At 64.5% G+C, this 53,300-nt stretch carries 60 protein-coding genes and 2 pseudogenes (1 of these 62 only partly in view); 27 read left to right on the top strand and 35 right to left on the bottom strand.

Annotation, left to right across the window (positions count from 1 at the left end; translation table 11 throughout):
• Window positions 1-617 precede the first annotated feature (617 nt).
• The 3 genes from R5C80_RS04685 to R5C80_RS04675 all read left to right on the top strand — a co-directional run bounded on the left by R5C80_RS04685 (window position 618) and on the right by R5C80_RS04675 (window position 2,139).
• The gene (locus R5C80_RS04685; protein WP_244916715.1) at window positions 618-1,076 is read left to right on the top strand and encodes a pentapeptide repeat-containing protein; all 459 of its coding nucleotides are present in this window, start codon (window positions 618-620) and stop codon (window positions 1,074-1,076) included.
• A 499-nt stretch (window positions 1,077-1,575) separates the two neighbouring features.
• On the top strand, window positions 1,576-1,839 hold the full coding sequence (locus R5C80_RS04680) for a hypothetical protein (RefSeq protein ID WP_110604601.1): 264 nt from the start codon (window positions 1,576-1,578) through the stop codon (window positions 1,837-1,839).
• A gap of 27 nt (window positions 1,840-1,866) precedes the next feature.
• Entirely contained in the window at window positions 1,867-2,139 is a 273-nt protein-coding gene (locus R5C80_RS04675) for a DUF3077 domain-containing protein (RefSeq protein WP_110604602.1), read from the top strand.
• Window positions 2,140-2,193: 54 nt separating this feature from the next.
• Here R5C80_RS04675 and R5C80_RS04670 read toward each other — a convergent pair whose 3' ends face one another.
• The 3 genes from R5C80_RS04670 to R5C80_RS04660 form a co-directional block, all read right to left on the bottom strand.
• Window positions 2,194-2,751, bottom strand: a complete 558-nt coding sequence (locus R5C80_RS04670) for an RNA 2'-phosphotransferase (RefSeq protein ID WP_220036674.1) — start codon at window positions 2,749-2,751, stop codon at window positions 2,194-2,196.
• Window positions 2,752-2,876: 125 nt separating this feature from the next.
• Window positions 2,877-3,767, bottom strand: coding sequence for a dihydrodipicolinate synthase family protein (locus R5C80_RS04665; RefSeq protein WP_110604604.1), 891 nt, complete (start codon window positions 3,765-3,767; stop codon window positions 2,877-2,879).
• Between the two features lie 34 nt (window positions 3,768-3,801).
• On the bottom strand, window positions 3,802-4,584 hold the full coding sequence (locus tag R5C80_RS04660; protein WP_038706212.1) for an aldolase: 783 nt from the start codon (window positions 4,582-4,584) through the stop codon (window positions 3,802-3,804).
• Window positions 4,585-4,738: 154 nt separating this feature from the next.
• Between R5C80_RS04660 and R5C80_RS04655 the strand changes: the two genes are divergently transcribed.
• Window positions 4,739-5,281, top strand: a complete 543-nt coding sequence (locus tag R5C80_RS04655; protein ID WP_038706211.1) for a helix-turn-helix domain-containing protein — start codon at window positions 4,739-4,741, stop codon at window positions 5,279-5,281.
• A gap of 10 nt (window positions 5,282-5,291) precedes the next feature.
• Window positions 5,292-6,068 (top strand): AraC family transcriptional regulator, encoded by a 777-nt coding sequence (locus tag R5C80_RS04650; protein WP_110604605.1) that lies wholly within the window; start codon window positions 5,292-5,294, stop codon window positions 6,066-6,068.
• Window positions 6,069-6,118: 50 nt separating this feature from the next.
• Here the strand turns inward: R5C80_RS04650 and R5C80_RS04645 are convergent, their stop codons facing one another.
• From R5C80_RS04645 to R5C80_RS04620, 6 genes are all read right to left on the bottom strand, one after another.
• A complete protein-coding gene (locus R5C80_RS04645) occupies window positions 6,119-6,700 on the bottom strand; it encodes a LysE family translocator (protein WP_094010006.1) in 582 nt (193 codons plus the stop codon).
• 86 nt (window positions 6,701-6,786) lie between these two features.
• A complete protein-coding gene (locus tag R5C80_RS04640) occupies window positions 6,787-6,999 on the bottom strand; it encodes a hypothetical protein (RefSeq protein ID WP_110604606.1) in 213 nt (70 codons plus the stop codon).
• A gap of 98 nt (window positions 7,000-7,097) precedes the next feature.
• On the bottom strand, window positions 7,098-7,730 hold the full coding sequence (locus tag R5C80_RS04635) for a hypothetical protein (protein ID WP_023632648.1): 633 nt from the start codon (window positions 7,728-7,730) through the stop codon (window positions 7,098-7,100).
• Between the two features lie 218 nt (window positions 7,731-7,948).
• Entirely contained in the window at window positions 7,949-9,082 is a 1,134-nt protein-coding gene (locus tag R5C80_RS04630) for an HlyD family secretion protein (RefSeq protein WP_110604608.1), read from the bottom strand.
• Complete coding sequence (locus R5C80_RS04625) at window positions 9,079-10,707, bottom strand: MFS transporter (RefSeq protein WP_110604609.1); 1,629 nt, start codon at window positions 10,705-10,707, stop codon at window positions 9,079-9,081. Before R5C80_RS04625 ends, R5C80_RS04630 begins: the two co-directional genes overlap by 4 nt.
• Before the next feature lie 64 nt (window positions 10,708-10,771).
• Window positions 10,772-11,281 carry a GNAT family N-acetyltransferase gene (locus R5C80_RS04620; protein ID WP_110604610.1) on the bottom strand — a complete coding sequence of 170 codons (510 nt, stop codon included), beginning with the start codon at window positions 11,279-11,281 and terminating at the stop codon, window positions 10,772-10,774.
• Window positions 11,282-11,416: 135 nt separating this feature from the next.
• Here R5C80_RS04620 and R5C80_RS04615 point away from each other — a divergent pair, with 135 nt between their 5' ends.
• From R5C80_RS04615 to dksA, 3 genes are all read left to right on the top strand, one after another.
• On the top strand, window positions 11,417-11,977 hold the full coding sequence (locus R5C80_RS04615) for a carbonate dehydratase (protein ID WP_046855480.1): 561 nt from the start codon (window positions 11,417-11,419) through the stop codon (window positions 11,975-11,977).
• A gap of 2 nt (window positions 11,978-11,979) precedes the next feature.
• Entirely contained in the window at window positions 11,980-13,317 is a 1,338-nt protein-coding gene (locus R5C80_RS04610; RefSeq protein ID WP_110604611.1) for a dihydroorotase, read from the top strand.
• 90 nt (window positions 13,318-13,407) lie between these two features.
• Complete coding sequence (gene dksA / locus R5C80_RS04605) at window positions 13,408-13,815, top strand: RNA polymerase-binding protein DksA (protein WP_023633185.1); 408 nt, start codon at window positions 13,408-13,410, stop codon at window positions 13,813-13,815.
• Here the strand turns inward: dksA and R5C80_RS04600 are convergent.
• Together R5C80_RS04600 and R5C80_RS04595 are read right to left on the bottom strand one after the other, a co-directional pair.
• Window positions 13,812-14,525 carry an MgtC/SapB family protein gene (locus R5C80_RS04600; RefSeq protein WP_038706204.1) on the bottom strand — a complete coding sequence of 238 codons (714 nt, stop codon included), beginning with the start codon at window positions 14,523-14,525 and terminating at the stop codon, window positions 13,812-13,814. The two genes, dksA and R5C80_RS04600, sit on opposite strands and share 4 nt — an antisense overlap.
• 337 nt (window positions 14,526-14,862) lie before the next feature.
• Window positions 14,863-15,633 (bottom strand): class I SAM-dependent methyltransferase, encoded by a 771-nt coding sequence (locus R5C80_RS04595; RefSeq protein WP_110604613.1) that lies wholly within the window; start codon window positions 15,631-15,633, stop codon window positions 14,863-14,865.
• Between the two features lie 75 nt (window positions 15,634-15,708).
• On the opposite strand from R5C80_RS04595, the gene R5C80_RS04590 reads away from it, so the two are divergent.
• Window positions 15,709-16,170, top strand: a complete 462-nt coding sequence (locus R5C80_RS04590; protein WP_023631094.1) for a sterol desaturase family protein — start codon at window positions 15,709-15,711, stop codon at window positions 16,168-16,170.
• A gap of 93 nt (window positions 16,171-16,263) precedes the next feature.
• On the opposite strand, the gene R5C80_RS04585 is transcribed toward R5C80_RS04590, so the two are convergent.
• Complete coding sequence (locus R5C80_RS04585; protein WP_023631093.1) at window positions 16,264-16,956, bottom strand: hypothetical protein; 693 nt, start codon at window positions 16,954-16,956, stop codon at window positions 16,264-16,266.
• Window positions 16,957-17,114: 158 nt separating this feature from the next.
• Complete coding sequence (locus R5C80_RS04580; RefSeq protein WP_023631092.1) at window positions 17,115-17,813, bottom strand: pirin family protein; 699 nt, start codon at window positions 17,811-17,813, stop codon at window positions 17,115-17,117.
• Between the two features lie 187 nt (window positions 17,814-18,000).
• Between R5C80_RS04580 and R5C80_RS04575 the strand changes: the two genes are divergently transcribed.
• On the top strand, window positions 18,001-20,505 hold the full coding sequence (locus R5C80_RS04575) for a UvrD-helicase domain-containing protein (protein ID WP_038706203.1): 2,505 nt from the start codon (window positions 18,001-18,003) through the stop codon (window positions 20,503-20,505).
• Between the two features lie 2 nt (window positions 20,506-20,507).
• Here the strand turns inward: R5C80_RS04575 and R5C80_RS04570 are convergent, their stop codons facing one another.
• Entirely contained in the window at window positions 20,508-25,139 is a 4,632-nt protein-coding gene (locus R5C80_RS04570) for a dermonecrotic toxin domain-containing protein (RefSeq protein WP_110604614.1), read from the bottom strand.
• 222 nt (window positions 25,140-25,361) lie between these two features.
• Here R5C80_RS04570 and R5C80_RS04565 point away from each other — a divergent pair, with 222 nt between their 5' ends.
• A complete protein-coding gene (locus R5C80_RS04565) occupies window positions 25,362-25,778 on the top strand; it encodes a VOC family protein (RefSeq protein ID WP_038706200.1) in 417 nt (138 codons plus the stop codon).
• A 3-nt stretch (window positions 25,779-25,781) separates the two neighbouring features.
• Here R5C80_RS04565 and R5C80_RS04560 read toward each other — a convergent pair whose 3' ends face one another.
• Window positions 25,782-26,156: an MmcQ/YjbR family DNA-binding protein gene (locus R5C80_RS04560; protein ID WP_031317135.1), complete on the bottom strand. Its 375-nt coding sequence runs from the start codon at window positions 26,154-26,156 to the stop codon at window positions 25,782-25,784.
• Window positions 26,149-27,051, bottom strand: a complete 903-nt coding sequence (locus R5C80_RS04555) for a LysR substrate-binding domain-containing protein (RefSeq protein WP_038706199.1) — start codon at window positions 27,049-27,051, stop codon at window positions 26,149-26,151. The genes R5C80_RS04560 and R5C80_RS04555 overlap by 8 nt, the downstream gene beginning before the upstream one ends.
• 133 nt (window positions 27,052-27,184) lie before the next feature.
• On the opposite strand from R5C80_RS04555, the gene R5C80_RS04550 reads away from it, so the two are divergent.
• Both R5C80_RS04550 and R5C80_RS04545 read left to right on the top strand, forming a co-directional pair.
• Complete coding sequence (locus R5C80_RS04550) at window positions 27,185-27,796, top strand: FMN-dependent NADH-azoreductase (RefSeq protein WP_023631820.1); 612 nt, start codon at window positions 27,185-27,187, stop codon at window positions 27,794-27,796.
• A gap of 149 nt (window positions 27,797-27,945) precedes the next feature.
• Window positions 27,946-28,995, top strand: coding sequence for a dienelactone hydrolase (locus R5C80_RS04545; RefSeq protein WP_319049864.1), 1,050 nt, complete (start codon window positions 27,946-27,948; stop codon window positions 28,993-28,995).
• Here the strand turns inward: R5C80_RS04545 and R5C80_RS04540 are convergent.
• From R5C80_RS04540 to R5C80_RS04525, 4 genes and pseudogenes are all read right to left on the bottom strand, one after another.
• Window positions 28,954-30,120, bottom strand: a complete 1,167-nt coding sequence (locus tag R5C80_RS04540) for an MFS transporter (protein ID WP_319049863.1) — start codon at window positions 30,118-30,120, stop codon at window positions 28,954-28,956. The two genes, R5C80_RS04545 and R5C80_RS04540, sit on opposite strands and share 42 nt — an antisense overlap.
• Before the next feature lie 171 nt (window positions 30,121-30,291).
• Window positions 30,292-31,878 carry an ABC-F family ATPase gene (locus tag R5C80_RS04535; RefSeq protein WP_023628643.1) on the bottom strand — a complete coding sequence of 529 codons (1,587 nt, stop codon included), beginning with the start codon at window positions 31,876-31,878 and terminating at the stop codon, window positions 30,292-30,294.
• A 32-nt stretch (window positions 31,879-31,910) separates the two neighbouring features.
• Window positions 31,911-32,262: pseudogene (locus tag R5C80_RS04955) on the bottom strand (integrase).
• A 48-nt stretch (window positions 32,263-32,310) separates the two neighbouring features.
• A complete protein-coding gene (locus R5C80_RS04525; RefSeq protein WP_023629942.1) occupies window positions 32,311-32,442 on the bottom strand; it encodes a hypothetical protein in 132 nt (43 codons plus the stop codon).
• Window positions 32,443-32,640: 198 nt separating this feature from the next.
• Between R5C80_RS04525 and R5C80_RS04520 the strand changes: the two genes are divergently transcribed.
• Window positions 32,641-32,928 carry a barstar family protein gene (locus R5C80_RS04520; RefSeq protein WP_081941259.1) on the top strand — a complete coding sequence of 96 codons (288 nt, stop codon included), beginning with the start codon at window positions 32,641-32,643 and terminating at the stop codon, window positions 32,926-32,928.
• 65 nt (window positions 32,929-32,993) lie between these two features.
• Entirely contained in the window at window positions 32,994-33,350 is a 357-nt protein-coding gene (locus tag R5C80_RS04515) for a VOC family protein (protein ID WP_023629944.1), read from the top strand.
• A gap of 239 nt (window positions 33,351-33,589) precedes the next feature.
• Here R5C80_RS04515 and R5C80_RS04510 read toward each other — a convergent pair whose 3' ends face one another.
• Complete coding sequence (locus R5C80_RS04510; RefSeq protein ID WP_023629945.1) at window positions 33,590-33,865, bottom strand: hypothetical protein; 276 nt, start codon at window positions 33,863-33,865, stop codon at window positions 33,590-33,592.
• A 421-nt stretch (window positions 33,866-34,286) separates the two neighbouring features.
• Between R5C80_RS04510 and R5C80_RS04505 the strand changes: the two genes are divergently transcribed.
• A complete protein-coding gene (locus R5C80_RS04505) occupies window positions 34,287-34,493 on the top strand; it encodes a hypothetical protein (protein ID WP_413470261.1) in 207 nt (68 codons plus the stop codon).
• A gap of 95 nt (window positions 34,494-34,588) precedes the next feature.
• Here the strand turns inward: R5C80_RS04505 and R5C80_RS04500 are convergent, their stop codons facing one another.
• Window positions 34,589-34,795 (bottom strand): DUF6434 domain-containing protein, encoded by a 207-nt coding sequence (locus R5C80_RS04500; RefSeq protein WP_023629947.1) that lies wholly within the window; start codon window positions 34,793-34,795, stop codon window positions 34,589-34,591.
• 687 nt (window positions 34,796-35,482) lie between these two features.
• Between R5C80_RS04500 and R5C80_RS04495 the strand changes: the two genes are divergently transcribed.
• From R5C80_RS04495 to fos, 4 genes are all read left to right on the top strand, one after another.
• On the top strand, window positions 35,483-35,860 hold the full coding sequence (locus tag R5C80_RS04495) for a hypothetical protein (protein ID WP_319049861.1): 378 nt from the start codon (window positions 35,483-35,485) through the stop codon (window positions 35,858-35,860).
• A 142-nt stretch (window positions 35,861-36,002) separates the two neighbouring features.
• Window positions 36,003-36,551 (top strand): GNAT family N-acetyltransferase, encoded by a 549-nt coding sequence (locus R5C80_RS04490; protein ID WP_023629950.1) that lies wholly within the window; start codon window positions 36,003-36,005, stop codon window positions 36,549-36,551.
• Between the two features lie 122 nt (window positions 36,552-36,673).
• Window positions 36,674-37,021 carry a hypothetical protein gene (locus R5C80_RS04485; protein WP_023629951.1) on the top strand — a complete coding sequence of 116 codons (348 nt, stop codon included), beginning with the start codon at window positions 36,674-36,676 and terminating at the stop codon, window positions 37,019-37,021.
• A 76-nt stretch (window positions 37,022-37,097) separates the two neighbouring features.
• The gene (gene fos / locus R5C80_RS04480; protein WP_111532809.1) at window positions 37,098-37,508 is read left to right on the top strand and encodes a fosfomycin resistance glutathione transferase; all 411 of its coding nucleotides are present in this window, start codon (window positions 37,098-37,100) and stop codon (window positions 37,506-37,508) included.
• On the opposite strand, the gene R5C80_RS04475 is transcribed toward fos, so the two are convergent.
• Window positions 37,499-38,008 carry a GNAT family N-acetyltransferase gene (locus R5C80_RS04475; RefSeq protein WP_038706187.1) on the bottom strand — a complete coding sequence of 170 codons (510 nt, stop codon included), beginning with the start codon at window positions 38,006-38,008 and terminating at the stop codon, window positions 37,499-37,501. The genes fos and R5C80_RS04475 overlap by 10 nt on opposite strands.
• 150 nt (window positions 38,009-38,158) lie before the next feature.
• Between R5C80_RS04475 and R5C80_RS04470 the strand changes: the two genes are divergently transcribed.
• Window positions 38,159-38,659 (top strand): methylated-DNA--[protein]-cysteine S-methyltransferase, encoded by a 501-nt coding sequence (locus R5C80_RS04470; protein ID WP_038707546.1) that lies wholly within the window; start codon window positions 38,159-38,161, stop codon window positions 38,657-38,659.
• Between the two features lie 159 nt (window positions 38,660-38,818).
• Here the strand turns inward: R5C80_RS04470 and R5C80_RS04465 are convergent, their stop codons facing one another.
• Window positions 38,819-39,061: a hypothetical protein gene (locus R5C80_RS04465; protein ID WP_038706186.1), complete on the bottom strand. Its 243-nt coding sequence runs from the start codon at window positions 39,059-39,061 to the stop codon at window positions 38,819-38,821.
• Window positions 39,058-39,798: a carbon-nitrogen hydrolase family protein gene (locus tag R5C80_RS04460; RefSeq protein WP_267302805.1), complete on the bottom strand. Its 741-nt coding sequence runs from the start codon at window positions 39,796-39,798 to the stop codon at window positions 39,058-39,060. Before R5C80_RS04460 ends, R5C80_RS04465 begins: the two co-directional genes overlap by 4 nt.
• An 82-nt stretch (window positions 39,799-39,880) precedes the next feature.
• Here R5C80_RS04460 and R5C80_RS04455 point away from each other — a divergent pair, with 82 nt between their 5' ends.
• On the top strand, window positions 39,881-40,405 hold the full coding sequence (locus R5C80_RS04455) for a DUF2867 domain-containing protein (RefSeq protein ID WP_232888138.1): 525 nt from the start codon (window positions 39,881-39,883) through the stop codon (window positions 40,403-40,405).
• 3 nt (window positions 40,406-40,408) lie between these two features.
• Here the strand turns inward: R5C80_RS04455 and R5C80_RS04450 are convergent, their stop codons facing one another.
• On the bottom strand, window positions 40,409-40,918 hold the full coding sequence (locus R5C80_RS04450) for a DUF3016 domain-containing protein (RefSeq protein WP_094009987.1): 510 nt from the start codon (window positions 40,916-40,918) through the stop codon (window positions 40,409-40,411).
• A gap of 74 nt (window positions 40,919-40,992) precedes the next feature.
• Here R5C80_RS04450 and R5C80_RS04445 point away from each other — a divergent pair, with 74 nt between their 5' ends.
• Complete coding sequence (locus R5C80_RS04445; protein ID WP_319049860.1) at window positions 40,993-41,688, top strand: metallophosphoesterase; 696 nt, start codon at window positions 40,993-40,995, stop codon at window positions 41,686-41,688.
• Here R5C80_RS04445 and R5C80_RS04440 read toward each other — a convergent pair.
• The gene (locus tag R5C80_RS04440; protein WP_319049859.1) at window positions 41,666-42,286 is read right to left on the bottom strand and encodes a LysE family translocator; all 621 of its coding nucleotides are present in this window, start codon (window positions 42,284-42,286) and stop codon (window positions 41,666-41,668) included. The genes R5C80_RS04445 and R5C80_RS04440 overlap by 23 nt on opposite strands.
• A gap of 145 nt (window positions 42,287-42,431) precedes the next feature.
• On the opposite strand from R5C80_RS04440, the gene R5C80_RS04435 reads away from it, so the two are divergent.
• A complete protein-coding gene (locus R5C80_RS04435; protein WP_023631665.1) occupies window positions 42,432-42,848 on the top strand; it encodes an RDD family protein in 417 nt (138 codons plus the stop codon).
• 7 nt (window positions 42,849-42,855) lie between these two features.
• Here the strand turns inward: R5C80_RS04435 and R5C80_RS04430 are convergent, their stop codons facing one another.
• A complete protein-coding gene (locus R5C80_RS04430) occupies window positions 42,856-43,695 on the bottom strand; it encodes an AraC family transcriptional regulator (RefSeq protein ID WP_038706181.1) in 840 nt (279 codons plus the stop codon).
• Window positions 43,696-43,830: 135 nt separating this feature from the next.
• Here R5C80_RS04430 and R5C80_RS04425 point away from each other — a divergent pair, with 135 nt between their 5' ends.
• The 3 genes and pseudogenes from R5C80_RS04425 (at window position 43,831) to R5C80_RS04945 (ending at window position 45,712) form a co-directional block, all read left to right on the top strand.
• On the top strand, window positions 43,831-44,454 hold the full coding sequence (locus R5C80_RS04425) for a LysE family translocator (RefSeq protein ID WP_110604625.1): 624 nt from the start codon (window positions 43,831-43,833) through the stop codon (window positions 44,452-44,454).
• Between the two features lie 523 nt (window positions 44,455-44,977).
• Window positions 44,978-45,217 (top strand): annotated as a pseudogene (locus R5C80_RS04950) (methyl-accepting chemotaxis protein); the annotation flags it as partial.
• A gap of 36 nt (window positions 45,218-45,253) precedes the next feature.
• On the top strand, window positions 45,254-45,712 hold the full coding sequence (locus R5C80_RS04945; protein ID WP_390899040.1) for a CZB domain-containing protein: 459 nt from the start codon (window positions 45,254-45,256) through the stop codon (window positions 45,710-45,712).
• Here the strand turns inward: R5C80_RS04945 and R5C80_RS04415 are convergent.
• The 7 genes from R5C80_RS04415 to R5C80_RS04385 form a co-directional block, all read right to left on the bottom strand.
• On the bottom strand, window positions 45,700-45,975 hold the full coding sequence (locus R5C80_RS04415) for a peptidylprolyl isomerase (RefSeq protein WP_013972552.1): 276 nt from the start codon (window positions 45,973-45,975) through the stop codon (window positions 45,700-45,702). The two genes, R5C80_RS04945 and R5C80_RS04415, sit on opposite strands and share 13 nt — an antisense overlap.
• A 52-nt stretch (window positions 45,976-46,027) precedes the next feature.
• Complete coding sequence (locus R5C80_RS04410) at window positions 46,028-47,977, bottom strand: acetoacetate--CoA ligase (RefSeq protein ID WP_319049858.1); 1,950 nt, start codon at window positions 47,975-47,977, stop codon at window positions 46,028-46,030.
• An 88-nt stretch (window positions 47,978-48,065) separates the two neighbouring features.
• Window positions 48,066-48,836 (bottom strand): 3-hydroxybutyrate dehydrogenase, encoded by a 771-nt coding sequence (gene hbdH, locus R5C80_RS04405; RefSeq protein ID WP_094009981.1) that lies wholly within the window; start codon window positions 48,834-48,836, stop codon window positions 48,066-48,068.
• Window positions 48,837-48,847: 11 nt separating this feature from the next.
• Complete coding sequence (locus R5C80_RS04400; protein ID WP_038706178.1) at window positions 48,848-50,239, bottom strand: GntP family permease; 1,392 nt, start codon at window positions 50,237-50,239, stop codon at window positions 48,848-48,850.
• 264 nt (window positions 50,240-50,503) lie between these two features.
• Window positions 50,504-51,889 carry a sigma-54 interaction domain-containing protein gene (locus R5C80_RS04395; RefSeq protein WP_104443805.1) on the bottom strand — a complete coding sequence of 462 codons (1,386 nt, stop codon included), beginning with the start codon at window positions 51,887-51,889 and terminating at the stop codon, window positions 50,504-50,506.
• 109 nt (window positions 51,890-51,998) lie between these two features.
• Window positions 51,999-53,015 (bottom strand): ABC transporter permease, encoded by a 1,017-nt coding sequence (locus tag R5C80_RS04390; RefSeq protein WP_094009978.1) that lies wholly within the window; start codon window positions 53,013-53,015, stop codon window positions 51,999-52,001.
• Window positions 53,015-53,300 carry the 3' portion of a microcin C ABC transporter permease YejB gene (locus R5C80_RS04385; RefSeq protein WP_094009977.1) on the bottom strand. 773 nt of this gene lie beyond the right edge of the window, so the window shows 286 of its 1,059 coding nt (coding positions 774-1,059); the start codon falls outside the window, past its right edge; its stop codon occupies window positions 53,015-53,017. Before R5C80_RS04385 ends, R5C80_RS04390 begins: the two co-directional genes overlap by 1 nt.

Below are 53,300 nucleotides of genomic sequence, written 5' to 3'. Positions count from 1 at the left end.
CAGTATTATTTTGCTATATTGGTGATTTACTAAAGCTTCAGACGCTTCTGGACGGCATGGCGTGTGCCGATAGATAAGAATTCGGAAAATCAGAATGCCAAAATTCTTGTGTAGGTGTGGGTGCGTCATGAACTTGTCGCATGACTGGTCAGATCATGAGATGACACTAATACCTGAGTCAGTTATCGAACAGGTTGCAGAGCGCCTGGATGTAGAGTCAATGTCTTCGGAGCAGTTTTACGAGGCGATTGAAATAACTGCTATGACAGTTTATCGTTGCCCCAATGCCGGGGATTGCATTTGGAGGAAGGTGCAAATAGCTTCACGACTTATGCTGTGGAGCAGATAATTGATTAGGGTCTGTACGAATGTGTCTGCGTGAAGGCCAGACAAAGAGAAAAGGGGGAGGAAGCGCAGTGTGCTGGAGTATGAGCATTCCGAGCCTCGTTTCAACGCATTATGGGCGAGTTCAGATAGATTTCGTACAGCGCCTAAGTTGTATGTGTAGGACTCAGGTAAGCGGGTTGGGCGGAAAGTGGAAGATCTATCTAACCTGCTCTGATTTCGGATTTTTACAGGGACGATGAAGATGTGCTTTGAAACGGGGGACTTGCAGGGTGTTTGACCAAGACAAATTGCCTGGCGCCAACCTCGATGGCCTTTCATTGCACCGGGCGGAGTTCGACCGCCTGGATGCCAGGGCGACGACGTTCATTGGTAGCGATCTCAGAAACGCATCGTTCATCGAGGCGGATCTGAGCGCAGCCGACATGCGAGGGGCAACGTTGGCCAATGCCCTGTTCAATGGCGCCCGGCTGCGCAATGCAGATCTTTCTCGGGCGCTGGCTGCCTTTGCCGACTTCAGTGGGGCTGACCTGCGCGGTGCAAAGCTGACAGAGGCTGATATCGGAGGGGCTGTATTCAATGGGAGCAATCTGTGCGGTGCTGATCTACGCGTGTGCAGGATAGAGAAGGCTGCATTCCTGTTGGCCATGTTCGACGACAGTACCCGATGGCCGGCAGGATTCGATCCCGTCGCCCAGGGCGCAGTCCGGCGAAGGGATGAGGGGAAATGAGGCAGATGTGAAGGGCGCCATCATGCACATAGGTGTGAACAGGTGATCAAATGACGCAGCGCATTGACTGGGTAAACCGCGAAAAACCATAGAGCAACGTGAACAACTCGCTGGAAGAGCAGGAATGACAGCTGCGATTGGTGCAATGCGTCGGTAGAATTTTCCTGGTTTCGACAGTCTGTATTGGCTTCGGTGAATCGGAATTTCCTTATTCCTTGTAGTCCATTTCCGAAGCATGCTTTTACCGCCTTTCAGCCCTTGCCCCAGGCCACCTCGGCTTCTAGTCTCGACCAGCCGCTGCCAATTCAGCGGTCGGTTTTGACAGACCGTCGATTGTTGTCCTCGTGTGCATTCGCTCAATGGCGGCTGTACGTGTGGGCACCTAGTGTGCGCCGAGTGCCAACAATCTCGGTCTGTCAACCCGCGTACAGCTGCCACCCGACTGTTTGACAGCAGCTCAGCTGACAGCTCAACCCTCAACCATTGTTGGAGTACGAGCATGCTGAAGATTGTCCCCGATCCACCTTCCCCCCAAGACCACGCCCACTTCCTCGAAGACACCTTGGTACGCGCCATCGAGTACGCCTTCTGCGCCCTCACGGTGGCCAACCAGGCCGTGCAGCTCAAGCCCCGGTCGCCCGGCGCGATCCTGATGCTGGCCGCCGCCCACGAGATGGAGGCGGTGCGCACGTTGCTCGAATCCGCCCTGACCCAGGTACAGCACTCGGCCCAAGCGCCGGGCGAGCCCCGCACGCTGCACTAGCCGACGACGTTTTCAGGGAGATCGATCATGACCACAGACGATGGCAAGACCCAGTTCACGCCGGGCAAGACCCGTTTCTACCAGGGCGAGGGCAAGGATGCCCAGCCGCTGTTCTGCATCGAGCCTGGCATCCCTTGCCAGCATGCCCGCGAACAGGCGTCGGAGCTGATGGACTACGTGCGGCACCTGACCTTGGTCGGGGTGATGGATGAAGACCCGCGAATGGTCTGGGCTGCGCACTATCTCAGTGCTCTGGCCAAGGCACTGATGGATGATGCGGAACTGGGGATGGCGCATTAGCCCACGGATCTCCGCGTCCGCCTGCAGGTGCGGCACAAGGCCGTTCCTGCCGGCTTATTCTTCTGCCTGGTGTGACAGATACACCGGCGGCACCTGGTCTACCAGCCAGACACCGTTATCCGCTTGATAGAACACTGCTCCCGCTGCGCACATGGCCTGGGTATCGACCGTGAGCAGCACCGGCTGGCCATAGCGCTTGCCCACCGTCAACGCAGTCTGCGGATCCTCGCTCAGGTGCACATGGTGTCGGCTGCCCGGTATCAGGCCCTGTGCTTCGATGGAGGCCAGGAAACGGCTGGCGGTGCCGTGATAGAGCAGGGCGGGTGGCGCCTTGGCGACGTGTCGCACTTCGACCTGGTTGCTGCTGTGGCCTTGGGCGGCGCGGATGCGGCGGCCATCGTCGGAGAGGGTGAAACGGCGTTTGTCATTGGTCTCGACCACTTCACGCAGGGCGTGCAGGTCGAAGACATGACCTTGCCGGCCGGCGCCGTGGATCAGCGCGTCGACATCGGCCCAGCCGTCGCGGTCGAGGGACAATTCGATGGATTCGGGGGCGTGGCGCAGTACGTAGCTGAGGAACTTGCTGAGGGTGTCGCGTTGTTTCTGGTTCACTGGAAAGGTCCTTTTCCATGGCTTCTGGTCGTTTGGGTCGGGGGGCATTCTCCGGGTTTGGGGTGGGCTTCTCAAGTGTGTGCAATGACCTGTGGAAGCGAACTCCCACAGGTGCGTTTGTTACATCAACCCTGACGCAAAGCGTCGAGCAGCGTCTTCAGTTTGTCGCGGCCTTCGGCATCCAGCCCGAACACCGGCCGCCGTGGCTCGCCGACCGGTAGCCCGGTCATCTCAAGGCCAGCCTTGATGGTCGCCGGCAAGCCGCCCTTGAGGATGAAATCGAGCAGCGGCAGCTGGCGGTAGAACAGCGCCTTGGCCTGTTCCTGCTCACCGCTCTGCACCGCCTGGTACAGCCGCAGGTTCAGTTCGGGAATCAGGTTGGCCGCCGCCGTGCACCAGCCCGTGGCACCGGCAACGAAGGCTTCCAGTGCCAGCGGGTTGCAGCCGTTGTAGAACGGCACCTGGCCCTCACCGAGCAGTTGCAGCTTGTGCATGCGCTGGATGTCGCCGGTGCTCTCCTTGACCATGGTCACGTTGTCCACCTCGCGCACGATGCGCAGGATCAGTTCCACCGGCATGTCGGTGCCGCTGGTGGCCGGGTTGTTGTAGAGCATGATCGGGATGTCGATGGCCGCGCCGATGGCGCGGTAGTGCTGGAGGATCTCGGCTTCGCTGAGCTTCCAGTACGCGGCCGGCAGCACCATTACCGCGTCGGCGCCGTGCTGCTGGGCAAAGCGGGCGCGGCGCACGGCGCCGGCGGTGGTCAGGTCGGAGACGCTGACGATGCTCGGCACGCGCTTGGCGATGCGCTCCAGGCTGTACTGGGCGACCTGCTGCCATTCGCTGTCGCTCAGGTAGGCACCTTCGCCGGTGCTGCCCAGCGGGGCGATGGCGTGGGCGCCGCCTGCGATCAGGCGGTCGATGGACTGGCCCAGCGCGGGCAGGTCGAGCTGTTCGCCGTCGGCGCTGAACGGGGTGATGGTGTAGCCGATGATGCCGTGGAATTGATTAGTCATTGTGCAAGGCTCCGCAAGCAAGGCGTAAAAGGGATCAGTTCAGGCAATCGGCGTGGCTGCGCAGGGCCTGCCGGGCGTAGTAGTTGAAGGCGGCGCCGTGGCGCTTGGGCCGGTCGATCCAGTCGTGGGCGTCGCGGCCCAGTTCCGGGGCGATCGGCTTGATGGTGCCGGCGGCCATCGCCAGCAGTTGCAGGCGCGCGGCGCGCTCGATCAGTTGGGCATAGACGCAGGCCTGCTCGATGCTGGTGCCGGTGGACAGCTGGCCGTGGTGCGAGAGCAGGATGGCGCGCTTGTCGCCCAGGGCGGCGCTGATGATTTCGCCTTCCTCGTTACCCACCGGCACGCCTGGCCAGGCTTCGAGGAATGCGCAGTCTTCGTAGAGCGGGCAGAGGTCCATGTGCGAGACCTGCAGCGGCACTTCCAGCATCGACAGCGCGGCGACGTGGGTGGGGTGGGTGTGGATGATGCAGTTGACGTCGGGGCGGGCGCGGTACACCCAGCTGTGGAAGCGGTTGGCGGGGTTGGGCATGCCTTCGCCTTCCAGCACTTCGAGGTCTTCGTTGACCAACAGCAGGTTGCTGGCGGTGATCTCGTCGAAGCCCAGGCCCAGTTGTTGGGTGTAGAAGGTGCCCGGTTGCGGGCCACGGGCGCTGATCTGCCCGGCCAGGCCCGAGTCGTGGCCGTTATCGAAGAGAATTCGGCAGGTCAGGGCCAGCTTTTCGCGCACAGTCCACGTATTATCGGCAAGCGAGCCTTGCATCTGTGTCAGTGCCTTTTGCACCAGCTGGTCTTTGCTGAGGGTAAGGGTATTGGCCATGGGGATCTTTCCTCTGTGGCGTGATGACGGATGTCAGGGCTGGCTCGCCCCCGAGCTTTGGACGGTGAGGGGGCGAACCATCAGATGACACAAATAATCCTATATGACACAAAGTGTCATGCGCAAGTGCGTTTGTTCGGGAAACCCGCTTCACATGTCTATCCGACTGAAACTGCTGAGAAAGAAACTGGGCATCACCCTTGAGCAGCTGGCCGAGAAATCCGGCATGACCAAGAGCTACCTGTCCAAGGTCGAGCGTGGCCTCAACACGCCGTCGATCGCTGCGGCGCTGAAGCTGGCGCGGGCGTTGAACGTCAATGTCGAGGAACTGTTCGACGGCGAGCATGACGGCCAGGCGCGCTACAGCCTGGTGCGCCGCGGCGAGCGCCAGGCGCTGGTGGGCGGCGGCGAGGGGCCTGGGTATGCGGTGCTGACTTCGCAGGTTGGCCAGCGCAGCCTGTTGCCGTTTTTGATCCAGCCGCCGACCGAATTCAGTGACCCGACCTTCAAGGAACACGAGGGCGAGGAGTTCCTGTTCGTCCACGAAGGGCAGGTGGAGGTGGACTTCATGAGCGAGCGGGTGCTGCTGGAGGCCGGCGACGCCTTGCATTTCAATGCCCAGACCCCGCACCGCCTGCGTTCGGTCGGCGAGCGCCAGGCGCAGTTGCTGGTGGTGGTGCAGGGCGGCGAAGGGTGAGGGTGGGGCGATGATCGAGGTCTCGCGGTTCTGGCGTGATCCGGCATTGCCCTTCGTCGAGGCACGTCTGGTCGGGGATGGCCGCCAGGTGTGCTACACCGCGCATTCCCACGCGAGCTTTTCCATCGGCGTGATCACCGGCGGGCGCAGCACATACCTGACCGGTGATGCACGGCATGAGGTGGCCGTGGGGACCACGGTGCTCATGAACCCAGGGGTGGTGCACACCTGCAACCCCCTCCAGGGCGAGCCTTGGTCCTACCTGATGCTGTTCGTTGATTTGCCGTGGTTGCAGGCCCGAGGGTTCGAACTGCCGGCAGCGACATTGAGCACGTCGACTGCGCTGTACGGGCGGTTGCTCGACCTGTTCGCCGGGCTGCTCGACAGCGAGGCGCTGGACAAGGCCGAGCGGCTGGCGACGTTTTTCGCAGAACTGCCAGGTTATCTCGAGGGAGGCGCGGCGCGTCACCCACAGTCGCATCCACGCCTGGAGATGGCCGCCGCGTTCATTCGCACCCACCGTCTGGATCCGCTGACACTTGAGGACATCTGCGCTGCGGCAGGCTTGTCACGGGCCTACCTGACCCGTGCATTCGGCAAGCGCTTCGGGCTATCGCCGCACGCCTACCTGCTCGACCAGCGGGTGCAGCATGCCCGGGCGCAGTTGCGCGCAGGCAGGGCCATCGCCGAGGTGGCGCTGGAGGCGGGGTTCGCCGACCAGGCGCATCTGCAGCGGGCCTTCAAGCGACACCTGGCGACCACGCCGGGCCACTATCGCAACGGCTGAATAGCACGTGGGAGCGGGCTTGCCCCGCGATAGGACACGAACCGTCAACCTCATACCATCAGGTACACCGCGCTCGCCACCAGCAACCCCGCCAGCACCCGATTGAGCAGACGCATCCGCCAAGGCTCGGCCAGGTACTGGCGGATCACGCTGCCGGCCCAGGCCCAACTGGCCACGGAGACGAAGCAGATCGGCCCGTAGATCCAGGTGAACAGCCACAGCAGCTGCTGCTCGCCGCCGGTATAGGCGCCGATGCCGGCCACGGCCGCCAGCCAGGCCTTGGGGCTCAGCCACTGCATGGCCGCGCCGTGCCAGGCGCTTGGCGCCCGCTTGCCATCCTCGGCGCCCAGCGCGCCGTCGTCGCTGGCCAGCTTCCATGCCATGTACAGCAAAAACAGCACCCCGCCCCAATGCAACAGCTGCCCCAGCAACGGCCAGCGCAACAGCAGCTCATGCACGCCCAGCCCCACCAGCACCAGCAGCAGGCAGAAGCCCAGGGTGGCACCGGCCGCATGCCCGATGCTGGCCCGCAGGCCATGGCGCGCGCCGCTGCCGAGGGCGACGATGTTGACCGGGCCGGGGGAGATGGAGGCGGCCAGGGCGAAGGCCGCCATGGACAGTGTCAGGCTCATCGGGTGTTTCCTTGTGGCGAGGATAGTGCGGCTATCCTGCCCGAGGCCGCGGCGCGGGTATTGAACAAAAATGCCCAAGGGGCCTATCAGCTGGAGGGTGTGTTGGCGCTGTCCTGGGTCTGCTGGGCTTGCTGCTGGGTGGGCGGCTGGGCGTCACCCTTGGCGATCTGCTCGGCCTGCTGGCGTTGCAGCGCCCATTGGTCGCTGCGTTCCTTGAGGCGGTCGGCGCCGCCTTCGGCAAAGGCCGAGGTGGCCGAGATCGTTGCCAGCAGGGCGAGTGCACAGGTTAGGGTTTTCATCACTGGGGTCTCCATCGATTGACCTGACAAACGGCCGCCAGGCGGCCGGGTTGAGGCAAGGATGGCGTGCGCAGATTTTCCCAGGATTAACAACTTGATCAGTTGGCCAGCAGTTGCTCGTGCACCCATCCGTGGTCCGTGAGCACCATGGCGCGGGTTTCCTCCAGCGGCTTGGCAGCACTGGCGGCCGCCTGGCCGAGGCCTGCGATGCCGGCCTGGACCGCCGCGTCGCTGGCCCAGGTCGGCAGTTCGTTCACCTGGTAGCTGTAGCTCACCTGCGACTGCTTGCGCCCATCCTGTTCGGTAGGCTTGCCGACGCTGTTGATGGCGGTGACCTGGGCCTTGCCGAAGCATAGCCCGCCGGTGCTGGTGCCGTTCGCTTTGCGCCTTGCATCGGCCTTGTAGTAGCGGCGGCCCTCGTCGGTGAGGTCGTAGGCGTAGTAGATGTCGGTGCGTGCCGGCTGCCACAGCCGCTCAGGGACTTCGGTACGGGCAACTTCCCGTTCGCTGACCACGCCGACCTGGGCCAGGGCGTGCAGGGCCTGATTGGTGCCTTCGACATCGAAGTCACGGGTGCGGGTGGGGAAGGCACTGATCACGAAACAGTGCGGGTACTGGCTGTCGAGGTAGGCTTGGGCAGCCTGGCGCAGGTCGGCTTCGCGGGGCTGCTGGTTGTCCGAGCAGCCGACCAGGGTCGCCAGCAACGCCAGCGGTATGATCTTCCTGTCCATTGTAAGGCTTCCTTGTATTGCCAATTGCTGGGTGGAGCGCAGGCCAGGATTAGAACCCGCGGGCCAGAGCGGCCGCAATCGTGGCACGACGACATATCGCCCGTGCTGTGCGCTGTTTGGCAAAGCCTGCCTTTGGCACCGACTGGCGGCCAACCGGCAAACGGTGGGTGTTCAGCCATACTCTGCTGGTTCCGCCCCGGCGCCGTCGGACCCGTCGCTTACTGCGCCTCCCGGGTATCGATGCTCACCACCACCGACATCCCTGGCCGCAGGTGCCTGGCCTCGGGCTGGTCGCCATCGACGGTGATCCGCACCGGGATGCGCTGGGCGATCTTGACGAAGTTGCCGGTGGCGTTGTCGGCCTGCAACAAGGCGAACTCGGAGCCAGTGGCCGGCGAGATCTGCTGCACGTGACCGCGCAGTTTCAGATGATCGAGCGCATCGACGGTGAAGATCGCCGGCTGGCCGATGCGCACGTTGGCCATCTGCGTCTCCTTCAGGTTGGCGATCACCCACAGGGTGTCCGGCACCAGTGCCATCAACTGCGCACCGGGGTTGACGTAGGCGCCCAGGCGGGTGCCGATCTGCCCCAGCTGGCCGTCACGTGGCGCCTTGACCCGGGTGTTGTCCAGGTCGATGCGGGCCAGCTCCACCGCGGCCTTGGCGTTTTCCACCGAAGCTTCCAGCGCAGCGCGATTGACGACCACCGTTTCGCGGTCCTGGCGGGCGATTTCCAGTGCGGCCCTGGCCTGGGCCAGGCTGGCGACGGCGGCGGCCTGGCTGGCGCGGCTCAGGTCCAGTTCACGGCGTGATACCGAGCCGTCGCTTACCAGCGCCTGGTTGCGTTGCAGGTCGGCGCGGGCCTTGTCGGCCTGGGCGGCGGCGTCGGCGATCGCGGCCTGGCGCTGGGCAATGGTGGCCTCGGCGCTGTTGCGCTGCTGTAGGTTGTTGGCCAGCGCCGCCTGTTGCTGCTTGAGCTGGGCAACGGCCTGGGCCAGGCGTTGGGTGTAGATGCGGTCGTCCAGGCGCACCAGCAGGTCGCCCTGTTTGACGAACTGGAAGTCGTGCACCGGCACCTCGACGATGTAGCCGCCCAGCTGAGGGCCGATGATCGTCACCTGGCCGCGCACCAGCGCGTTCTCGGTGCTTTCGATGGCGCTGCTGAATGGCGGCAGGCGCCAGGCGTAGAGCACCAGCAGGATGCCGGTCAGGGCCACGGCGGCGAAGCTCAGCGATGACAGCAGGCGTACCCGCCGGGTACGTGCCGGGCTGGTCGGCTCGCTCGGGGGCGCGCTGCCTTCCGGGGTTTCGGCGATGGCGGTGGTGGTGGTCGTTGGCGTTTCCTGGGTCATCGGTTGGAGGCACCGCTGGTGGAGTGGGTATAGCGCAGGTACAGGCTGCGGATGAAGATCCAGATCATGGTCAGGATAGCGATGGCGCCGATCAGCATGAACACATCGTTGTAGGCCAGCACATTGGCCTCGCGGGTCGCGGCGTTGGCCAGCAGGCGCATGCCCGCCTCGTTGCGCAGCGCAGGGTCGGCCAGCACCCCGGCATAACCGGCGCCACCCCCCTGGACCCGGGCGCTGACCAGGGGTTCCAGGGCACTCAGGCGGTCCATCAGCTGGCTGGAGTGGAATTTCTCCCGCACCGTCTGGAAGGTGCCCAGCAGTGCCGAGCCAATCAGCCCGCCGAGGTTGTTGCAGATGCCGAACAGCACCGAGAAGCTCACCAGGTTGCGCGGGTTGGCGCGCACATGGCTGATGCCCAGCGCCATCGACGGGCCGACGAAGAAGGTGCTGCCGAAGGCCAGCAGGAACTGGCTGAGGTACATCTGTGCCGGCCGGGTCAGGTTGGTAGAGCCACTGTCCATGAACGCGCCGGTGGCCATTGCGGCCAGGGAGATGAACAGCGGCAGTACCAGGTGCGTGGGGTTGATGGTCAACACGCTGGTGGCAAGGCCGGTGATCGCGCCCAGCAGCATCACCGCGTAAAGCGCGCGCATCTGCTCGTTGCCCATGTTAAGTGCCTGGAGGAAACCCACCGCGCCGGTGGACTGCTCGGAAATCACCATGCGGATCAGAATCACGCACAGCGCCAGGCGAATGATCGCGCCACTGCCCAGCCAGCGGGTCATCAGCAACGGGTTGCTGCGGTTGTGCTCGATGGCCAGGCCCGAGAGGATCAGGGCAATGGCGCCGGCCAGGGCGACGCCGATCCACGGCGCGTCCAGCCACCAGTCGATGCGCCCCAGCGACAGCGCCGCGCAGAGCAGGGCGGTGCCGCTGGCCATCAGGGTGAAAGTGAGAAAGTCCAGTGGCTCGAAGGTCTTGAAGCGATCGCCGGGCGGCAGCTTGAGCAACAACACGCAGCCCAGCGCTGCAAGGGCCAGGCCCAGCTCGAACAGGTACAGCCCGCGCCACTCGGCGATCTGCAGCAGATCTTCGGAAAACACCCGGGCCAAGGGGACGGCCAACTGCGAGGCGCCCAGCCCGAGGACCATCGCCTTGAGCCGCCACTGCGCGGGGAAGGCCTGGATCATGTAGTAAAGCCCCAGCGAACTCAGCGCGGCACCGACCATGCCATGGGCGGCACGCACGGCGATGGCCGAATTGAGGTCGTTGACGAACAGGTGGGCGAGGGTGACCAGTGCGTAGAGCACCAGGAACACTTCGGTGAAGGCGCGCAGGCCGAACTCCTGGCGAAACTTCACCAGCAACAGGTTCATCGACACGTTGGTCATCACGTAGGCCGCCGGCAGCCAGGCCATCTCCGCGCTGGTGGCACCAAGGGCGCCCTGCAGAAATGGCAAGTTGGCCACCACCAGGGCGTTGCCCAGGCCGCCGGTGATGGCCACCAGCAGGCCGACCACGCCGAAGGCCAGGCGCTTGGCCGGGGCGTGCAGTGGCGTCGAGGGCGAACCGGGCAGGCTGGGCTTTTCGTGTGGCAGCCACTGGCGGGGGGCGTACTTGTCCATCGGGTTGTCCGTTACCGCGGGTGTTCAGACTCTACGTGAATGGCCAGGAGGATGAAAACAGGGCTCAGGCGTCGATCGGCAGGCGCATGGCGCACCGCTGGTCCAGGCCATGGGCCAGCTCGCTGGCGAGAATTGCGCGCAGGCGGGCGTCCAAGCGTGCCGCAGGGATGGGTTCGAAGCCGTAGCGCGCGTAGAACGGGGCATTCCAGGGGACATCGTCGAAGGTGGTCAGGGTCAGCCAGGCCAGGCCCTTCAGGCGAGCGGCAGCCCGTGCCTGGTCCAGCAGGCGCCGGCCCAAGCCTTGGCCCTGGGCCTCTTGCCGCACGGACAGCTCATGGATGTGCAAGGCGTCGTCGGCAATGCTGGCGCAGAGAAAACCCAGTACCTGACCCTGGTCATCCACTGCGACCCAGCTGCAACCTTCGCTCACGAATGCCAGGTGTTCGGCTTCATTCATCACGTCGCTGTCGGCCAGCCAGGCGAGGTGCGGCAACTGCCGGAATGCCTGGGCGGCGGAGCGCTCCAAGGCAGGAAGCGCTGGAACATCATCGGTGAGAGTAGGGCGGACAGGCATGGGGGACACAAGACCTTCAGGCACGGGCGTTGACGCGCAGTAACGTGCAGTTTGCCAGATCGAAGCGGGAAGGTGTTGCAATGTAATTGTTATAACGTAACATTTGCATTCTTCCTTCCAGGCAGGACCCTCACCGTGATCCGCAGAAACCCCTCCGGTCATCTTCCGCAAATTGCCGAATCGGCCTATATCGACCACACCGCCATCATCTGCGGCAAGGTGATCATCCACGACAACGTGTTCGTTGGCCCTTATGCGGTCATCCGCGCCGACGAGGTGGACGCCAGCGGCGACATGCAGCCAATCGTCATCGGTGCCAACTCCAATATCCAGGATGGCGTGGTGATCCATTCCAAATCCGGCGCGGCGGTGCGCATCGGCCAGTACAGCTCGATCGCCCACCGCTCCATCGTCCACGGTCCGTGCGAAGTCGGCGACCGGGTGTTCATCGGCTTCAACAGCGTGCTGTTCAACTGCAAGGTCGGTGATGGCAGCGTGGTGCGGCACAACTCGGTGGTCGACGGCCGCGACTTGCCGCCGCGCTTCTACGTGCCGCCCACCGAGCACATCGGCCCGCATACCGACCTGGAGCGCTACCCGCCGGTCAGCGTGTCTGCCTCGGAGTTCTCCGAGGATGTAGCGCGCACCAATATCGACCTGGTCCAGGGCTACAAGGCCTTGCAGAACGAGTTCTGAGCATGGACACGCTATTGGTGCGCAATGCGCGGCTGGTCAACGAGGGGCGTGAATTCGAAGCCGACCTGCTGGTGCGCCATGGGCGCATAGAACGGATCGCCGGCAGCCTCGACAACGCCCGGGCGGCACTGGAGATCGATGCCAAGGGCGCCTGGTTGCTGCCAGGGATGATCGACGACCAGGTGCATTTTCGCGAGCCGGGGGCGCCGCACAAGGGCAGTATTGCCAGCGAGTCGCGGGCGGCGGTGGCCGGGGGCATCACCAGCTACATGGACATGCCCAACACCAACCCGCCGACGTTGACCCTGGAGGCGCTGGCCGACAAGAAGCGCCGGGCGGCGGCAGGCTCACGGGCCAACTATTGTTTTCACTTCGGGGTGAGCCGCGACAACCTCGACACCATTGCCGCCCTCGACCCCCGCGAAGTGGCCGGGATCAAGGTGTTCATGGGCGCGTCCACTGGCGACATGCTGGTGGATGATCCGCAGGTGCTGGAAAAACTCTTTGTCTATGCGCCGACCATCGTCCTGGCCCATTGCGAGCACACGCCCAGCATTGTGCAGAACGAGGGGTGGTGGCGGGCGCGCCACGGCGAATTCATCCCTCCGGCCGCGCACCCGCTGATCCGCGATGCCGACGCCTGCTACCGCTCCTCGAGCCTGGCCGTGCAGCTGGCCCGGCGCTTCGGCACGCGCCTGCATGTGCTGCACCTGACCACGGTGCGCGAGCTGGCGTTGTTCACGCCCGGCCCGGTGAGCGGCAAGCGCATCACCGCTGAGGTGTGCCTGCACCACCTGCTGTTCGACGACAGCGACTACGCCAGCCTCGGCCACTTGATCAAGTGCAATCCGGCGATCAAGACCGGCACCGACCGCGATGCCCTGCGCAACGCCCTGGCCCGCGACCGTATCGATGTGATCGGTACCGACCACGCGCCGCATACGCTGGAAGAAAAGCGGCGGGTGTATACCCGCGCACCGTCAGGCCTGCCGCTGGTGCAGCACGCCCTGCCGGCGGCGCTGGAGCTGGTCAGCGAAGGGGTGCTGAGCATGGCCCAGGTGGTGACCAAGACCAGCCACGCGGTGGCCGAGCTGTTCGCCATTCGCGAACGCGGTTTCCTGCGCGAGGGATACTGGGCGGACTTCGCCATCGTCGAGCGCCTGGCCAGGCCACGGGCCGTGGCGGACGACCCGATCCTGGCGCGCTGCGGCTGGACGCCGTTCCAGCAGCGCGCCTTCCACCATGTGGTACGTAGCACGGTGGTGTCGGGGCAACTGGCCTGGCACCAGGGCCAAGTGTGCGACCCGTGCCAGGGATTGCCCTTGATGTTCGATCGTTGATTTGAGCCGGGGGCCGCTGCGCAGCCCCTGTGGGAGCTGGCTTGCCAGCGAAAGGGGCGCGGCGCGCGCCCAGCATTTCGGAACCTTGCCATGACTGAAGAGCAATTGTTGCAACAACCTGCAGCCGCCTACATGAACGAGCCGCAGCGGCAATTCTTCCGTAACCTGCTGCTGGCCCAGCGCGGCGAGCTGCAGGGCCGTATCGAACAGGAGTTCCGCGCCCTGCGTGAGCAGGAGGTGCACAGCGACCTCGCCGACATCGGCAGCGCCGAAGAAGAGCGCCACTGGCAACTGCGCTCGCTGGAGCGGGAGAAGAAACTGCTGGACAAGATCGACCAGGCGCTGGAGCGCCTGGCCCGGGGCGACTACGGCTGGTGCGAGGAAACCGGTGAGCCGATCGGTCTGCGCCGCCTGCTACTGCGGCCCACCGCGACCTTGTGCGTCGAGGCCAAGGAGCGCCAGGAACTGCGCGAGCGGCATGTGCGTGACGACGTCTAGTCAGAGGCCAGCCCCTGAACCTGCAATTGCCAGCGCACCGAGCTGACGCCTTTCTCCAGGCTTACCCGGCCGACCAGGCGCTCCAACTGGGTTGGTGCCTGCGGCGTGCCGAGCAGTTCGGCGCGTACCTCCAGCCGTGTTGGGTCGGCCAGGTCTTCGCTGTGCAGCGACTGCAAGCGCAGGCCCGGGTCGCTGAGGCTGTGCAGCATCAGGCTGCGTACCTGGATCTCGTCCTCGGCGCGGCAGACGATGCGCACCTCGTAGCGCTGCTCGACTTCGCTGGCCGGCAGCACGTCCTGGCGGTCGAGGCGCTGGGCGAGGTCGCGCAGCAGGATGTTGGCGCACAGCACCACCAGGCTGCCCAGCGACGCCTCCAGCAACAGCCCGAGGCTGCACAGCACGCCAACCGCGGCGGTGCACCAGAGGGTGGCGGCGGTATTCAGGCCACGCACGTTGAAGCCGTCGCGCATGATCACGCCGCCGCCGAGAAAGCCGATGCCCGACACCACGTAGGCGGCGATGCGCGAGGCATCGGTGGGCGCCATGCCCGGTACGGCCTGGGTCATCAGCACGAACAGGCAGGCGCCGGTGCTGACCAGGGCGTTGGTGCGCAGGCCGGTCAGGCGCTGGCGCAGTTGACGCTCGGCGCCGATCAGGGCGCCGAGCAGCAGGGCCACGCTGACGCGCAGCAGGAAGATTTTCCAATCCATAGCGAACTCCGTTCTGCGGGCGATGGCCCGCATGGGCGCCGGCTTGAGACGGCGCGATTGCAAACGAGGAATGCGCAGGACCACGCGCCTTGCCGGAGGCAGGGCTGGGAAGCAAGGAGGAATGTTCAGCCAGGGAAGGCCGAAGGAAACCACCGTCTACCGAGTACGGCGAGACAGTGGCAGGAACGCTGCCGGACTAGCTCGCCGTGTGGGCCTGTCGCAATCGACTAGGGCTACTGTCCAATGCAGGGGTCTCCTGGGTGAGGGATGCTTGAATGCGCGGCGGACCATACGCCTCGACCCGCGCGGGGTCAAGGCATGAATCATGACAATCCTGTTACGGCAGGCGCTGGCAGACGTAGGCCTGGGTGCGGTAAGGGAAGGCGATGCGCTCACGGCCCTTGAGGTCCGGATGGTTGTTGATCAGCGCTTGCAGCTGGCCCATGACCTCGTCTTGTTCGGGCTGGGGCAGGGCGGCGATGAAGCTCACCGAGCGCAGGCGTTCGAGGATCACGGTCTGTGGATCACCCTCATGGGCATGGGGCAGGGTGGTCAGCTGCGGGGTGCTGAAGCGGCTGCCGGCGAGGGCTTCGCGCCAGCGCCCGGTGTGAAAACGTGGCGTGTCACCCTCGTAGGGGGTGATGATTTCGGTGATCCGCGCCACCCAGTCCACTGTTTCGTCGCGCACGTTCCAGATCAGTCCCAGGCGGCCGCCGGGGGCCAGCACACGGTGCATTTCCGCCAGGGCGGCGGCATCGGCGAACCAGTGGAAGGCCTGGGCGCAGACCAGCACCTGCTGGCTGGCCTCGGCCAGCGGGATGTGCTGTGCGGTGCCCTCGAGCACGGGGATGTCGGGCAGCCGTTCGTGGAAGCGTGCGCGCATGGCGGCCACCGGTTCCACTGCCGTCAGGTGCGGTGCCAGCGCGCTGAGCAGGCGGGTGAACTTGCCGGTGCCGGCGCCCAGGTCGAGCACCGGGGTGTCGGCACCGATGCCCAGGGTGTCGCGTAACCAGTGCTGCAAGGCGACGGGGTAGTCCGGCCGCCCTTGCTCGTAGTTGCCCGACTGGCGGGTGTAGCCGGTGCTGGCCGAGGTGTGTACATCCTTCATGGAAAATCCCTCTGAATGACCTGACGGCAATGGTACGCTTGCGCCTTTCGTTGCCAACCCCCCTCGGACCGATACATGTTGTTCAATCTCGCCGTGCTGTTCGGCACCCTGGTGGCCATGGAGGGCGTCGGCACGCTGGCCCACAAGTACGTCATGCACGGCTGGGGCTGGTGGCTGCACCGCTCGCATCACGAGCCGCAACTGGGCATGCTGGAAACCAACGACCTCTACCTGCTGGCGCTCGGGCTTATCGCCGCTGCCCTGGTGATGCTGGGCAAGGCTGGGCACGCGCCGCTGCAATGGGTTGGTGGCGGCGTGGCGGGCTATGGGCTGGCCTACGTGCTGGCCCATGACGGATTCTTCCACCGCCATTGGCCGAGGGCGCCGAAACCGGTCAACCGCTACCTCAAGCGTCTGTACCGGGCTCATCGCCTGCACCATGCGGTGAAGGGCCGCCAGGGCAGCGTGTCGTTCGGATTCTTCTATGCGCCGCCGTTGCGGGTGTTGAAGCAGCAGCTGAAACGGCGACGGGGTTGATTGCTTGGCGCCTCATTTGCCTGTTGGACCGGATACGGCTCAACCGTGCCGCTCGAGGGGCTGCGACGATGACGTTCTGCTGGCGGACCCGGCTCATTGCACCGGCAGGAAATTCATCAACAGCAGGCTTTGCGCGTAGTTCAGGCCGATCCGTCGATAGCGCTCGTCAAGCATCTGCGCCAGCAGGTCGAGGCGGGCGACGACCTTGCCGAACTCCACCGCGAAGCTGAGGTTGCTGCCTTGCTCGGAGATTTCGTTGGAAAACAGCAGGAGCACGCCATTGGCATCCTGGCGCTGGCCGAGCATCCAGGTGGCCTTCTCGATGTTGCGCGCGGCATTGTGGATGAACAACGGGTCGAGGGTGTCGGTCATGTAGAACTCGGTGCGCCCGCCATGGGCGGTGACCAGCATGCTGCCGATGGCATAGATGAACGCGCCTACCCGGTCGCCGCGAAACTCCGGGCTCAGGGCGTAGCTCAAGGCCGCCAGGTCGCGGCGCTCGCCCAACTGCGCCAGGGGCTGGCGCTGTTCGATGGCGATGCGGATCTGCCGTGCCGCGGTGGTGGCGTCGAGGTAGCCCGATTGCCGCCACTGGTTGGGGTTGCGCAGGTACAGCTTGTTCATCAGCAGATACAGGCTTTGCAGGTTGTCGCGCATGGCCAGGGTGGCCATGCGGTCGACGCTGGTCTGGAACAGCTCGTCGGGCTTGCCGTTGCCGAACTGGGTGAGCATGTCACGGCCCTGCTGCTGGGTGCAGGCAACCAGGCACGCCAGGCTGCCGGCCATCAGCAGTAGGCGAGGAAACGGAAAGCGTCTTCGTACGGCCATCGGCACCGGTTGGAAAAGGCGGTCCCACCGGGGATCGGTGGGACCTGGCCATGCATAGAGCGCACAAACGCGAAAAAGTGCGATATCGGCCTGCGCCGGCGGCCGGCCAAGGTCGATCAGGCTACATCGACCAGCACGATTTCGCTGTCTTCCAGCGCCGTCACCTTGAGCAGCGTTTCCTGCTCGATCGCCACCCCGTCACGGGCCTTGGCTTGCAAGCCGTTCACTTCAATCCGTCCCTTGGCAGGTACCAGGTAGCCGCGGCGGCCCTCATCGAGGCGGTACTCGGCGCTTTCACCGGCGCGCAGGGTCGCGGCCACCAGGCGCGCGTCGGTGCGGATGCGCAGGCTGTCGTCATCGCCTTCGCGGCCGCTGGCCAGGGTCACGAAGCCTTCGCCACGTTCGCCCTTGGGGAAGGGGCGGCTACCCCAGGAGGGCGCATCACCGACCTTTTCCGGGATGATCCAGATCTGGAAGATCCGCGTGTCGACCTTCTCCAGGTTGTACTCGCTGTGGACGATGCCGCTGCCAGCGCTCATGACCTGCACGTCGCCAGCTTCAGTGCGGCCCTTGTTGCCCAGGCTGTCCTGATGGGTGATGGCGCCTTCGCGAACGTAGGTGATGATCTCCATGTCACGGTGCGGGTGCGGCGGGAAGCCAGCACCGGCCGCGATCAGGTCGTCGTTCCACACGCGCAGGTTGCCCCAGTGCATGCGTGCCGGGTCATGGTACTCGGCGAAGGAGAAGTGATGATGGGCGTCGAGCCAGCCGTGGTTGGCGTGGCCAAGGCTTTCGAAGGGTCGCAGTTGCAGCATGGTGGCGCTCCTATGAGTCGGTGGAATGAGGTCATGATGCGCGTTTAAAATATCGATAAAAAGCGTAAATATCGGCTAAATACAATCGCTAAATTCGATAATTTAGTTTGCGACTCTGCATGCGCTTCATCGCCTAATCCACTGATCCATAAGCATTCGCTGGCACTTTTGCGCGGATGAGGCGAACATGCCGGCTGTTCTGATTTTCAACGGAGTGACCGTGCCGCACGAGCATCCCCGGGCCCCGGCCGACCTGACCCCTCCCGCCCAGTTGCCCTGGTTGCGTCGCCTGGTCGCGCGCCTGTTGGGCCGCGGTTTGTCGCGCCTGCAGGCGCAGCATCGCGACTCCTGGTTCCTCGGCCACGCCACGGGGCAGCGCAACGGCCATGCCGATGGCTTGCGTGAGGGCTACGAGCAAGGCCGGGTCGATGGCTATGAGGCCGGGCGCCAGGTCCTGGTGATCCGCGATACCCGCCCGGACCAGGCTGCGACGCCGGGACGTGATGACAACCTGTTCGACGACTGGCGCCTGCCGGTGACCGCCGAGCTGAAAAGGCGCTTCAAGGCTGATGTCGCCAAGCGGTTGCCTGGCGAGGCACAACCGAGCGCGGCGCAATGGAAGTTGATTTTCAGCGACACGCCCTCGACCTGCGTGGTGGCCGGCGCCGGCGCCGGCAAGTCGACGTCTTTGGTGCTGCGCATCCTGCTGCTGCGCCACTACCTGGGCTTCGAGCTCGATGCCCTGACCGTGGTGACCTTCACCCGCGAGTCGCGCCGTGACTTCATCCAGCGCCTGCTGCAGGTGTTCGCCCTGTGGCAGCTCGAATTGTCGCCTGCCCAGGGGCGAGAGCTGGTGCGTACATTCCATTCGCGCATCCTGCCGTTGGTGCGCAGCCTGCCGGGTTTTGCCCAGGTGCGGGCGTTCGAGACCCTGGGCAACGAAATGCCCGCAGGCGGCGAGGCGAACGCTGACAGCAACCCGTTCGACCTGCGCCTGAACGATGCCCAACGCCAGCAGCTCAACCAGTGCTACAGCGACCTGCTGGGCCAGAGCCCGCGTTTCGTCCAGCTGGTCGGCGCGTTGCGCCAGGAGGCGCTGCTGCTCAAGCCGCTGGACCCGGACCACCCGGATGTGCAGAAGCGTGTACAGGTAACCCAGCTGGCCGCCCAGCGCGACGAGGAATTGTGCGATGTGATCGAAGACCTGTGGTTTACCGCCGGTGCCTGGCCAATCAAGGGTATCGAGCCGTGCCGGGACACGGTGCAGATCCGCGGCAGCCGCTTTCATGTCCATGGCCGTCTGGAAGGGCTGGACGCCTGGGTGGTATTGGGCTTCGACCCGTCTGAAAGCGCCCAGTACCAGCGGCCGGGCGCCAAGCTGGCGGTGCGCGCGGAATGGGCGGTAAAGCGCACCCTATTTCAAGCTTTTTGCGATAAGCCATTGATATGGCTCGATAATTATGCGGCGGCAAAACGACTTGCGACGTCCTTGGCGGGTGATGCCGTGGCCGGTCCGGGCTTCGAGTACAAGGTGAAGGGCGAGCTGGCTCCGGCGCCCTTGCTCGACGCCTTCGTCAGCGCCGCCAGCTTCATTGAGAACCTCGGCCTGGACGTCAACACCGCCGTGGCCGCCATGAACTTCCCGTCCGGCGACAGCGACGCGGCATTCTTCGAGGCCCTCGCGCTGTTCTGGAAAGCACTGGAAGCACACCTGCTGGCGCAGTCGCCGCCGGTGATGACCTACAACCGCATGTTTGCCCTGTTTGGCGAGAACAATCCGGAGAACCTCGGGTTGCTCCCCGATCCCTTGCTACGCCCATTGGCGCATCTGATGATCGACGAGTTCCAGGACGTCTCGCCGCAGATCGTCAGTTGGCTGCGTGCCTGCCTCGCCGAAATCCGTCGCCGTGGGCCGGCCATGCACAGCGGGCGGGTGGCGCAACATTCATCGCTGATGTGCGTGGGCGATGACTGGCAGTCGATCTACGGCTGGCGCGGCAGCTCGCCGAAATACTTCATGGAGTTCACCAAGGCCTTCCCGTCACCGGCCAACACGCGGGTGATGCTGGTGGAAAACTACCGCAGCCAGCAGTACATCATCGAGGCCGCCGAGCATCTGGTCAAAGGCGCCTCGGCCATCACCGGCAAGAAGGCCAGGGCCAGTGGGCTGGCGGCCGAGCTGCCGCTGTCGCCGGTGAAGGTCTTCGACCGGGACGAGGCCGCACTGGCCGAAACGGTGATCGAGCATTACCAGCGCGGTGAAACGGTACTAATGCTGTTTCGAAAAACAAGCGATAAGTTATTGATTGAAAAGCATTTGTCGCAAATAGCTAAAGTGGATTCTAGCTTGCCGCCCAGCCAGCGCCGCCTGCGCCAGTTGACCTATCACAGTGCCAAGGGACTACAGGCTGACGCGGTGTTCATGCTTGGCGATTGCCAATACCTGACCAGCTCGCCCTATAAGAACCAGGTCTATCGCCTGGCCGGCCTGGGCAAACCAGCAGACGCCCAGGCGTTCGACACGGCGCAGAAAGAAGAGGTACAGCGCCTGGCCTACGTGGCGGTGACGCGGGCGGTCCGGCAATGCTATTGGCACGTGGAGAAAGCCAGCGGCGAGGCTGCCGGGCAGGCACGTGCGTCGAGCCAAGTCCTGGGGCAGGAGGCCTTTTTCGAAGACCTGCGCGGCCAGTAGGCTCAGTTGTTGGGGTCGCGGCGGCGGGTCAGGCGCAGGTAGAGAGCATCTTCTTCCTCTTCAAGGCCCAGGGCCATGCGGTTCATCCCCTCGACGTAACCCTCGCTGGCGATGGGTTCACGCAGGGGCTGGCCATCCTCGCCCAGCGGGCTGCGACCCAAGGCCTGGGTCAGCGCTTCGATCACCGGTGCTTCGAGCGCGCCGTCGAGGTCGTTGCCCTCAAGGTAGTCCATGCCGGTGTCCCAGCGTTTTCTGAGCATCTCGAACCGGGCTCTGTTCTCCTGGCGCAGCAGGCGTCGCCAACTTGGTTGCCGGGCGATCCACTGGCGGCGAGCCTCGGCGTCCCGGTCCCGGGCGTCGACTTCCTCCAACACCGCTTCCTCGGTCCACGGCGAGATTTCGGCCGTGTGGCGGTACAACATCGCCTGCTGGGGCTCGGGGAAGTCCAGGCGCCTGGCCAGGCCGGTACGCAGGGCCAAGCGTATCTCGATCAGGTCCAGGCCTTCACCGACGCCATTGTGCAGCACGTCGTCGGACAAGGTGTCAAAGCGATGCAGGGCTGGCAGCACGGGCCTGGCGCCACGCTCGGCCAGCGGCCGGGTGGCCCAGGCATCCCGAGCGCGCAGGGCATCTCGCCGAGCTACGCGGGCGTTGAACAGGTCCTGGGCCAAGGTGTTCACCTGGTCACGCCGGAACAGGCGCCGGAAGAACTGGAACAGTGGTGGGGTGGCGACCTCCGCGCCTGCGGACTCATCGTAGGCCATCACTTCGATCTGCAAGGTGCCGAAACCATCGGCGCCTGCATCGCCACAGCTCACCGGGAACTCATCGGCCACGTCGTCCAGGCGTGCACGAAGGCGAGTACTGGCGCTTGCGCGCTCGAGCAGTGCCCATACCTGGCGGGCAAATGCTCGGGGATGGCGATGGGCACTGGCCGACAGGCCCGCCTGTTCGACGACTTGGCGCAGGCTGGCATGCTCGTCTGCGTCGAATAGCGCTGCCCACATTGCCCGCTGTTGCTGGCTGGCGCTTTGCAACCAGTCGATTCGGCATGGTGACACGGTGCCGTCGATCCCCTCGACACGTTGTTCGACCGAAGCGCCGGCAATCTGCAGGCTTTCGCGGGTTGTCTCGTCCAACGGGTTGTCGTTGAACCGCCAGCGGTATGACGCACGCCTGGCCAACAGTTCACCCAGGAAGGGAGAGGACAACAGGGCGGGCAGCCCCGGTACCTGTTCGATGCCGTTATTGCTCAGGTCCACCACCCGCAGCATGCAAGGATTGCGCTGCATCAGGCCGCTCAACCCAGTAGGCCACAGGCGCAGTCGGCTGCTATCCAGGCGCAAGGTGGCGAGGTTGTCCAGGCCGGTCAGGTTGGGACTGGTGGCGAGGGGGTTGTTGCTCAGGAGCAAGTGGCGCAGTGGTCGCATCGAACTGAATAAATCCGCTGTGTCGGCATCCAGCGCAATACGATTGGCGCGTAGGTCCAGCGTTTCCAGCGGCAGTCCGGTGAGCATCCGCAGGTCAGGCAAGGTGAGCGTCAGCTGGTGATGTGGCATTTCCAGGATGCGCAGGTCCTGCAAGGTGGGGAGTACCTCATGGGCCACGGCGGGCAGCGCGCCCAGGCGCGTGCCACTCAAGCGAAGCTCCTGCAACCGTGGGGCGTGTCGCAATGCCTGCAGCACCGAGCTGGCGCTCAACTGGGAGCTGTTTCGCACATCGACGCGCCTGAGTGCCGGGAAGGCCTGCAGGAAGTCGGCGGGCATCTCGATCACATTGAGATTCTCCAGCGACAGCGTGGTGATATGGTCGAAGCGTGCCGTGAGTATCGGCAGGGCGTCGAGGGCGACATTGGAAAGACTCAGCATGTCGCCGTCCAGACGTTGCCAGGCCCGCACGAGCAGGTCTGCGGTCCTGGCGTAGCCCGCACCGACTTCGTCACCCCAGTCTTGGGTGCCTCTGTCGGTCCAGGCGTGCAGCTGTTCGCGCAGCGAGGACAGCTGGATGCGCAGCGCCTGTATCTGTTCGGCCACACCTGCGCGGACGCGCAGGGTGGCCAGTAACTGGCGCACCTCGCGACCATTGAGCCCCGGGTACAGGGCATGCAGCTCGCGCTCTGCCCGCGTGGCGAACAAACCGGGGCTCAGTGGATAGCCGTAACGCCCGTCGCTCAGGCGCAAAGGTGAGTGCCAGCCCGGTTGTGACGGTTGCTGACCGAGCATGCGTGCGGTCGCTGGGCGGTTGGCCAGGGCTGCGTGATAGCACTGTTCGGGCGTCCATTGCGGGTGTGCGGCCAACAGGCTGTCGCTGATCAGCCGGCTGTCGGCATTGGCCAGGCTGGGGCGATACAAGCCCAGGATCGCCCTGTCCAGCCGGCACCGGGCTTGCAACAGCCGCGCCTCTTCGGCCAACCGCAGGGGGACCCGCCCGCTGAGAAGGGCTTGCCGTTCGGCGCCGTTGGCGGTGGCCACCAGCTCTTCCAGTGCTTGCATGGGCAGTCCGGAGAACACGCGCCCGATCGTCAGCGCCGCAGCGCAACCCGGCGGGGCCGGGACTTGATGGAGGCTGTCGGCCTTGAGTCGCCGCAAGGCGTCCTCCAGTAGCGCGGGGGCGCGCCGGCCGTTGACGTGCATCTGCTCGAGCACGCCGCGCTCCAGGCCGGTGCTGTCGAATGCCGCAATCAGCTCCTCGTCGGTCAGCCCGTCGCCAAGCGGTCCCAGCCGGCGCATCAGTTTGGCCCGCCCCCAGTCTTGTGGTCGCTCGTGCGCCATGCGCCAGGCACCGCTGCCATTGCCGTACAGCGCTGGCTGATAGGCGCGAGGGTCGGCAGGGTGTACAACGCGCCATTGTCCCTCGAGGCCGCGGCGGATTTCGTGGAGCGTACCGTCCAGGTCGACGAAATGCCGGTCATCATGGTGAAAGATGCCTTGCTCGTCGGGCTCAAGGCCCGCCGGTAACTCCACCGGGCTGCGGTAATGCTCGAGTTCAGGGTGCCATAGCAGTTCCTGGCCCTCCAGCCACAGGCTTTGCATCCAATCGACGAACCCACAGGCCTGGGCCAGCTTGGTAACACCGGCGATGGCGGTCACGCTGCCCAGGTTGATCAGAAGCGACTCGACCTGGTTCACCGCTTGCGCGTTGTCACCCTCGGACCAGGCTTCGAAGCCGTGGAAAATACTCGCCATGACCTGGCCTGCGCCCACGGCCAGCATGGCGACATCCAGTCCGGGAACGAACATGGCCGCCACGCCGAGCACATTCAGGCCACGCTCGCGCCACAAAGCCAGGCGCTCACGCCGGGCCTTGGCATCGACGTCCGCCGTTGGCACCGCGATGCAGCGGGCGTCCTCCCGCAGGCGGTGTACGTGGTCATTGAACAGCTTCGGCCATACGGGGAAGCCGACAGCGACTTCATGGATCGCCAGTGCGGGGAAGCGGATGGGAGCGGGCGGATCCTGCTGCTGTAGCAAGGGGGTGGCCGGCAGGCCTTGCCAGGGATGTAGGCCTGGCTCGGTTTCGGCGAAAGCGGGAGACGGCGTTTCCAGCGGGCGCATGCCGCTCGCGGTGGCTCCGAACAGTCTGGCCCTGAGCTTGCTCGCCATGCCTGGGCGGTCCTTAAGGGCAACATGCTCCAGGAAGCGTTCGCGATAGGCGGGCTCCAGCAAGCGACGACGCAAGTACCTGCCGAAGGCCAGCAGGTTGTCGAACTCCTGCACCGGTCGCGCATGGTCAAAAGGCAAGTAGGCGATGCACGACGGCGTGGACTGGCCGCTCGATGTCAACAGCAACAGATCGTGCAACTGGGTATCGAGCATGCGCAACACCGCTACCCTGGCCGGTGCACCTCGGTAGCGCGGCATCGAACCGGTGCTACTGAGCTGTCGCACGGCCTGGAGGCCGTCGTCGGTCAGGTGTCCGCGCATCCGTGCGATCAACGCCTGTACGGTGAGCTCATGGCACCGGGCCTGACTCCACAGGGCGCACAACAGCGTTCTACGCTGACCACCGTAGATATCCTGCAGGTGCTCCTGGTAGCGCCGGCCCAGGTCGAGCAGACGGCAATGGGTGACAAACGCGGCAGTGCTCAGGCCGGGTAGTGCACTGCTGTCGTCGGCACTGACTTGCAGGGTGCTGTAAGGGCCGACCTCGGCCACGCCCTCGAAATTGTGCAGGGCCGCTTCGAGCAGGCTGGTGAGACTGGCGGTGCCGGCCGGTTCCTCGATCGTGGCCGGAGTGCTTGGGGCATGATGGGACGCGTCCGGGTCGGGGAATTCGCCACCCAGGCTCGACGTGAACGGCTGATGCCTGAACCGGGCCTGTGTCAGCGCCACCTGACTGCCCAGTCGTGCCTGCAGCAGCGGCTCGCAGAACTCGGTGATACCGCGCAAGTCTTGCAGTGCCTTGGCCAGAGCCAGGTGGCTCGTCGCGCGCTGCTTGATGGCCTGGCGCAACTCGGCCTGGCGGGCGGCCGGGGCCTGGGCGAACCAGGGGGCTGGCTGCCCGTCTTGCTGGATATGCTCGCGGTGGGCGCGCCGCAGCAGTCTGCTGACGTGGTGGGGGTGCAGGTGCCTGGTCCAGCCCGGCAGGCTGCGCAGGATCTGTTCCTGGTGGTAGGGCGGTTCGCTGTGGTGCATGGTCGCATTCCAAAAGTGGGAGCGGCCATTCAAGGGCAGTTAGCGGCGCCTGGAGCGGTACATGATTGCTGCTGCCACCAGGGCAATGGCTGACACGCCCACGGTCTTTTGCCCCACAAAGGCTGTGCTGTACCCACCGTCGGTCATTGACGCCAATGGCCTAGGGTGTCTTCGCAGGTCGGCTGCTATGGTCTAGGCAAAGCCTGATCGTGGAGCTTCGCCATGCCAGCTTTCGCCATACTACGCATCGACCATGTCGTCCTGCGCGTCAGCGACCTGACCCGCAGCCTGGCTTTCTATCACGAGCTGCTCGGCTGCCCGGTGCGCAAGCGTCGGGACACACTGGGGATGATCCACCTTGGCGCCGGTGACGGCCTGATCGACCTGGTGGCGGTCGACGGCCCGCTGGGGCGCCAGGGCGGCGAGGCGCCCGGCCAGTGTGGGCATAATGTCGATCATGTCTGCCTGCGCATCGAGCCGTTCGAGGAACAGGCGCTGAGCGCGCTGTTGCACGAGGCCGGTGTCAGGGTGGAGGCTGCCGAGAAGCGTTACGGAGCCGAAGGTGAGGGCATGTCGCTGTACTGCTTCGACCCGGACGGCAACCGGATCGAGCTCAAAGGGCCGCCATTACCGGGTTGAAGCCTAGGCGTCCGCCGTCCCCAGCAGCAACCCAACCTGCTGGCGCCTGGGCAAGCGTCGCACCACCAGTTGGTGCGAGCGGCGCAGCAGGTCGCTCAGCTCGTCGCGGCCCATGGGATAGGGCGGCAGCATGCTGATCCACTTTGCCCGTGCCAGGTACGGGGCCGGGCGGATTCCGGGGCGGTCGCAATAACCCAGGAACAGCTCGTCGGCCACCTTGAACGACAGGCCCGCGCCGCCCAGGTCCTGCACGGCGAACATCTTGTTGCCGGCCACCGAGAACACACGGATGCCACCCCACTTGTAGTCTTCCTGAGCGCCCGGCAGGGCCAGGCACAGCGCCGCCACTTGCTCCTCGGTCATCCTTTTCTCAGACATAACGCTCTCCACAGGCCTCGAACGAGGTTGCCAGGTGATCGATCCATGCGCGTACTGCTGGAAGCAGGCCGCGCCGATGCGGATAGACCGCCTGCAGGTAGCCGCCAGGCAGCGACCAGTCTGGCAGCAGGCGCACCAGTTCGCCACGGGCCAGTTCCTCCTCGCAGAACATCGACGGCAGGGCGGTAAAGCCCAGGCCGGCGCGTACCGCGGCATTGCGCACGACGAAGTCGTCGATGGCCAGGCGCGGCTCCAGGGCGACTTCCTCCTGCCGCCCGTTGGGGCCATGCAGGCGAAAATGCACCAGCCGGTCAGCCTCGGCAGCGCCCAGCACCGGCAGGGTCGCCAGTTGTGCAGGCTCGCGGATATGGTCGGCAAACCCTGGTGCGGCCACCAGTTGCATCTGCGCCTGGCGCAGGCGTCGGGTGACCAAGGCTGGGTCCTCATCGCCCAGGTCGCGCACGCGCAGGGCCACGTCGATGCCTTCGGAGATCAGGTCGACCCGGCGGTTGAGCAGCACCATGTCCAGTTGCACCAAGGGGTACTGGGCGAGGAAGCGGCTGATGATATCTGGCAGGAATGCATGGGCCAGGGCCACGGGGCACGAGACGCGCAGCCGGCCGCGGGGCTCGCTGGACATGCTGGCCACCACTTCATCGGCCATCTCCGCCTCCAGCAGCATGGCCTGGCAATGGTTCAGGTAACGCTCGCCCACGGCGGTCAGCTTGAGTTGCCGGGTGGTGCGCTGCAGCAGACGCGTGCCAAGACGCTCTTCCAGCTCGGCGATGCGCCGCGACAGGCGCGACTTGGGAATGCCCAGCTGGCGCCCGGCAGCAGCGAAGCCACCGGCTTCGACCACCCGGGCGAAGTAGAAGAGATCGTTGAGGTCTTGCATTTGATAGTCTCATTGTTCCATCAGTGGAACAAACTAACGCGTTTTTGCCGACTTATCAGCTATTCGATGTGCCGATAGGATTCTCTACATCGTGATCGCCCACCGCCGCGGTCTTCATTCACAGGAGAGTCCCATGAAACTGTTGCATATCGATTCGAGCATCCTGGGCGACAATTCCGCCTCCCGCCAGCTGAGCCGCGAAGTGGTCGAGGCCTGGAAGGCCGCCGACCCGAGCATCGAGGTGGTCTACCGTGACTTGGCCAACGATGCCATCAGCCACTTCTCCGCCGCCACCCTCGTGGCCGCCGGCACCCCCGAGGAAATGCGCGATGCCGCACAGGCTCATGAAGCCAAGCTCAGTGCGGAAACACTGGCAGAGTTCCTCGCCGCCGACGCGGTGGTGATCGGTGCGCCGATGTACAACTTCACCGTGCCGACCCAGCTCAAGGCCTGGATCGACCGCGTGGCGGTAGCTGGCCAGACCTTCCGCTACACCGAAGCCGGCCCGCAAGGCCTGTGCGGTGACAAGAAAGTGATCCTGGTGTCCACCGCCGGTGGCCTGCACCAGGGCCAGCCGACCGGTGTCGGCCATGAGGACTTCCTCAAGGTGTTCCTCGGCTTCATCGGCATCACCGACCTGGAAATCGTCCGCGCCCACGGCCTGGCCTATGGCCCTGAGCACCGCGCCAAGGCCATCGATGCCGCCCAGGCGCAGATCGCAGGTGAGCTGTTCGCCGCTGCCTGATTGTTGCCACCGATTCAAAGCCGGCTGTCGCCTCGTGCGCCAGCCGGCTTTTTTTCATCCAGTTTTCATGTGCCGCCAGCGCACCGGGTTCTATGCTGGCATCCATACCCGTGTACCGCGCAGTGCCTTGAACCTGGGAGCGCCCTGCGATGAAGCGAAGCAGCCTGCTGATGGCGCTATTCCTGCTGGGCGGCCTATTGGCCCGCGCCGATGCAGCGCCGTGGGTGGCCGGATTGCACCGGCTGACCCTGGTCGATCCGGTGGACGCCAAGCCCATGCAGGCCCTGGCGTTCTACCCCTCCAGCGGCGAGGCGCGCCCGGTACGCATCGAGGGCTACCAGACCCGTGTCGCCGAAGAGGCACCGGTAGCCATGGGCCAGTTCCCGCTGCTGGTGATCTCCCATGGAAACACCGGCAGCCCGATGGCCCTGCATGACCTGGCCAACGGCCTGGCCCGACAGGGCTTCGTGGTGGTGGCGGTGGTCCATCCCGGCGACAACAACCGCGACCATAGCCGCCTGGGCACCCTCAGCAACCTCTATGGCCGGCCGCTGCAGATCAGCGCCGCGATCACAGCGGCGCGAAACGACAGACTGCTCGCGCCGTACCTGAATGAGGGCAAGGTCGGGGTGATTGGCTATTCCGCCGGTGGCGAGACCGCGCTGATCCTTTCTGGCGCGCGGCCCGACCTTGAACGCCTGCGCCGCTACTGCGAGCAACGCCCAGGTGACGCCGACGCCTGCAAGACCCATGGCGTGCTGATCGCCGACCACAGTGAACTGGCGCCCCGCGCCGACGCCAGGGTGGGCGCGGTGATGCTGATGGCGCCGCTGAGCCTGATGTTCGGTCGCCACGCCCTGGCCGGCGTGCAGGTGCCGGCGCTGATCTACAGCGGCGACAACGACCAATTACTGGCCCTGGAGCACAACGCTGATGCCCTGGCGCGCAAGCTGCCGGTAACACCTGACTACCGCCTGCTGGCCGGTGCCGGGCACTTCGTGTTCATGGCCCCCTGCGACGACGAGCAACACCTGCGCATGCCGGTACTGTGCAAGGACGCCGAGGGTGTCGACCGTCGACATATCCATCGCTCGCTGCGCAGCGAGACTACCGCCTTCTTCAGCCAGGCACTGGGCGCACCGGAGCCCGCCGAACGTTCAGCCGCGGCGGGCCAGCAACAGGGTCAGGCCCACCCCTGACAGGGCGAGCAGGGCGGCGACGGCGAAGATCGAGGCATACCCTAGGTGTACTGCCACCGCGCCCATCACCGGGCCGGCGACGGCCAGCGCCAGGTCGAAGAACACCGCGTAGGCGCCCAGCCCGGCGCCACGGCTGCTGCTGGGTACCTGGCGGATTGCCTCGACTCCCAGGGCCGGGTACACCAGCGACAGGCCGAAGCCAGTCAGCCCGGCGCCGAGCATCGCCCACAGCGGCGAGGGCGCCAGCCACAGCATGGTCAAGCCCAGGACCTCGGTGGCCATGCAGGCGATGGCCACGTTGTAGCCGCCGAAGCGGTTGACCGCGTTGACGAACAGCAGCCGCGACAGGATGAAGCACAGGCCGAAGGCGCTCAGGCACCAGGCTGCGCCGACCCAGCCGCGCTCCAGATAGTACAGGGTGACGAAGGTGGTCAGGGTGCCGTAGCCGATCGATGCCAGGGTCAGCCCCAGGCCGCAAGGCGCCACCCGCCCGAACGCCGACCAGAACGGCAACCGTTCCCCGCCGGCTACCACGACCTCGGGGCGCGTGCGCAGCACCAGCAGGGCCGATAGCGCCGGCAGCAACAGCGCCGGGCCTAGCACGGCGAAGCTCAGGCTGTCCACCAGCAGCACGCCGGCCGGCGCTCCTATCGCGATGGCGCCATAGGAGGCGATGCCGTTCCAGGAAATGACCCGGGCGGTATGTTCCGGCCCCACCTGGCCGATCCCCCAGCTCAAGGTCGCGACGCCGATCAGCCCCTGGGCGATCCCCAGCAGCAGTCGGCCGCCCAACAGCAGCGCCAGGCTCAGCCAGGGCAGGGCGAGGGTCCAGGCTGAAAGCAGGGTCAGCACGCCGCAACCGGCGATGCCGTACAGGCCATAGCGGATGGCGCGCTTGCCGCCCAGGGTGTCAGCCACTCGCCCTGCAAAAGGCCGGCTGAGCAGGGTGGCCAGGTACTGCAGGCCGATGGTCAGGCCGGCGATCACCGCGCCGAAGCCCAGTTGATCGTGCACATGGCCAGGCAGCACCGCGATCGGCAGGCCGATGCAGAGGAAGGCGATGAAGGTGTAGAAGACGATCGAGAGGATCTGCAGGGTGACACTGGAAGCGTGAGGGGCTGTCATGGGCTCGTTCGCGGGCGGGCGGTGGGGCTGTGCCCATCATGGCTGCGGCGCGAGGGAAAAGAAAGCAGGCTAACTAATTAAACGCAGCGCGGGGCAAGCCCGCTCCTGCGAATGCCGCGAAGGCATTGCAGGAGCGGGCTTGCCCCGCGATGTAGATGACTCAGAGCTGGATCAGACCACCACACCCTGGCTGCGCAGGTAGTCGTCATAGGTGCCGCTGAAGTCCACCACGCCTTCGGGCGTCAGCTCGATGATGCGGGTGGCCAGCGACGACACGAACTCACGGTCGTGGCTGACGAACAGCAGGGTGCCCGGGTAGTTTTCCAGCGCCAGGTTCAGCGCCTCGATCGACTCCATGTCCAGGTGGTTGGTCGGTTCGTCCATCACCAGTACGTTGGGCTTTTGCAGGATCAGCTTGCCGAACAGCATGCGGCCCTGTTCACCACCGGAGATCACCTTTACCGACTTGAGGATCTCGTCGTTGGAGAACAGCATGCGCCCCAGGGTGCCGCGGATCACCTGCTCGCCGCTGGTCCACTGGCCCATCCAGTCGAACAGCGTCACGTCGTCCTCGAAATCGTGGGCGTGGTCCTGGGCGTAGTAGCCCACTTCGGCGCTGTCGGTCCACTTCACCGCGCCAGCGTCCGGCTTCATCTCGCCGACCAGGGTGCGCAGCAGGGTGGTCTTGCCGATACCGTTTGGGCCGATGATCGCCACGCGCTCGCCGGCTTCGATGGTGAAACTGAAGTCCTTGAACAGCACCTTGTCGTCGAAGGCCTTGGCCATTTTCTCGACGATCACCGCCTGGCGGTGCAGCTTTTTCGTCTGCTCGAAGCGGATGAACGGGCTGACACGGCTCGATGGCTTGACCTCGGCCAGCTGGATCTTGTCGATCTGCTTGGCGCGCGAGGTGGCCTGCTTGGCCTTGGAGGCGTTGGCCGAGAAGCGGCTGACGAAGGTCTGCAGCTCGGCGATCTGGGCTTTCTTCTTGGCGTTGTCCGACAGCAGTTGCTCGCGCGACTGGGTGGCCGCGGTCATGTATTCGTCGTAGTTGCCCGGGAACAGGCGCAGTTCACCGTAGTCCAGGTCGGCCATGTGGGTGCAGACGCTGTTGAGGAAGTGACGGTCGTGGGAAATGATGATCATGGTGCTGTTACGCGCCGTGAGGATCGTTTCCAGCCAGCGAATGGTGTTGATGTCCAGGTGGTTGGTCGGCTCGTCGAGCAGCAGCACGTCCGGGTCGGAGAACAGCGCCTGGGCCAGCAGCACGCGCAGTTTCCAGCCTGGCGCCACTTCGCTCATCGGGCCGAAGTGCTGTTCCAGGGGAATGCCCAGGCCCAGCAGCAGTTCGCCGGCGCGGGATTCGGCGGTGTAGCCGTCCATCTCGGCGAACTCGGTTTCCAGCTCGGCGACGGCCATGCCGTCTTCCTCGGTCATTTCCGGCAGCGAGTAGATGCGATCGCGCTCGGCCTTGACCTTCCACAGCTGCTCGTGGCCCATGATCACGGTGTCGATCACGGTGAATTCTTCATAGGCGAACTGGTCCTGGCGCAGCTTGCCCAGGCGGGTGTTGGGCTCGAGCATCACCTGGCCGCCGGACGGCTCAAGGTCGCCGCCGAGGATCTTCATGAAGGTCGACTTGCCGCAACCGTTGGCGCCGATCAGGCCGTAGCGGTTGCCGTTGTTGAATTTGACCGAGACGTTTTCGAACAGGGGCTTGGAGCCGAACTGCATGGTGATATTGGCGGTAGAAATCAAGTGCTTGTCCTGCGGGGGTTCCAGAGGTGTATTTAGGCCCTGTCATCAGTCTTGGGCCAATCTTGGGCCAGTTCGACTCGGGGCAGCAGCTTCTCCAGCTCCCTCCAGTCCGAGGAGGAGCTGATCCATTTCGCGTAGGTAGAGGGCAACATCTCGACGCCATGGCCGAGCTGGTTCGCGATGAACGCATAGGTCCATCCCAGCCATCAGGCACAGGGTTGCGTAGGTGTGGCGGGTGTCGTACTGCCGGCGCTCACGGATATCCAGCGCCATGAGCGCTGATTTGAATCGGCGGATTGTAACACTTGGCTCGTTGATCCACAGCCCACCTTTACTCGGTTGGAGCACAAATGGGCTGATAGGGTAGGCCGACCTTGAGGCCATCAGCCTCAAGTCGGCCAGGCGCTGCGCCTGTCCTATGGTGTTGAGCGCTCAGTCGTTCAGCTGCACCACCCGGTGGTGCTTTGTCTTCGCAGGCTGGCGGTCAACGATGATGAGCTGGATTGTTGCTATGCGCTCCTCGAAGTGATTTCCTGCCTGCGCCTGGGCAAATCCGCCTCTCATCGTCGGGCATCTTCGCACCCTTCATGAGAGTGGTCTGGGAGGGCAGAATTAGCGCAGATGGAAGGAGTGAATGTCCCACGGTGCTGGCGATCAAGGTCGAAGACCTTCCGCGCGTGGCTTTCTTCCCGAGACGGCATTTGACTGCTTACTTTGATTTTTGGATGCTGGCGATATCGAACGTTTCTCTGAGCTTCAGCAATGACTAATTTACGTGCCGCGACAGTCGACCTGAATGGAATCGCTTTCACCGCAGAGTTACATGCTGCACTAAGCGAGGCGCTAGGTTTCCCGTATTGGTACGGCTGCAATTGGGATGCATTTTGGGACGCAGTCACTGGACTGGTAGAGATGCCAGGTCAGCTGCGGTTACTGGGTTGGAGATCGTTGGTGGAATGCCTGCCGGTTGACGCTGCATTACTGAAAGAGTGCTTGGACGATCTCGCTACCGAGTATCCAGAGCTGGCTCCAATGGTGATTTTTGACTGATGTGATGCATGGCTTGGCTATCGCTTGGCTGTGGTAGAGTTCAACCTCTTTACAAGGAGGTACCAATGAGCAGCAGAGGAACAGATCGTCAGATCGACAATATCGAATTCAACGTCAGCGACATCAAGCGCAGCAAGGAGTTTTACGGCGCAGTATTCGGTTGGAGCTTCGTCGACTACGGCCCCACATACACTGAGTTCAGCGACGGTCGGCTCACTGGTGGTTTCACCACGGGCGAGCCTGTCAGGCCCGGTGGCCCGCTGGTCATCTTGTATTCGGACGACCTTGTTGATGCCCAAGGCAGAGTGTTGGCTGCGGGCGGAAAGATCAGCCGAGAGGTGTTTTCGTTTCCGGGTGGGAAGCGATTCCACTTCACTGATCCTGATGGGTATGAATTGGCCGTCTGGACCGCAGCGACCTGAGCGAATGAAGCCCGAGACTTGCTGGGAAAACTTCCTCCCGCTACCGGCTCAGACTCTCCTCGGAGCGTAATCGTCGCTCAAGCACACCATGAGAAGTCGATTGTGCACTCGGTTGGCAGGTGGCGGCGATCACAGCTTGAATGCAGTGCCGGCTTGTTGGAAATATATAATCGTTCATGCAGAATGACTAGCACTGTGCAGCATGCCAGTCATTCTGCAGTTGACAACCGCTGCTGGTGTTACATGTTATTCACTGCATATAGCGGATTAAGCGTTTGACCGTGGTCTTTCACAAGGTTGTCTTCAACAACGATTTTGCTGGTTTGGGAGATGTAGTAGGTTTTTACCTGGGATTTCATTTTTACCGCCATCAAGTACCCTCTTGCGTCGCTGCGGTCCCAGGTATCAGATTCCCCCTGAGCTATTGAGTAGTAGCTGTCATTGCCGTCGTTACGCCATGTACTCACTGCAATGTCAACTGAGGTGCTTGCGCCATTGGTGATCGTGAGCTTCATATTTTAAGTCCCTTTGGGTTGTAGATTCCATGAGTTGGCTCCCTATTTGGAATGTGCAGACTTGCCACTGCTACTTGTGATTAGTAGTTAGGTTAGCTCATGGGCCTAAAAGAGAACTCATGCTTTTTCCACTTTGGCTTGTTGTGCTACGCAGTTAAGACCATGAAACAATTAAAGCAAGTAGTGCGATGGCTTTTTCCAATTTCGAGATTTGACCAATTTACGCGCCCGGGCTGATGCTCAAGCGTGAACAAGGCTTTCACATTGGCTTGCCTTACAGGGGAGTGCAGGGGGACGAGCCAAGGGGCGGCACGTGGGGGATGACAAGAACTACCAAAGCCGAACTCAAACCACAGGCTTCCCTTGATGATGGCATGTTGCTACATTGCGCGCCGCCCATTTCCAAGGATTGATGCTCGATATGAAACACGTTGTTTTCCTGGCACTTATCGTTGCCAGCGCCACGCTGAGCGGCTGCGTTGTCCAAAGTTCGTACAGCAAGACCATTTCCGTCACCAAAGATGCTCAGGGAAAAGTCGTGCAGACCGTTGAAACCGAGACTGTGGTTCAGCCTGGCCAGGGCTACCCGATGCGTCTTCAGTTGATCAGAGGCATTCAGACAAACTGATCCCGCGTCTCAGGCAGAGAGCCCGCCATCTGGCGGGCTTTTTCGTCTTAACGACTTCCCAGGATGATCGGCGGGCAGCATTAGCCGCCTGGCTGTCACCTGCGCGTACGCATCCATTCATCCGCGACATCCCCCATGGTGGAGGGTGCTCCGCTCTTGATCCAGGCCATGAAGGTCCGATCAAACTTGAACGCTGCGCCGCATTCACCGAGCAGGAACTGCCGGACCTTCTGCGTATTGCGGTAGTTCTTGTCGAGCAGGGTCGTGCGGGTGATAGGGCCTGCGTGCCAGTCGAAGCTCATTTCCACTACCTTGGATGGCCAGGTTCGCTGGAGCCTAGCATCACTTGTTGTGGTCTGGCGCCTCTCCGGCATCCATGCGGCTTTCGCCGTGCCGGGCCCATCGTCACGGCTCAACGCCTTCAATTCGCTGGGCGGCAGGTGCACATGCAACTGCCGACGGCGCTGCTGGACGATTTTCTGGATGCGTCTCATCGGGGCACACCTCGATTGGCATCCTTGCGTAGAGCCGGAGTGAGTGATCAGTAAGCACCTGTTTACGCAATAGACCCGCCACGCCTGACCAATGGACATGGTCTTGAAGCGGGCAGGCTGGAATGGGAGTTGCTTGAGTCAAGCAAACCCACCAGGCGGGAGTGCAGACATGTTCCAGGATGACCTCTATTTCATGAGCTTCGTGGTGGCCGCCGTGCTGGCCTTGGATGTGGTGGCGGTTTTCGTATTCTTGCAGGCCAGTGCCTGATCCCACGCTTGGGGACACGTCCCCAGAATCGGGGCCGGGCACAGAGTGCTCGGGAATTCGTCTGGGCGGGAGATCGGGCATCTGTGAGGATTGCATTCGTTCGGGGGGCTATTTTTGTTTGCGTGCTCGTTCGCGTGCTCCGCTTGTCCGCCAGCAGCGCCGACTTGGCGGGCGCTTGTAGACTCACCAGTGCTGTACGTAAATCCTACTCATAAGGAGCATGAGTCATGACACAGCAACAGGTTTTCAAAGAAGAACTGACCGCCGATGTCCAGGTACCTCCAGGCTATACCTACCTGAGCAGCGGTCGTTGCGATGTTAAGGGCAAGGAAGGTGAGCGGGCCGGCGCTAACTTCGTCGAAGCGCAGATCCAGCAGTACAAATCCTTCATCCTCAGGACCACCGCCGGCGCGGGCACCTTCATGGTTCGCCTGGACTATTCCGGTGGCAGCGACAAGAACCTGCAGTACGTCAGCATCGATGACAGCTACTCCACCCAGGAGACCTTCAACATTCGCAGCGTTTCGATGAACAATCTGCGCGGTTTGTTCGCCGCCGGCAAGAGCTCGGCCAACCTGAGCTTCTATGTGTTCGGCAAACCTTGATCGCGATTGATTGACCTGTCCGGGCTCCGGTCGATTGAGGGCCGGAGTTCCGCGGTCATGCGCATGTGCTAGATTCCCATGCCTCACTGGCATCGCAAGGCGATGTCGGTCATGTCTGGTAGAAGGGAGCTGCGCCTTACCCATGTTCATCGAGACTCCTCGTCTTGTCCTGCGCCCTTGGGCAGAGCGGGACATCGAAGCCTTTGCCCTCGTCAACGCCGACCCCGAAGTCAGGCGCTACTACTACCCGGCAATACTGACGCCCGCTGAAACCTGCACGATGCTTGCCGAGTGCGATCGGCACCTGCAAACGCACGGTTTCGGCTTTGTCGCGGTCGAGCGCAAGGAGGATGGCGCGCTGATCGGCGGGCTTGGCTTGTCCTCGACCGGGGACGAGATACCGGGCGGCCCGCATGTCGAAATCGGCTGGATCCTCGGGCGTGAACACTGGCGCAAGGGCTACGCATTCGAGGCGGCCAGCGCGTGCCTGGCCCACGCGTGGTCGACCCTTGGGTTGCTTCAGGTCATCGGTTACACCTCGAGCATCAACACACCCTCCAGGGCATTGATGCAGAGGCTGGGCATGCGTTCGGATCCGCAGGAGGACTTCCTCGACGTGACGGTGCCTGAAGGCAATCCGTTGCGACCCCACGTGCTCTACCGGATCGACCGGCCCACCCAGGCGATATAGCGAACCGGCATACCGCACCCGTCACTCCGGGGCTAGGCTTGTAGATCGTAAGCAGACTATTAAAAAGGGTGGTGGCTGTGTGACTCTGTCCAGGGCATCCTGCTGGGGTGGTTGGAGTCTGTATGAATCGCTTGATGATGGCATTGGCCGCCAGCCTGCTGCTGGCCGGTTGCGCGCATGATCCCGATATCCGGGCCGGGCGCGACAACACCTTCGGCGTGACCGCGAAAGCCCCGCCGGATTACCTGAACTGCGTCAAAGCCGAGCTTCCCGCAAACGCGACGACCTTTATCGTGCAGAACCAGGACGCCCTCGAGCTGTTTGTCGCCAGCCTTGATCCGAACAAGGCCGACGGCCTGGTGAAGGTCCAGGGCTCCCCTGGGCGGCAACAATACTCCGCCTATCAACGCGATGCCTGGTATGACAAGGGGCGCCTGCTCGATGCCGCGCTGATGTGTTCGAGGGTATGATCGGCGCTTCGCGGGACGCTGCCGTTTGCCTCGTCCCGCGAAACGCTCTTGTCCTACTTCACTTCGGACGATTCTCATGTTGAACGGATTCAACCATCTCACCCTGGCCGTCTCCAACCTTGCCGACAGCATCGTGTTCTACCAGCAGGTACTGGGCTTCAGGCTCAGTGCTCGGTGGGAGCGGGGTGCCTATCTGAGCCTGGGCGAGCTGTGGCTGTGCCTGTCGGTCGATCAGGTAGAGGCGGGCGACCTGCAGCGCACGTACACGCACTACGCGTTTTCCATTTGCCAGGGCGACTTCGCGGCCTTCGCCCAGCGCTTGCGCGAGCACGACGTGCGCCTGTGGAAGCAGGACAGCAGCGAGGGAGACTCGCTGTACTTTCTCGACCCGGATGGCCACCAGCTCGAAGCCCATGTCGGTGATCTGCAATCGCGGCTGGCGGCCTGCCGGGCGAAGCCTTATGCAGGCATGGTGTTCTACGACTGACGCAACCGCGCCATGCACAGCGCGTCGACAAACACCCCATCGCGCACACCGTAGTCGCGCAACCGGCCTTCGACCTCGAAGCCGAACTTGCGATACAGCGCCAGTGCCGGTTCGTTGTCGGCGTAGACGGTGAGCTGGACCCGGCGCAGGTTCATCCAGTTGTCGGCAATGTCGAGGATGGCCGTCATCAGCCGTGAGCCGACGCCCTTGCCTTGCCAGGCCTGGGCAACGCCCATCAGCAGTTCGCCCAGGTGCGCCTGGCGGATGCGTGTGCTCTGGTCGAGGCCGATATTGCCGATCACCTGGCCTTGGTGCACCGCCACCAGGCGGATTTGTCGGTCATGGTAGGCGGCCAGGCGCTCGCGCCACACTTCGACGCCCTGGTAGGGCATCTGCAGCACCTGGCGGCACACCGCGGGTTCGTTGTAGAGCGCGGTGATACCGTGCAGGTGCTGCTCGGCAAAGCGTTCGATGACGATGTCGGGCGAGGCGTCGTTCACTGTGTTTCCGTCCTTTGAAAAACGAGTGGCGCCTCAGTGTACGGGGCGGCGCTGCGGACTGGCCAGTGGCGATGGCTGGGCAAGAAAGCGGATGCGTGGCCGCGCCGCGATGGGTACAGTGCAGCGAACGTCATCCTGCCGGAGCCTGCCATGTCCTGTGCCTTCACCCTCATGCAATCGCCTGTCGGCACCCTGACCCTGGTGGCGCGGGGCGAGCGGCTGGCCGCCGTGCTGTGGGAGCATGAGCGGGACAACCGGGTGCGCCTCGGCGAGCTGCACCGCGACGACCAGCACGGCGTGCTGCGCGAGACCGCCCGCCAGCTGGGCGAGTACTTCGCCGGGCAACGCCAGCGCTTCGAGCTGGACCTGGACTTTGCCGGGACCGCGTTCCAGCGTGAGGTGTGGGCGGCGCTGTTGAGCATTCCCTTCGGCGAGACCCGCAGCTACGGCCAGATCGCCCGGCAGATCGGCAAGCCCGATGCGGTTCGGGCGGTGGGCGCGGCCAACGGCCGCAACCCGATCTCGATCATCGCGCCCTGCCACCGGGTGATCGGGGCCTCGGGCAGTCTCACTGGTTTCGCCGGTGGCTTGCCGGCCAAGCAGTATCTGCTGGCGCTGGAGGGGCGCCAGAGCCTGGCGCTGGATTTCTAGGTTCTGTACGAAAAGTTTTGAGACGCAGGTCAGGCAAGGCGAAAACAGCCGAGAAACGGCCGGGTTCGCGCCCGACTGTACTGGAGTACATGAGCATTCCGAGGCTGTTTTCAACGCAGCATGAACAAGTATCAAGGCTTTTCGTACAGAGCCTAGGCGTCAGCTGAGCCAGGCACAGAATACCGTCAACACCAGCGCCAGCACGGTGCCGGCAAACAGGCTGTAGTGGCGGTGGGCACGGCGGGCGTGGGCTTCGACTTCGCGCAGGTACTGCCCCGCAGGCGGGGCGTCCGGGCGATGGCGCAGACCTTCGGCGATATCGGCCAGGCGCCCGCGAATCAGGGTGCCCACCAGGTACCAGACACTGGCATAACTGGCCAGGATCACCAGCGCATACTTCATGCGCACAGCTCCAGCGGCCATGCCTGGGCAGTGCCGGTCGCCGTGTCGAGCAGCAGCAGGCCTGGCGCTACGTCTCCGAGGCAGGCCAGCAGGTTGCCTTCGGCATCCCAGGCCGCGGACTGCCCGGCCCCCACGTAAATGTCCGCAGGGCCGACGCAGTTGCTCATGATCACCGGCATGCGCAGCCGCCGGGCAACCTGCGGGTAGTGCGCAGCCCCTGCGCGGATGCCTTCCTCGGTCTTGACCACGCTGACCAGATAAAGGTCGGCGCCCTGGGCCTGGGCGTGCGCGGCGTGCTCGAGGAACATCGATTCATAGCAGATGGCCGGCGCCACCTGGTGGCTGCCGGCGGCGAACACCAGCGAGGTGCTGCCGGGCACGAAGTAGTCCAGTTCGTCGTCATGCAGGCGCTGCTTCGCATACACCAGCGGCGCCAGCCTCGGGCGCAATACCAGCATGCCGATGCGCACGCCGGCCATGGTCGGCATCGGCAGGCCGACCGCCGCCGTTACGCCGAAGCGATCGCACGCGGCTTGCAGCGGTACCAGTTGCGGCGAGTCGGCGGGCATGGCCAGTTGCCGGGCCAGCGTTGGTTCGTAGCCGGTCAAGGACAGTTCGGGGAACACCAGCAGTTCGGCGCCCAGGGCCGCGGCCTGTTCGATGGCGTGCAAATGATGGGCGATATTGGCGGCCACATCGCCTTTGCTCAAAGCCAGCTGTACTGCGCAGCTCTTCATGGAGTATCCGTCCTTGGCATGTCGTCGGCAGTCGAGGATACAATCGACGGCCGTTCCCTCCCAGTACCGATGTGTCGATTTCATGGACGAAAACACAATGACCCACGCCGCCACCATACCCGCCGACTCGCTGATCGCAGCGCATGCTGCTAAGGCGGGTTTTCGCCATTGCCGGGCGATTGAAATTGCGGACGACGGGCGGCCCGCCATGGCGCACTTCCTGCGCCTGATGACAAGCATGCCCGGCTGGATCGACACGCTGATGGTGCTGCGCAACCGCCTGGTCGCGCTGCTCGGCCTCAAGGACCTGGGACGCTTGACCGCCATAGACCCGGCCCGCGCCCCGGGCAGCTACCAGCCCGGAGAGCGGGTGGGGATTTTCACCCTGGTGGCCAACACCGAGGATGAGGTGCTGCTGGTCGACCGCGACCAGCACCTGGACGTGCACATCGCCCTGCTGCGACGCCCGACGGCCGAGGGTCGTTGCGAGGTGCTGGTGAGCACCGTGGTGCGCACGCACAATCGGCTTGGCCGCCTGTACATGCTGCCGGTGGCACCGTTCCATCGGCTGATCGCGCCCATCGCCCTGCGCCGTCTGGCGTGGTGACGCTCAAGAGGGCGGCTGGGCGAAGCGCTGGCGGAACCAGTCGCCGAGCATGGCCTTCTCCGCATACAGCCGGTCGTTGTTGCCCAGGCGGCCTGGGCGGCTGAGGTACATCTTGTCGCTCAGGTGCTCCTGGGCCTTGAGCGCGGGCTGGCCGGGCTGCTGCAGGGTGTAGTCGAGGTCGATGCTGGGCCAGGTGACTTCGCGCATGAAGCGCACATCGTAGGCCTGGCTGTGCCAGGGCTCGAACTGGCCGGCCAGGTCGATGTCGCGGATGTCGATGACCAGTTGCTGGCCGGGCCGCAAGTAGCGCTGGCCGAGTTTCTGCAGGTGCAGGGTGAGGACTTTCAGCACCTGCGGGTCGGCGCTGCGAGGGTAGGCCCGATTGTCGAGGCTGGCATCGCGGAATTTCTCGGGGTGCTCGAAACGCACCTCGACCTGCGCGGTCGAGGCGCCCTGTGCCATGCTGTCTAGTGCCAGCACCATCAGCACGGCACTGGCCAGGGTGGTTCGCATGATGCACCTCCGGGTTCGGGCGGTTTACCCGCTTATTTTACGCCGGTGCCGGAAAGAAGCAGAGGAATGATGCAATGACTGCGTTCAGGCGGATCGCCGCCAACAGCCGTGGCCGTGACCTGGCCGTGGGCGATATCCATGGGCATTTCAAGCGTTTGCGTGAATGCCTGGAGGCGGTCGGTTTCGATCCGCTGGTCGACCGTTTGTTCAGCGTCGGCGACCTGGTCGACCGCGGGCCGGGCAGCGCACAGGCGCTGCAATGGCTGGCCGAGCCCTGGTTCCATGCGGTGCAGGGCAACCACGAGTCGCTGGCGGTCAATCACCTGCGCGGCGGCCGGGTCGACCTGGACATGTACCGGGCGGCCGGCGGCGGATGGTTCCTCGATTTGCCAAAGGCCGACCAGGTGCGGTTCGTCGAGGTGTTCGAACGCCTGCCGATCGCCTTGCAAGTCGACACGGCGGGCGGGCCGGTCGGCCTGCTGCATGCCGACAGCCCGTTCGACGACTGGGCGCAGCTGTGTGCGAGCCTGCAGGCCGGGGATGACCTGCAGGTGCGCGAGGTGTGCCAGTGGTCGCGCCGGCGCCTCAAGGAGGGCGACAGCCGCCCGGTCAAGGGCCTGCGCGCCTTGCTGGTAGGCCATACACCGGTGCTGGAGATCAAGGTGCTGGGCAACGTCTGGCACCTGGACACCGGCGGCTGGAGCCGTGGTCGCTTCAGCCTGCTGGACCTCGCCAGCCTGACGCAGCTCAACCCCACGCCAGGCGAGTGAGCACGCCAGCGGCGAGCAGGATCAGCATCATCCCGGACGCCCGTTCCAGCCAGGGCAGGGCATGGGCGAAGCGGCGCAGCACCTGGCGGTTACCGATAGCCAGCGCTACCAGCAGGTCCCACAGTAGGACGATGGTGAACATCCAACTGCCGTAGGCCATCTTCACCAGGGCCGTGCTGCTGGCGACCATGCTTGCGAGGCTTGCGTAGAACAACGCGTTCTTGGGGTTGAGAATGCCCGAGGCGAAACCCATGCCGAGGTTGCCCAGCCAGTTGCCGGCGGCTGTTGCCGCGTCATTGGCAGCCGGCACCAGGGCGTTGCGCCCGGCATGCCGCAGGAACAGTTGCCCGATGTACAGCAGGTAGGCGCAGCCGGCCAGTTGCAGGGCGATGAACAACGTGCTGCCCTCGCGCAGGAACGACACGCCGGCGAAGGCCGCGGCGATGAAGGCGCCGTTGGCCAGGGCAATGCCAAGGCAAGCGCCGCTGGCCACTCGCCAACCGGCATTGGCCGAAGTGCGGGCGACCAGGAAGAAGTCCGGGCCGGGGGAGAACAGGGCGAGGAAATGGGCGATGGCGACGATGAAGAACTGCTGCATGGGACGGTTTCCGGACTGGGAGAAGCGCAGTCTGGCGCCGGTTGTCGTCGTTGTATTGAAGAAAATTGCAGAACGCAGCTCGCGGACTAAACATCTGCCGAGGCTCGCCGATAGAGTGGCTCATCAACTTCACTGGAATGGATTCATGAGCACTACCGAAACTCCGGCCACCTATCAGAAACCCAGCAACCTCGCAGGCTTGGGACGCCGCTGGGGCGGGCAGATGATCGATGTGCTGGTCACCTATGCCATCTTCTTCGTGACCTTCAGTGTCGTCGAGTTCCTCCAGCTGTCCGAGCAGATCAGCGTCTGGATCAGCTTTGGCGTGCCGCTGGCCTACTACCTGTTTTCCGATGCCTTGCCCAATGGGCAGAGCGTGGGCAAGAAACTGCTGGGGATCTGCGTGGTCGATGAGCGCAGCTACCTGAACTGCAATATCGCCCAGTCCTTCGTGCGCAACATCACTACGCCCCTCAACATTCTCGACTGGATCTTCATCTTCTTCGGTTCACGCAAGCGTCTCGGTGACATGCTGGCGCACACCATCGTCATCAAGGCGTGAGGCATTTTCAGGTATGCGCCGCTTCGCCTCGGTGCGGCAATGCCGAGCGATACAGGCCCGGTGTCACCCCGGCATGGGCCTTGAACACCCGCTGGAAGTGCGCCTGATCCGCGAAGCCTAGCGTATAGGCGATATCCGCCAGGGCCTGGCCCTGGCGCAACAGCTGCCGTGCCTGGTTGACCCGTGCATTGAGCAGGTAGGCATGGGGCGTCATCCCGGTCGCGGCGGCGAAGGCGCGAATCAACTGGTAGCGCCCCATGCCCACCTGGCGAGCGAGCCGCTCCAGGTTCACCCCGGCCAGGTCATGTGCCTCGACCTGCGTGATCAGCTCGCGCAACAGCGACGGGCGTAGCGCCGGCGCCGGCATCAGTTGCGGATGCGCGGAAAAATCATGATCGCCGATGAACGCCACCAGGGCAGCCTCTTTCTCGATCAGCCTTGCCTCAGAGAACAACAGCGCGTTCAAGGCGCAGAACTGCCGGTACATCGCCTTCGAGCGCACGATACGGGCCGCTGCCCCCGGTTCACCTGCGCCAACCCCCGACTCCAGGCGCAGGCTGCGTAGCCAGGTGGCGTCCAGGTGCAGCATCTGATAGCTCCAGGCCTTTCCCGGCACGGGGTTGCAGGCGTGTACTCGCTGCGCAGGCACCAGCACCAGGGTTCCGGGCATCAGTCGCACCCGGCCTTCAGCGGCCCCGGTGAAGTGGCTGGCCCCGGCATCCACTGCACCGATGGAAAAGGTTGGATGGCTGTGGGCCTTGTAGCAGGCGCGGCTATGGCAGGCGCGCCGGCTCTCGACGTACGGCATGGCCGGGTCGTACCAGATTTCGCTGCTCGGGCGGGTCATGGCGAGGTGCCTTGAGACGGACAGAGGGCGCCAGTCTAGCGCCTGGTCGCTGTTACGGCCATTTGCCGCGCCACTGTGCTTGACGGGCCTGCCCGCCAGGCGCGACGCTGCACCGGTCCCTGCCGGAGAACAAGAATGGACCTGTCGAGCCTGCTGCTGTTCATCCCCGCCTGTTTCGCCCTGAACATGGCGCCGGGCCCCAACAACCTGCTGTCCCTGCACAATGCCAGCCGCTATGGCCTGCGCACCGCCTGCGTGGCCGGTGCCGGGCGCCTGCTCGCCTTCAGCGGCATGATCACCCTGGCCGCGATGGGCCTGGCCGTGGTGCTGCACACCAGCGAGTACCTGTTCCTGGCGATCAAGGTGCTGGGCGCGGGTTACCTGTTCTATATCGCCTGGCAGCTGTGGCGGGCACCGGTCGGCGAGGCGGCGCTGGCCGGCGAGCAACCTCGCGGCACCTGGAAACTGGCGCGCCAGGAGTTCTGGGTCGCGGCGGGCAATCCGAAGGCAATACTCATCTTCACCGCGTTCCTGCCGCAGTTCGTCACCGTGGGCAGCGCCACCCCGGTCAGTGAACAGTTCCTGCGCCTGGGCGTGCTGTTCCTGTTGCTGGAGTGGGCGGCCATCGCCATCTATGCCGGGCTTGGCGCGTACCTGCAGCGCTGGTTCGCACGGCCCGGGCCACGGCGCATGTTCAACCGGGTCAGCGCCTCGCTGCTGGGGTGCGCGGGGCTTGGCCTGCTGGCGGCCCGTCGCTGATCCGCTGTTTTCCATCGCAGCTGAGTATTGCCGCGCTTTGCGCTTGCTGAGACCTTTCCATGTTTCTGCCCGGAGCTTTTTCGCCGGGTGACAAGCGGTGGGTCTATCCTGGGAGCGTGGTGTGAAGTGGTGGAGCAAGGCAGGTCGGCAAGACCCGCGGATCAAGGAGCTGAACGTCGCCCTGGAGCATTCCCGTTCACAGTTGGCGGCATCTGAGCAGCGCGTCCGCGAGGCGGAATCAAGGGCTGAGGAACTGGCGCGAGAGAACCAGGTGCTCGGGCATCTGGCCGGCAACCTCTCGGCGTTCTCGCATTCCCTGGAAATGACCCAGACGTCGTTCGCCAGCCTCGCCCACAGCATGGAGCAGGAAAGACAGTACGCCATCCGCATCCAGGGCATAGCCAGCAGCAACCAGGCCAGCATCGATGCCATCGCGACCAACCTCGAGCAGCTGGCCGATGCCTCCGGCGAGGCGTCGGAGAAGGTCGGCAGGCTCGATCATCAGGCCCAGCAGGTTGGCGGTGTGCTGGAGATCATCCGCGAGGTGGCAGACCAGACCAACCTGTTGGCCCTGAACGCGGCCATCGAGGCGGCGCGGGCGGGCGATGCCGGGCGCGGCTTTGCCGTGGTGGCCGATGAGGTCAGGACCCTGGCCAGGCGCACAGCCGACGCCACCGCCGAGATCGGCACGCTGGTCTCGGCCATTCGGGCCGACAGTGCGCAAAGCCGAGGACATATCGCCAGCCTGGCCGAGCATTCGTCGTCATACAGCGGGGTCGGCCAGTCCGCGGCCAGTAACATGCGCCAGTTGCTCGACATGTCGACGGTGGCCGAAGGATCGGCATCTGTGTCGGCGCTGCGCAGCTTCTGCGAGCTGGCCAAGCTCGATCACCTGATCTACAAGTTCCGCGTCTACAAGGTGTTGTTCGGCGTCTCGCAAGAGCGCGGCTCGGACTTTACCGACCATACCCACTGTCGCCTGGGCAAGTGGTATCGCGAGGGGGACGGGGCGCTGCACTATGCGCATCTTGCCGGGTACAAGGATATCGACGCGCCCCATGCCGCCGTGCACCGCTGCGCATTCGACGCCATCGATGCCCATGCCAGCGGCGATACCGCAGCAATGCTCAAGGCGGTGGCCGAGATGGAAAGTGCCAGCCTTGCCGTGCAGGAGGGTTTGGAGCGCGTGGTCGCCAGTGGCGAGCAATCGCCTGCGTTGTTGCAGAGACGGCGCGAGAGCGAGGCTCAGTCGCGATAGAACGTTTGCACCAGGTGATAGCCGAACTTGCTCTTGATCGGTCCGTGTACCACCCGCAGGGGCTTCTTGAAGATCACCTGGTCGATGGCGCCGACCATCTGCCCCGGACGTATTTCACCCAGGTCGCCGCCGCGCTTGCCGGACGGGCAGGTGGAAAATTTCTTCGCCAGCACGTCGAAAGCCTCGCCGTTGGCGATGCGCTGCTTGAGCTTTTCGGCTTCGTCAGCGGTCTTGACCAGGATGTGGCGGGCTTGGGCTTTCATCGGGTTACCTGTGCTTCGGGGCAAAAGGGCGACATTATGCCTGATGTCGCCCTCAGCGTAACGCCGGGCGGTCGCGGAACTGCTCCAGCGCCTCGGGGTTGGCCAGCGCGTCGGTGTTCTTCACCGGCCGGCCATGCACCACGTCGCGGATCGCCAGCTCCACCAGCTTGCCGCTGAGGGTGCGCGGGATGTCGCTGACCTGGACGATCACCGCCGGCACATGGCGCGGCGTGGTGAACTGGCGAATAACCTGGCGGATACGCAGGCTGAGCGCCTCGTCGAGCTGCAGACCGTCGCGCAGGCGCACGAACAGCACCACGCGCACATCGTTATTCCAGTCCTGGCCGATGGCCACGCTCTCCAGTACCTCCTCGACCTTTTCCACCTGGCGGTAGATTTCGGCGGTACCGATACGCACGCCGCCGGGATTGAGCACGGCGTCGGAGCGGCCATGGATGATCAGCCCGCTGCCAGGCACCTGCTCGGCGTAGTCGCCCTGGCACCAGACACCTTCGAACTGGCTGAAGTAGGCGTCACGGTAGCGCTGGCCGTCAGCATCGCCCCAGAAGCCGAGTGGCATCGAGGGGAAGGGATGGATGCAGACCAGCTCGCCTTTCGCGGCGCTGACCGGCTGGCGTTGTTCATCCCAGACTTCCACCGCCATGCCCAGGCCCTTGCCGGAGATCTCGCCACGGCGCACCGGCAGCAGCGGGTTGCCGGCCACGAAGCAGGCGACGATATCGGTGCCACCGGACATCGAGGCCAGGCACACGTCGGCCTTTACCTTGGCGTAGACATAGTCGTAGCTGTGGGGCGACAACGGCGAGCCGGTGCAGAGGATCAGGCGCAGGCTGCCCAGGCCATGGGATTTCGCCGGCTCCACAGCGGCCTGCTCCAGGGCGGCGAGGTACTTGGGGCTGGTGCCGAAGGCGCGGATGCCTTCGGCATCGATCAGGTCGAGCAAACGCTCGGGCCCGGGGTGAAGCGGCGAGCCGTCATACAGCACCAGGGTGGCGCCGACCGCCAGTCCGCTGGCCAGCCAGTTCCACATCATCCAGCCACAGGTGGTGTAGTAGAACAGCACATCGTCGGCCTTGAGGTCGTTGTGCAGGCCGTGTTCCTTGAGGTGCTGCAACAGCACGCCGCCAGCGCGGTGGACGATGCACTTGGGCACGCCGGTGGTGCCGCTGGAATACAGGATATACAGCGGATGATCGAAGGGCTGCGCGGTGAAGGTCGGCGTCCCGCCGGGCGTAAAGTAATCGGCCCACAGGGTCGTCGGCTTGCCGGTGAACTCATCGGCGCGGGTCTGCGGCCGGGTATGCGGCACCACCAGCAACTGCTCGATGCTCGGTAGCTGCGCCACGACCTGGTTGATCTTCTCCACCTGGTCGATGACCTTGCCGGCATATTGATAACCGGCGCAAACCACCAGCAGCCGAGGGGCGATCTGGCCGAAGCGGTCGATGATGCCGTGGCTGCCGAAGTCCGGCGAGCAGCTGGACCAGACCGCGCCGAGGCTGGTGGCGGCGAGCATGGCCACCAGGGTTTCCCAGGTGTTGGGCATGACCGCGGCGATACGATCGCCCGGCGCGATCCCGGCCTGGCGAAAAGCCTGCTGCAAGCCGGCGACCTGCGCGGCCAGTTGATTGTGGGTGAGGCTGTGGCGGCCGCCGTCCTCGCGCACGGCCACCACGGCCGGGCGGTCATCGCGGCGCTGCAGCAGGTGTTCGGCGAAATTCAGGGTGGCGCCGCGGAACCAGCGCGCGTCGGCCATGTGTTCGCCTTCCTCGAGGATGCTCGATGGCGGCGTGTGCCACTGCACATGGAAGTACTCGGCGAGGGTCTGCCAGAACTGCGGGCGCTGCTCGATGCTCCAGCGGTGCAGGGCGGCGTAGTCGTCGAGCTGAAGGTTGAAACGCCGGTTGACGCGACGACGGAAGGCGTCCATCCGGCTGGCTTCGATCTGGGTGGTGGTGGGGCGCCAGAGTACGTCGTTCATGCGGAAGTCTCGGTCAGGGCTGAGAGTCTTGTCGCGGTGCGAGCCCGCTCCGCTACAGGAACGGGCTTGTCTTGTTCCACTCTAGCCTTTACTGGGCGAGCCAACCGCCATCGACGTTCCAGGCGGCGCCACGGACCTGGCTGCCGGCCTCGCTGCACAGGAACAGCACCAGTTCGCCGAGGTGGCGAGGGGTGACGAAGGCGAGGGAGGGCTGTTTCTCGGCCAGCAGGTCGTGTTGCGCCTGCTGTGCATCGCCACCGCCGGCGGCGCGGTCGTCAATCTGCTTCTGCACCAGCGGCGTCAGTACCCACCCCGGGCAGATGGCGTTGCAGGTGACGTTGCTGGTGGCGGTCTCCAGGCCGATCACCTTGGTCAGGCCGACCACGCCATGCTTGGCGGCCACGTAGGCGGCCTTGCCGGTGGAACCGACCAGGCCGTGCACCGAGGCGATATTGACGATCCGCCCCCAGCCACGCGCGCGCATGCCCGGCAACACCAGGCGGCTGCCATGGAACACCGCCGAGAGGTTCAGGGCGATGATCTTGTCCCAGGCCTCCACCGGAAACTGCTCGACCGGTGCCACATGCTGGATGCCGGCATTGTTGACGAGGATGTCGACCGCGCCGAACTCGCGCTCGGCCAGGGCGAACATTTGCTCGATTTGTGCGACGTCGGACAGATCGGCCGGATGATGGGCGACCTTGACCCCGAACCGCCTGATCTCGGCGATGGCCGCGGCCGGGTCGCCGAAACCGTTGAGCAGGATATCGGCGCCGGCCTCGGCCAGCACTTGGGCTATTCCCAAGCCGATGCCGCTGGTGGAACCGGTGACCAGTGCGGTCTTGCCTTTGAGCGTCATGCTTTTCTCCTTCATACGATGCCGGTGGCGTAGAACGTGGCGATGACCACGAACACGGCCAGGGTCTTGATCAGGGTAATACCGAAAATGTCCTTGTAGGCTTCGCGGTGGGTCAACCCGGTGACCGCCAGCAAGGTGATCACCGCGCCGTTGTGCGGTAGGGTGTCCATGCCGCCGCTGGCCATGGCGGCGACCCGGTGCAGCACCTCCAGCGGGATGTTGGCGGCGTTGGCGGCGGCGATGAAACTGTCGCTCATGGCTGCCAGGGCGATGCTCATGCCGCCGGAGGCGGAGCCGGTGATGCCGGCAAGCAGGGTGACGGTGATGGCTTCGTTGACCAGCGGGTTGGGGATGCCGCGCAGGGCGTCGGCCAGTACCAGGAAACCAGGCAGCGAGGCGATCACGGCGCCGAAGCCGTATTCCGAGGCCGTGTTCATCGCTGCCAGCAAGGCGCCGCTCACCGCGCTCTTGGTGCCTTCGGCCAGGCGCTGGCGAATGGTGCCGAAGGCGCACACCAGCACCATCAGGATGCCCACCAGCAACGCCGCCTGCACCGCCCAGATCGCCGTGAGCTTGGCCACGTCGCTCTGCACCGGCGCGGCCATGCCCGGCAGTTGCAGGGTGTGGCTGGTGCCGTACCAATGCGGGATCCAGTGGGTGAACAGCAGGTTCATCACGCCTACCAGAAGCAGCGGCGCCAGGGCCAGCCAGGGATTGGGCAGGGCGATGTCGTCGGCGGTCTCCGGTTCGTTGCGCAGGTTGCTGCCATAACCTTCGCCCTTGCGCTGGGCCTTGTTGCGCTGGCGTTGCAGGTAGAGCATGCCGGCGCTGAACACGAACAACGTGCCGATCAGGCCCAGCCAGGGCGCGGCCCAGGCGGTGGTGTTGAAGAATGTGCTGGGGATGATGTTCTGGATCTGCGGAGTGCCGGGCAGGGCGTCCATGGTGAAGGAGAACGCGCCCAGGGCGATGGTCGCCGGGATCAGCCGCTTGGGGATGTCGCTCTGGCGGAACATCTCGGCGGCGAATGGGTATACCGCGAACACCACAACGAACAGCGACACGCCGCCGTAGGTGAGCAGGGCGCAGACCAGCACGATCACCAGCATGGCCTGGCGGGTGCCGAGCAGGCGGATCGCGGCGGCGACGATCGAGCGCGAGAAGCCCGACAGCTCGATCAGCTTTCCGAACACCGCGCCTAGCAGGAACACCGGGAAGTAGAGCTTGATGAAGCCGACCATTTTCTCCATGAACACCCCGGTGAAGGCCGGGGCCACGGCGGCGGGGTCGGTGAGCAGCACCGCGCCGAGGGCGGCGATGGGGGCGAAGAGGATCACGCTGTAGCCGCGGTATGCAGCGAGCATCAGCAGGGCCAGGGCGGCCAGGGCGATGAGCACGGTCATCCTAAGGGGATCTCCAACTGTTGTTTTTATGGTTGGAATGCAGATAGCGGAAATCGTGCCAAGTTACTAAGTCATTGAATTTATTGTGTTTTATTATTTCTCTGAAGCTCAGTGTCTCTGATTTGAGAAAGTGGGCGCGCGCCGCGGCCCATTGCCGGCAAGCCGGCTCTCACAGTTGATCGCGGTACGCCCCTGTGGGAGCCGGCTTGCCGGCGAAAGAGGGCGCAGCCCTGGACGGATCTCGGTAATGAGATGCGAGTCTTGTTATTGAGACTCGATTTCCAGAATCGCCATCTTCTTGTACAGCGTGGACCGTCCCAAGCCCAATGCCTGCGCCGCCTCCGGCACGTTTCCGGCGCTGCGCGCCAAGGCATCGATAATCAATCCTCGCTCGAACTGGGCGCATGCCTGGCGGTAATCCAGCGCGGGTGCGGCCAATGCCACCGGGCTCAACGGCCCCAGTGCGTTCGCCAGGTCATGCACGCCCAGTCGCGGCTGGTCCGCCAGCAGGGTCGCCCGCTCCAGCACGTTGCGCAGCTCACGGATATTCCCTGGCCAGGCATGGCGCCGCAACAACGCCTGGGCCTCGGCCTCCAGCTCGTACTGGCTGCCCAGTTCGGCGAGGATCGCCTCGCACAGCGCCGGCAGGTCCTCCAGGCGTTCGCGCAGCGGCGGCACCTGCACCGGCAGCACGTTCAGCCGGTAGTACAGGTCGGCGCGGAACGCACCCCGGGCCATGGCCGCCTGCAGGTCGATGGAGGTAGCGGCGATGATCCGCACGTCGCTGCGCAGCATCTGGTTGCTGCCCACCGGCTCGTATTCCTTTTCCTGCAGCACGCGCAACAGCTTGCTTTGCAGGGTCAGCGGCATGTCGCCGATCTCGTCGAGGAAAAGCGTGCCACCCTCGGCCAGTTGCAGCTTGCCGCTGCGCCCCTTGCGGTCGGCGCCGGTGAAGGCGCCTGGGGCGGTGCCGAAGAACTCGGCTTCGAGCAACGCTTCGGGGATCGCCGCGCTGTTGATGCTGACAAAGGCCTTGTGCGCGCGGGCCGAGGCGGCATGAATGGCGTGGGCCAGCAGTTCCTTGCCGGTGCCGGTCTCGCCCAGCAACAGTACCGGCGAGTCGCTGCCGGCCCCACGCCGGGCGCGGCGCTTGGCCTCGAGGCAGGCGGGGCTGCTGCCGACGAACTGGGCGAAGCTGTAGCGGGCCTGGCGCGCGCGCAGCTGCGAGCGGGTCGAGGCCAGCTCCTGCTGCATGCTGGCGTAGCGCTTGAGCAGCGGCGACAGGCTGCGCAGCTCGTCGAACAGGGCGAAGCCGATGGCGCCGATCAGCGCGCCCTGGTCGTCGTGGATCGGCAGGCGCATCACCACCAGCGGTTCGTTCGGCGTGTCGAGCATGTCCAGCAGGATCGGCTTGCCGTTGCTCACCACCTCGCGCATCAGGCTACCGGGGATCACCGTCTCGCACGGTTTGCCGATGGCGCTGGCGGCGTCCTCCAGGCCGAAGCGGCGGGCATAGCGCTCGTTCATCCAGACGATGCGCGCCTGGCGGTCGACGATCACCGTGCCTTCGCTGGACTGCTCGATGATCTCGAACAGCGAGCGTATGGCCAGTTGGCGAACCTGGGGGTAGTCCTTGAGGTTGTCGTGCATGTATTGGCCTTGGGTTGGACGTGAAGGCCTCATCGCCGGCAAGCCGGCTCCAGAGATAGCGCGAACCCTGTGGGAGCCGGCTTGCCGGCGATGAGGCCGGTACAAGCGATCACCTGCGCGGGTCGAACGCCTCGCGCAGCGCATCGCCGATGAATACCAGCAACGACAGGATCAGCGCCAGGGCAAAGAATGCGGTGAAGCCTAGCCACGGCGCCTCGAGGTGCTGCTTGCCCTGGGTCACCAGCTCGCCCAGCGAGGCGCTGCCGGCGGGCATGCCGAAGCCGAGGAAGTCCAGCGCAGTCAGGGTGGTGATCGCCCCGGTGAGCATGAATGGCACATAGGTCAGGGTCGCGTTGAGGGCGTTGGGCAGGATATGCCGCAGCATCACCTGGGTATCGGAAAGCCCCAGTGCGCGAGCGGCCTTGACGTATTCCAGGTTGCGCCCACGCAGGAACTCGGCGCGTACCACATCCACCAGGGTCAGCCAGGAGAACAGCGCCATGATCCCCAGCAACCACCAGAAATCCGGCTCGACGAACCCCGACAGGATGATCAGCAGGTACAGCACCGGCAACCCCGACCACACCTCCAGCAGGCGCTGGCCGAGTAGGTCGACCCAGCCGCCGTGGTAGCCCTGCAGGGCGCCGGCCGTGACGCCGATCAGCACGCTGAGCAGGGTCAGGGCGAAAGCGAACAGCAGCGAGACCCGCGTGCCGTACAGCACCCGCGCCAGCACGTCGCGGCCCTGGTCGTCGGTACCCAGCCAGTTGCTCGTGCTGGGCGGGCTGGGGGTGGGCACCTGCAGGTCGTAGTTGGGCGTGTCGGCGCTGAACGGGATCGGCGCGAAGAGCATCCAGCCGCCCTGGCCCTCGATCAGCTGACGCACGTATTGGCTGCGGTAGTCGGGCTGGAACGGCAGTTGCCCGCCGAACTGCTGCTCGGTGTAGCGCTTGAGCGCCGGGGTGTACAGCTCGCCCTGGTAGCCGAGCAGCAAGGGCTTGTCATTGGCCACCAGCTCCGCCCCCAGGCTCAGCAGCAACAGCCCGGCGAACAGCCACAGCGAGATCCAGCCGCGGCGGTTGTCGCGAAAGCGGCGCAGCCGGCGCCGGGCGATGGGCGAGAACATCAGTGGCCCCTCGCGTCGAAGTCGATGCGCGGGTCGAGCACCGTGTAGCACAGGTCGCCCAGCAGGCGGATCAACAGCCCGGCCAGGGTGAAGATGAACAGGGTGCCAAACACCACCGGGTAGTCCCGCGACACCGCTGCCTCGTAGCTCATACGCCCGAGGCCATCGAGGGAGAAGATCACCTCGATCAGCAGGGAGCCCGCGAAGAACACCGTGATCAGCGCCTGGGGTAGCCCAGCCACCACCAGCAACATGGCGTTGCGCAGCACATGGCCGTATAACACG

The organism is Pseudomonas sp. On1 (assembly GCF_033783325.1).
The sequence above is the reverse complement of the archived record's forward strand: the minus strand, read 5'-3'. Positions and strand labels throughout refer to the sequence as shown.

Excerpts from the sequence above, each read along its gene's own strand:
- R5C80_RS04680 (WP_110604601.1), top strand. The coding sequence starts at position 1,576 with ATGCTGAAGATTGTCCCCGATCCACCTTCCCCCCAAGACCACGCCCAC.
- R5C80_RS04675 (WP_110604602.1), top strand. The coding sequence starts at position 1,867 with ATGACCACAGACGATGGCAAGACCCAGTTCACGCCGGGCAAGACCCGT.
- R5C80_RS04665 (WP_110604604.1), bottom strand. The coding sequence starts at position 3,767 with ATGACTAATCAATTCCACGGCATCATCGGCTACACCATCACCCCGTTC.
- R5C80_RS04660 (WP_038706212.1), bottom strand. The coding sequence starts at position 4,584 with ATGGCCAATACCCTTACCCTCAGCAAAGACCAGCTGGTGCAAAAGGCA.
- R5C80_RS04655 (WP_038706211.1), top strand. The coding sequence starts at position 4,739 with ATGTCTATCCGACTGAAACTGCTGAGAAAGAAACTGGGCATCACCCTT.
- R5C80_RS04650 (WP_110604605.1), top strand. The coding sequence starts at position 5,292 with ATGATCGAGGTCTCGCGGTTCTGGCGTGATCCGGCATTGCCCTTCGTC.
- R5C80_RS04645 (WP_094010006.1), bottom strand. The coding sequence starts at position 6,700 with ATGAGCCTGACACTGTCCATGGCGGCCTTCGCCCTGGCCGCCTCCATC.
- R5C80_RS04640 (WP_110604606.1), bottom strand. The coding sequence starts at position 6,999 with ATGAAAACCCTAACCTGTGCACTCGCCCTGCTGGCAACGATCTCGGCC.
- R5C80_RS04635 (WP_023632648.1), bottom strand. The coding sequence starts at position 7,730 with ATGGACAGGAAGATCATACCGCTGGCGTTGCTGGCGACCCTGGTCGGC.
- R5C80_RS04630 (WP_110604608.1), bottom strand. The coding sequence starts at position 9,082 with ATGACCCAGGAAACGCCAACGACCACCACCACCGCCATCGCCGAAACC.
- R5C80_RS04625 (WP_110604609.1), bottom strand. The coding sequence starts at position 10,707 with ATGGACAAGTACGCCCCCCGCCAGTGGCTGCCACACGAAAAGCCCAGC.
- R5C80_RS04620 (WP_110604610.1), bottom strand. The coding sequence starts at position 11,281 with ATGCCTGTCCGCCCTACTCTCACCGATGATGTTCCAGCGCTTCCTGCC.
- R5C80_RS04610 (WP_110604611.1), top strand. The coding sequence starts at position 11,980 with ATGGACACGCTATTGGTGCGCAATGCGCGGCTGGTCAACGAGGGGCGT.
- dksA (WP_023633185.1), top strand. The coding sequence starts at position 13,408 with ATGACTGAAGAGCAATTGTTGCAACAACCTGCAGCCGCCTACATGAAC.
- R5C80_RS04600 (WP_038706204.1), bottom strand. The coding sequence starts at position 14,525 with ATGGATTGGAAAATCTTCCTGCTGCGCGTCAGCGTGGCCCTGCTGCTC.
- R5C80_RS04595 (WP_110604613.1), bottom strand. The coding sequence starts at position 15,633 with ATGAAGGATGTACACACCTCGGCCAGCACCGGCTACACCCGCCAGTCG.
- R5C80_RS04590 (WP_023631094.1), top strand. The coding sequence starts at position 15,709 with ATGTTGTTCAATCTCGCCGTGCTGTTCGGCACCCTGGTGGCCATGGAG.
- R5C80_RS04585 (WP_023631093.1), bottom strand. The coding sequence starts at position 16,956 with ATGGCCGGCAGCCTGGCGTGCCTGGTTGCCTGCACCCAGCAGCAGGGC.
- R5C80_RS04580 (WP_023631092.1), bottom strand. The coding sequence starts at position 17,813 with ATGCTGCAACTGCGACCCTTCGAAAGCCTTGGCCACGCCAACCACGGC.
- R5C80_RS04575 (WP_038706203.1), top strand. The coding sequence starts at position 18,001 with ATGCCGGCTGTTCTGATTTTCAACGGAGTGACCGTGCCGCACGAGCAT.
- R5C80_RS04570 (WP_110604614.1), bottom strand. The coding sequence starts at position 25,139 with ATGCACCACAGCGAACCGCCCTACCACCAGGAACAGATCCTGCGCAGC.
- R5C80_RS04565 (WP_038706200.1), top strand. The coding sequence starts at position 25,362 with ATGCCAGCTTTCGCCATACTACGCATCGACCATGTCGTCCTGCGCGTC.
- R5C80_RS04560 (WP_031317135.1), bottom strand. The coding sequence starts at position 26,156 with ATGTCTGAGAAAAGGATGACCGAGGAGCAAGTGGCGGCGCTGTGCCTG.
- R5C80_RS04555 (WP_038706199.1), bottom strand. The coding sequence starts at position 27,051 with ATGCAAGACCTCAACGATCTCTTCTACTTCGCCCGGGTGGTCGAAGCC.
- R5C80_RS04550 (WP_023631820.1), top strand. The coding sequence starts at position 27,185 with ATGAAACTGTTGCATATCGATTCGAGCATCCTGGGCGACAATTCCGCC.
- R5C80_RS04545 (WP_319049864.1), top strand. The coding sequence starts at position 27,946 with ATGAAGCGAAGCAGCCTGCTGATGGCGCTATTCCTGCTGGGCGGCCTA.
- R5C80_RS04540 (WP_319049863.1), bottom strand. The coding sequence starts at position 30,120 with ATGACAGCCCCTCACGCTTCCAGTGTCACCCTGCAGATCCTCTCGATC.
- R5C80_RS04525 (WP_023629942.1), bottom strand. The coding sequence starts at position 32,442 with ATGAGAGGCGGATTTGCCCAGGCGCAGGCAGGAAATCACTTCGAGGAG.
- R5C80_RS04520 (WP_081941259.1), top strand. The coding sequence starts at position 32,641 with ATGACTAATTTACGTGCCGCGACAGTCGACCTGAATGGAATCGCTTTC.
- R5C80_RS04515 (WP_023629944.1), top strand. The coding sequence starts at position 32,994 with ATGAGCAGCAGAGGAACAGATCGTCAGATCGACAATATCGAATTCAAC.
- R5C80_RS04510 (WP_023629945.1), bottom strand. The coding sequence starts at position 33,865 with ATGAAGCTCACGATCACCAATGGCGCAAGCACCTCAGTTGACATTGCA.
- R5C80_RS04505 (WP_413470261.1), top strand. The coding sequence starts at position 34,287 with ATGAAACACGTTGTTTTCCTGGCACTTATCGTTGCCAGCGCCACGCTG.
- R5C80_RS04500 (WP_023629947.1), bottom strand. The coding sequence starts at position 34,795 with ATGAGCTTCGACTGGCACGCAGGCCCTATCACCCGCACGACCCTGCTC.
- R5C80_RS04495 (WP_319049861.1), top strand. The coding sequence starts at position 35,483 with ATGACACAGCAACAGGTTTTCAAAGAAGAACTGACCGCCGATGTCCAG.
- R5C80_RS04490 (WP_023629950.1), top strand. The coding sequence starts at position 36,003 with ATGTTCATCGAGACTCCTCGTCTTGTCCTGCGCCCTTGGGCAGAGCGG.
- R5C80_RS04485 (WP_023629951.1), top strand. The coding sequence starts at position 36,674 with ATGAATCGCTTGATGATGGCATTGGCCGCCAGCCTGCTGCTGGCCGGT.
- fos (WP_111532809.1), top strand. The coding sequence starts at position 37,098 with ATGTTGAACGGATTCAACCATCTCACCCTGGCCGTCTCCAACCTTGCC.
- R5C80_RS04470 (WP_038707546.1), top strand. The coding sequence starts at position 38,159 with ATGTCCTGTGCCTTCACCCTCATGCAATCGCCTGTCGGCACCCTGACC.
- R5C80_RS04465 (WP_038706186.1), bottom strand. The coding sequence starts at position 39,061 with ATGAAGTATGCGCTGGTGATCCTGGCCAGTTATGCCAGTGTCTGGTAC.
- R5C80_RS04460 (WP_267302805.1), bottom strand. The coding sequence starts at position 39,798 with ATGAAGAGCTGCGCAGTACAGCTGGCTTTGAGCAAAGGCGATGTGGCC.
- R5C80_RS04455 (WP_232888138.1), top strand. The coding sequence starts at position 39,881 with ATGGACGAAAACACAATGACCCACGCCGCCACCATACCCGCCGACTCG.
- R5C80_RS04450 (WP_094009987.1), bottom strand. The coding sequence starts at position 40,918 with ATGCGAACCACCCTGGCCAGTGCCGTGCTGATGGTGCTGGCACTAGAC.
- R5C80_RS04445 (WP_319049860.1), top strand. The coding sequence starts at position 40,993 with ATGACTGCGTTCAGGCGGATCGCCGCCAACAGCCGTGGCCGTGACCTG.
- R5C80_RS04440 (WP_319049859.1), bottom strand. The coding sequence starts at position 42,286 with ATGCAGCAGTTCTTCATCGTCGCCATCGCCCATTTCCTCGCCCTGTTC.
- R5C80_RS04435 (WP_023631665.1), top strand. The coding sequence starts at position 42,432 with ATGAGCACTACCGAAACTCCGGCCACCTATCAGAAACCCAGCAACCTC.
- R5C80_RS04430 (WP_038706181.1), bottom strand. The coding sequence starts at position 43,695 with ATGACCCGCCCGAGCAGCGAAATCTGGTACGACCCGGCCATGCCGTAC.
- R5C80_RS04425 (WP_110604625.1), top strand. The coding sequence starts at position 43,831 with ATGGACCTGTCGAGCCTGCTGCTGTTCATCCCCGCCTGTTTCGCCCTG.
- R5C80_RS04945 (WP_390899040.1), top strand. The coding sequence starts at position 45,254 with ATGCGCCAGTTGCTCGACATGTCGACGGTGGCCGAAGGATCGGCATCT.
- R5C80_RS04415 (WP_013972552.1), bottom strand. The coding sequence starts at position 45,975 with ATGAAAGCCCAAGCCCGCCACATCCTGGTCAAGACCGCTGACGAAGCC.
- R5C80_RS04410 (WP_319049858.1), bottom strand. The coding sequence starts at position 47,977 with ATGAACGACGTACTCTGGCGCCCCACCACCACCCAGATCGAAGCCAGC.
- hbdH (WP_094009981.1), bottom strand. The coding sequence starts at position 48,836 with ATGACGCTCAAAGGCAAGACCGCACTGGTCACCGGTTCCACCAGCGGC.
- R5C80_RS04400 (WP_038706178.1), bottom strand. The coding sequence starts at position 50,239 with ATGACCGTGCTCATCGCCCTGGCCGCCCTGGCCCTGCTGATGCTCGCT.
- R5C80_RS04395 (WP_104443805.1), bottom strand. The coding sequence starts at position 51,889 with ATGCACGACAACCTCAAGGACTACCCCCAGGTTCGCCAACTGGCCATA.
- R5C80_RS04390 (WP_094009978.1), bottom strand. The coding sequence starts at position 53,015 with ATGTTCTCGCCCATCGCCCGGCGCCGGCTGCGCCGCTTTCGCGACAAC.